The following is a 57,671-nucleotide window of genomic DNA, read 5'->3' as shown; positions in this document are numbered from 1 at the left end:
CAGCAGCGGGTTGTCCACGTCGCTCGCCACCAGCAGTTCGACCTCGCGCAGCCGCGGGTCCAGCCCGTCCAGGTCCACCCGCGCCAGACGCCGCAACGCGGCCCCACCCGGCGGCAGCTCCGCACCGTCGGCGTCCAGCAGCCGCGCGCCGAGCGCCCGCAACAGCCCGGTGCCGCCGTCGGTGCTCGAACTTCCGCCCAGTCCCAGCACGAGCCGGGAGGCACCGGCGTCCAGCGCGGCTCGCATCAGCTCGCCGACCCCGAGTGTCGTCGCGGTCAGCGGCGCCAGCTCGTCCAGCAACGCCAGCCCGGACACCGCCGCCAGCTCGATCACCGCTGTGTCGCCCCGGCGCGCGTAGCCCGTGTCGACCGGCTCGCCGACCGGTCCGCTGGCCCGCGCCGGCACGAACGCGAAGCCCGCGGCCACCGCGGCGGCCACGGTGCCGTCGCCGCCGTCGGCGATCGGGCATTCCAGCACCTCGACCCCGGCCCGCCCGCGCCGCAGCCCGGCCGCGATCGCGGCGGCCACCGCGTCGGCGGCCAGCGTGCCCTTGAACTTGTCCGGCGCTACGACGACCCGCGTCACACCTGCGCCCCGTCGCCGTCCGGCGGGCCCTGCTTGACGCGCAGCAGCAGCAACGCGATCGCGATGGCCAGCGCCAGGATCCCGAGCGGGGTCGCGACGGTGGTGCTCACGCCGATCACGCCGGGCATGATCAGCAACAGCAGCCCGACGACGAAGAACAGCAGCACGACGAACGCGCCCTTGCCCGGCCGCGGCAGCGGTGGCGGCTCCGGCGGCACGTAGTGCTCGTCGTCCCCGGATCCGGCCGGGTCGTCGCCCAGCACGGTGTCCTCCCAGGGGGTGCCGCCACCGCGCCAGCTCGCTTCGGCGGCCGGTTTCTCCGGTTCGGCGGGCTCCTCCGGCTCGGCCCGTTCGGGCCGCGCGGGCGCCCGTTCGGCCTCGACGTCGTCGATCAGACCGACCCCCTCGGCCCGCAGGTCCGCGACGATCGCCGCGAAGGTGGCGTCGACGTCCTCGGGGTCGGGTACGCGTGAGTTCATCGGGCCCCCACCTGCCCCGGGTCACGGACCGCTTCCACGAATTCGACACTACGCCGGAAGATGAGCGGCGCGTCGTGGTCCAGGGTCGCGACGTGGAAACTCTTCTCCAGCACCACTTCCGTCACGTCCCGGCTGCGCACGTTGTCCAGCACGATGCGCGCGTTCTCGGGTTCCACGACGTGGTCAACGAGCGAGTGCATCAGGAGCAGCGGTTGCGTCACCAACGGCAGGTCGGCCCGCACGAGCTTCCACAGCCGCGCCAGGCTCGCCGCCGCCCGCACCGGCACCCGGTCGTAGGCCAGCTCGGTGACGCCGGGCTTGGCGATGTCGTTCGCGACGCCCCGCGACCACGGCACCACCCGGGACAACACGGGCAGCAGCTTGGTGTCCCAGCTCAGCCGCGTGACGGACGGGTTGACCAGCACCAGCCCGGCGACCGCGCCCCCGTGCTGCCGCGCCAGCCGCAGCGCGAGCGTGCCGCCCATCGACTGGCCGAACACGAACACCGACTGGCACCGTTCCCGCAGCTCCAGGAACTCGCGCTCGACCGTGCCATACCACTCGGGCCAGCCGGTCTTGTTCATCTCCTGCCACGTCGTGCCGTGTCCCGGCAGGCGGGGCAGCCGCACGGTGAAGTCCCGCGCGGCGAGGTGCTCGGCCCAGCCCCGCAGGCTCTGTGGCGTGCCGGTGAAACCGTGGCACAGCAGCACCCCGACCTCGGCCGAACCGGTGTGCGCGAACGGTTCCGCACCGGCGAGCACAGGCATGGCATCCGCCCTTCTCCTCCAACGCGGACCCATCGTCGCATGCCCCGGGCCGCTCCGGGACCGCCCGTCGCACGACGTCCCCGGGCTGTGACCTCCCGCCCACTGCGGGTGCGGCCGTTGTGCGGTTGGACGGCGTTTCCTACTCTGGATCAGGCAGGCTGTTCGGGCAGGTTGGAGGGCGTTCCGGTGGTTTACCGGTTGCTGAAGTACGTGCTGCTCGGGCCGTTGCTCCGGCTCCTGTGGCCCACGAAGGTGACCGGGGTGGAGAACGTCCCGGAGACCGGTGGCGCCATCCTCGCCAGCAACCACCTCGCGGTCGCCGACTCGTTCTTCATGCCGCTGCGCGTCAAGCGCCGCGTCACCTTCCCGGCGAAGCAGGAGTACTTCACCGAGAAGGGCGTCAAGGGCACCCTCAAGAAGTGGTTCTTCACCGGCGCGGGCCAGATCCCGATCGACCGTTCCGGCGGCTCGGCCGCGCAGGCCGCGCTGGACACCGCGATCCGGCTGCTGCGTGAGGGCAACCTGCTCGGCATCTACCCGGAGGGCACCCGCTCCCCGGACGGCCGCCTGTACAAGGGCAAGACGGGTGTCGCCCGCGTCGCGCTGGAGGCCGGTGTGCCGGTCGTCCCCGTCGCCATGATCGGCACCGACAAGGTCAACCCGATCGGCTCGAAGATGTGGATCCCGCGGCGGTTGGAGATCCGGTTCGGCAAGCCGCTGGACTTCTCGCGGTACGCGGGCCTGTCCGGCGACCGGTTCGTCGAGCGGTCCATCACCGACGAGATCATGTACGCCCTGATGGAGCTCTCCGGCCAGGAGTACGTCGACATCTACGCGGCGAAGGCCAAGGAACTGATGGCCGCCGAGGCCGCAGGGGTGCGCGCGGTGGTGCCTGCACAGAGTGGCCTGCCCGACGCCGACCGGGTACCGGAGACCAAGGCCGGCTGAGCCGCCCACCAATCGCCCGGCCACCACCCCCTGGTCGAGGCGCTTCGCGCCGCAGTGCTTAGGGTGCCACGGTGCGTTTCTTCTACGACACCGAATTCATCGAGGACGGCGTGACGATCGACCTGGTGTCGATCGGTGTCGTGGATGAACGGGGACGCGAGTTCTACGCGGTCTCCACCGACTTCGACCCCGCCAAGGCCGGCCCGTGGGTGCGCGAGAACGTCCTGCCGAAGCTGCCCTCGCCCGCGGACAAGGCGTGGCGGAGCCGGGCCCAGATCCGGGCCGACCTGCTGGAGTTCTTCGGCCGGCCGCCGGGCGGGATCGAGCTGTGGGCCTGGTACGCGGCCTACGACCACGTCGCGCTGGCCCAGCTGTGGGGCACGATGCCCGAGCTGCCGCGCCAGCTGCCCCGGTTCACGCGCGACCTGCGGCAGCGGTGGGAGGACGTGGGCAAGCCCAAGCTGCCCCTGCCGCCGCCGAACGCGCACGACGCCCTCGCCGACGCGCGCTTCAACCTGGAGCGCTGGCGCATCATCGACGAGGTACGCCGCCGCAAGGGCTACCCGGCCTAACCAGGCCGACAGGAACCCAGCAACGCAGGCCAGCCACCCCCCAACCACCCCACTCCCGCAACCCGATCCCCAGCCGAATCAGTTGCCGAGCAGTCGGGTCAAGGCACGCTTTCCCGCCTTGACGCGACTCCTCGGCAACCGAACACTGAAAGATCGGGTTCGGGAGGGCTCAATCGGGGCGTAGCGAAGCGGAGCCGGCGATCGAGAAACCCGCGTAGCGCCCCCTCACCGCCGAGCGGCCACCGCCTCCGAGAGGCGGTCCAGCAGCTCACCCGTGCTGCGCCAGTCCAGGCACGCATCGGTGATCGACTGCCCGTAGGTCAGCTCGCCCGCGTGCCCCAGCACCAGGTCCTGCCGCCCGGCCTCGAGGAAGCTCTCCAGCATGATCCCGGCGATCCCGCGCTCGCCGGCGGCGATCCGGTCCGCGATCTCCCCGGCCACCACGCCCTGGCGGACGTGGTCCTTGCCGCTGTTGCCGTGGCTCGCGTCGATGATCACCCGCTCCGGCAGCCCGGCCTTGGCCTGCCGCGCGAGCGTGTCGGCCACCGTCGCCGCGTCGTAGTTCGGGCCTGCGGAACCGCCGCGCAGGATGACGTGGCAGTCCGGGTTGCCCGCCGTGGTGAACAGCGCCGCCAGGCCGTCGTTGTTGATGCCCGCGAACACGTGGCTCGCCGCCGCCGCGCGGGTCGCGTCCACCGCCACCTGCACATCGCCCTCAGTGGAGTTCTTGATCCCCACCGGCATGGACAGCGCGCTGCACAGCTGGCGGTGCACCTGGCTGGCCGCGGTCCGCGCGCCGATGGATCCCCAGCTCACGGTGTCGGCGATGAACTGCGGCGTGATCGGGTCCAGGAACTCGCACCCGACCGGCAGCCCCAGTGCGGAGATGTCCAGCAGCAGCTTGCGCGCCATCCGCAGGCCCTTGTTGACGGCGTAGCTGCCGTCCAGGTCCGGGTCGTTGATGAGGCCCTTCCAGCCCAGCGTGGTGCGTGGCTTCTCGAAGTACACCCGCATGATCACGTGCAGTTCGTCGCGCACACCGGCGGCGTGCTCGGCCAGCCGGTGGGCGTAGTCGAGGGCGGCCGCGGGGTCGTGCACCGAGCAGGGGCCGACGACCACGATGAGGCGGTCGTCGTCGCCGTGGAGGATGTCGACGGCCGACGACCGGCCATGCGCGACGGTCTTGGCGATCGCCGCGTCCACCGGCAGCTCCTGCCGCAGCAGGGCGGGGGAGATCAGCGGGCTGACGCCGAGGGTGCGCTGGTTGTCGAGGCCTTCGGAAATTTCCGCGGGGCCTGCGCTGAGAGACATGTGCGGGGGTTCCTTTCGGTGACCGGCCCGCGCGAGTCCCTGACGAGCCGGTCGATCATCCGGCTCCAGGGTGGAAGGTCAGCGCGCAGCAAGGCCGCCGGCTGGCCCACCCAGGGCCGGCCCGCTAAACCAGAAATAGCGCTGCACGTCCGACACCCTAGCAGGCCCTCCTGCCGCTTTACCGATCAAGGGTGACTACCGCTACTCTGGCGGTCGCCAGGTGTGACCAGCACAACTTTTCGGAGGTCTGATCAGATGCGTGTCGGCGTGCTGACCGGTGGCGGCGACTGCCCCGGGCTCAACGCGGTCATCCGCGCGGTGGTCCGAAAGGGCATCGAGGCGCATGGGTGGGAGATCGTCGGCTTCCGCTCCGGCTGGCGCGGCCCGCTGACCGGGGACAGCCGTCCGCTCGGTCTCGACGACGTCGAGGAGATCCTGATCCGCGGCGGCACCATCCTCGGCTCCTCGCGGACCAACCCGTACAAGGAGGAGGGTGGCGTCGAGAAGATCCGCGCCGTCCTCGCCGACCAGGGCGTCGACGCGCTCATCGCGATCGGCGGCGAGGACACCCTCGGCGTCGCGAAGAAGCTCACCGACGACGGCATCGGCGTGGTCGGCGTGCCCAAGACGATCGACAACGACCTCGCGGCCACCGACTACACGTTCGGCTTCGACACCGCGGTGCACATCGCCACCGAGGCGATCGACCGGCTGCGCACCACCGCCGAGTCGCACTACCGCGCGATGGTCGTCGAGGTCATGGGCCGTCACGCGGGCTGGATCGCACTGCACGCCGGCCTGGCCGGTGGCGCCAACGTCATCCTGGTCCCGGAGCGGCCGTTCTCCGTCGAGCAGGTCGTGGAGTGGGTCGAGCGCCGCTTCGAGAAGATGTACGCGCCGATCATCGTGGTCGCCGAGGGCGCGGTGCCGGAGGGCGGCGCCGAGGTGCTCCGGACCGGGGAGAAGGACGCGTTCGGCCACGTCCAGCTCGGCGGGGTCGGCACCTGGCTGGCCGACGAGATCGCGGAGCGCACCGGTAAGGAGTCGCGCGCGGTCGTGCTCGGGCACACCCAGCGCGGCGGCACGCCGACGGCTTACGACCGGGTGCTCGCGACCCGCTTCGGCCTGCACGCCGTGGACGCGGTAGCGGACGGCGACTTCGGCACGATGGTCGCGCTGCGCGGCACCGATATCGTCCGGGTCAAGCTCGCGGAGGCGACCGCGGAGCTGAAGACCGTGCCGCCGGAGCGCTACGAGGAGGCCGAGGTCTTCTTCGGCTGAGATTGCTAGGGGTGCGACGGGACCGCCGTTGCGCCCCTACTTTCGTCGTACAGATTGGTCTGAACCATTGTCCGAGTGGTCCAGTCCTCTTACCGTGCGGATGTCCCCTTCGGCCCCCAGGGAGGCATCATGCGCAGACTCGCTCTCGCGTTCGGCGGCTTGTTCGCCGCGCTCCTCATGACGGTCACCGCCGCGCCGCCCGCGGCGACCGCGGCGCCCGTCGGCAAACTGCTCGGCTATTTCGCCGAGTGGGGCGTCTACGACCGGGCGTACTACGTCAAGAACATCCACACCAGCGGGTCGGCGGCCAAGCTGACCCACATCAACTACTCGTTCGGCAACGTCACGAACGGGCAGTGCACCGTCGGCGACAGCTACGCCGCCTACGACATGGCCTACACCGCCGCGAACAGCGTGGACGGCGTCGCCGACACATGGGACGCCGGCGCGCTGCGCGGCAACTTCGGGCAGCTGCGCAAGCTCAAGCAGATGTACCCGAACCTGAAGGTGCTGTGGTCCTTCGGCGGCTGGAACTGGTCCGGCGGGTTCGGCCAGGCCGCGCAGAACCCGGCCGCGTTCGCCGAGTCCTGCTACAACCTGGTCCACGACCCGCGCTGGGCCGGCGTGTTCGACGGCATCGACATCGACTGGGAGTACCCGAACGCGTGCGGCGCCACCTGTGACACCAGCGGCGCGGGCGCGTTCACGAACCTGATGTCGGCGCTGCGGTCGAAGTTCGGCGGCGAGCTGGTGACCGCCGCGATCACCGCGGACGGCTCGTCCGGCGGCAAGATCGACGCGGCGGACTACGGCGGCGCGGCGCGCTACGTCGACTGGTACAACGTGATGACCTACGACTACTTCGGCGGCTTCAGCCCGGCCGGCCCGACCGCGCCGCACTCGCCGCTCACCTCCTACGACGGCATCCCGGCCGCGGGTTTCTACTCCGACGCGGCGATCCAGAAGCTCAAGTCGAAGGGCGTGCCGGCGAGCAAGCTGTTGCTGGGGATCGGGTTCTACGGTCGCGGCTGGACCGGCGTCACGCAGGCCACCCCGGGCGGCACCGCGACCGGCCCGGCGCCGGGCAAGTACGAGCAGGGCATCGACGACTACAAGATCCTCAAGACGCGCTGCCCGTCGACCGGCACGATCGCGGGCACCGCGTACGCCAAGTGCGGCTCGGAGTGGTGGAGCTACGACACCCCGGCGACCATCACGGGGAAGATGAGCTACGCCAAGAGCCAGGGCCTCGGCGGCGCGTTCTTCTGGGAACTCTCCGGCGACACGGCCGACGGGGAACTCATCACCGCGATGAACTCCTAGCCCGGCGGGGAACCCGCCCGGTGCAGCTCGCCGGGCGGGTTCTCCCGTGCCAGACGGAAGATCTCGGCCAGCACGCCGGTGTCGAGGTCGGCCAGCCGCTGGAAGCGGATGCAGCTCTTGCCGATCGAGGCCTTCGGCAGCCGTAGCCGAGCATCCCAAACGCCGTCGTCGGCGCCAGTTCGGGCACCGTCTCCCGGATCAGCTCGTGCAGCGCCCGGATGTTGCTCCGGTGCGGCTCGTCGAGCGCGTCGATGTAGCTGTCAGGCGTGTCCATCCTGAGGATTATCGTGGCGCCGTGACGAAGTTCGCCGGATTCGGAGAGCACGCCGTCGAGTTCTACGACGGTCTGGAGGCCGACAACTCGAAGCCGTACTGGGAGGACCACGTCGAGGTCTACCGGTCGGACGTGCGCGGCCCGATGGAGGCGCTGCTCGCCGAGCTGACGCCGGAGTTCGGGCCGGGCTTCGGCGAAGGCAAGGTGTTCCGCCCCTACCGCGACGTGCGGTTCTCCCACGACAAGACGCCCTACAAGACCCACTGCGGCGGGGTCGTCGAGCAGGGCCGCGGCGGCGGCGCCTACTACGTGGAGGTGTCGTCGGCGGGGTTGCGCGTCGGCGGGGGCTGCTTCCACCTGCAGTCCGACCAGCTGGCGCGCTACCGGCAGGCGGTCGACACCGAGATCCACGGCAAGGCGCTGGCCGACATCCTCGCCAAGTTGCGCCGCGCCGGGTGGGCCATCACGGGCGACGTGATGAAGACCAAGCCACGCGGCTACCCGGACGCCCACCCGCGCCTGGAGCTGCTCAAACACCGCTCGCTGTACGCCGTGAAGTCCTGGGACCCGGACGACACCCTGCACGAACGCACCTGCCTGGACCGGGTCCGCAAGGCCTGGCGGCAGGTGCGCCCGTTCAACGAGTGGGCCCGCGACCACGTCGGAATCAGCGAGAAGCCGCGCCGCTGACGAAAGCCCCTTCACCGGCGCCCGCGCCACGAGCATCCTGGCCGGGTGAGCGACGCCGCCACCCACCAGCTCGCCGCCGAAGGCCCGGCGGCCTACGAGCGCTACCTGGTGCCGGCGTTCTTCGCCGAGTGCGCGCGGCAGCTCGTCGACCTCGCCGCACCGCAGCCGAATGACAGGGTCCTCGACGTCGCCTGCGGCACCGGCGTCGTCGCCCGCGCAGCCGAGCCGCTCGCCGCGGCGGTGACCGGCGTCGACGTCGACGAGGACATGCTCGCCGTCGCCCGGTCCAAGTCCTCCGGTGTCGGCTGGCTCCGCGGCGACGCCACCCGGCTCGACCTCCCGGACCACAGCTTCGACCTGGTCACCGGCCAGCAGGGCCTGCAGTTCCTGCCCGACCGCCCCGCCGTCGTGCGCGAGTGGCGGCGGGTCCTCGGACCCGGTGGCCGGATCGCCGTCGCGATGTGGCGCGACGCCCGCTTCCACCCCCAGTCCGCCGCCCTGTCCCGCGCGTTCGAGGACCACCTCGGCCCCGAGGCCGGCGCCGCCTTGCGGGCGCCGTTCGCCGGACCACGGCCCAAGGAGCTGCGTGCGCTGTTCACCGACGCCGGCTTCGCCTCCGTCCGCCTGCGCGTCGGGCTCGTGCCGGTCCGCTTCGGCTCGGTCGCCGAGATGGCCGAGCACGAGGCGAGCGCCACACCCGCCGCGCCGGCGTTCGCCGCCGCGACCGAGGAGACCCGCATCACCATCGTGGATGAACTGGCCGCCGAACTCACCGACTGGGTGGACGACGACGGTCTGACCTTTCCGTTGGTGACCTGACTGGTGAACGTTTCCTGAACCGTTCGAGAGATCGGTACAGACGTGCGCGCCGCAAGCGACTACGCTATTGGGACGTGAGCCGACGCGCGAAGATCGTTTGTACTATGGGCCCCGCGACCGCCACCGCGGACAAGGTGCGAGCCCTTGTCGACGCCGGGATGGACGTGGCGCGGCTGAACTTCAGCCACGGCAGCCACGGCGACCACAAGCAGGTGTACGACCTGATCCGGGAGGCCGCGGCCGAGACCGGGCGCGCGGTCGGCATTCTCGCCGACCTGCAGGGCCCGAAGATCCGGCTCGGCACCTTCGCGGGCGGCCCGGTCGAATGGCGCACCGGTGACGTCGTGCGCATCACCGTGGAGGACGTCGCCGGCACCCACGACCGGGTCTCGACCACCTACAAGGGCCTGGCCAAGGACGCCAAGCCGGGCGACCGCCTGCTCGTCGACGACGGCAAGGTGGGCCTGGTCGTCAAGGGCGTCGAGGGCCCGGACGTGGTGTGCGAGGTCACCGAGGGCGGCCCGGTCAGCAACAACAAGGGCGTCTCGCTGCCCGGCATGGACGTCTCCGTGCCCGCCCTGTCCGACAAGGACGTCGAGGACCTGGAGTTCGCGCTCGAACTGGGTGCCGACTTCATCGCGCTGTCCTTCGTCCGCTCGCCCGCCGACATCGACCTGGTCCACCAGGTGATGGACCGCGTCGGCAAGGGCCGCCGCCCGGTCATCGCGAAGCTGGAGAAGCCCGAGGCGGTCTACAACCTCGAAGCCATCGTGCTGGCCTTCGACGGCGTCATGGTCGCCCGCGGTGACCTGGGCGTCGAGCTGCCGCTGGAGCAGGTGCCGCTGGTCCAGAAGCGCGCCATCCAGATCGCCCGCGAGAACGCCAAGCCGGTCATCGTCGCGACCCAGATGCTCGACTCCATGATCAACAACTCGCGCCCGACCCGCGCCGAGGCCTCCGACGTGGCCAATGCGGTGCTCGACGGCGCGGACGCGGTCATGCTGTCCGGTGAGACCAGCGTGGGCCGCTACCCGATCGAGACCGTGCGGACGATGTCGCGGATCGTGGAGGCCGTGGAGGCCGACACCCCGGCGGTGCCGCCGCTGTCGCACGTGCCGCGCACCAAGCGGGGCGTCATCTCCTACGCGGCGAAGGACATCGGCGAGCGGCTCAACGCCAAGGCGCTGGTCGCGTTCACGCAGTCCGGCGACACGGTCCGCCGCCTCGCCCGGCTGCACACGCGGCTGCCGCTGCTGGCGTTCACGCCGGAGGAGAGCGTGCGCAGTCAGCTGGCGCTGACCTGGGGCACCAACACCGAGCTGGTGCCGTCGGTGGACTCGACCGACCGCATGATCAAGCAGGTCGACCGCGCGATGCTGGAGACGGGCCGCTACCAGGCCGGCGACCTGGTCGTCATCGTGGCGGGCTCCCCGCCGGGCACCGTCGGGTCGACCAACCTGATCCGCGTGCACAAGCTCGGTGAGGACGACCACGCCTGAGGTGCGCACCGTAGGCTTCTCCGCATGACTGAGCTGGCTCGGGACGCCGCCGCGGGACTGGACGTCCAGGAAGGCGCCGGCGGGCAGGCCGTTCTCGACAACCTCGTCGCGCTGCTCGACCTGGAGCGCATCGAGGAGGACATCTTCCGCGGGGTCAGCCCGCCGCACTCGCCGGTGCGGGTGTTCGGCGGGCAGGTCGCCGGGCAGGCGCTGGTCGCCGCCGGCCGCACCGTCCCGCCGGAGCGGCGGGTGCACTCGCTGCACGCGTACTTCATCCGCGGCGGCGACCCGCGGGTGCCGATCGTGTACGAGGTCGACCGCATCCGCGACGGCCGGTCGTTCACCACCCGGCGCGTGGTGGCGGTCCAGCACGGCAAGGCGATCTTCGCGTTGTCCGCGTCGTTCCAGAAGTCGGAGCCGGGGCTGGAGCACGCGGACGCGATGCCGGAGGTGCCGGACCCGGAGACACTGCCGACGTACGCCGAGCGGCTCGCCGAGTTCCCGCAGGCGCTGCCGGACGTGCGCAAACGCCCGCGCCCGATCGACATCCGGTACGTCAACGACCCGCCGTGGGTGACCCGGCAGACCGGGGAGCGGCCGGGTCGCAACCAGGTGTGGATGCGCGCGGACGGCGTGCTGCCGGACGACCACCTGCTGCACGTGTGCGTCCTGACCTACGCGTCGGACATGACGCTGCTCGACTCGCCGCTGGCCCGGCACGGCGTGTACTGGGACCTGGACCGCGTGCTGGGCGCGAGCCTGGACCACGCGCTGTGGTTCCACCGCCCCTTCCGCGCCGACGAGTGGTTCCTGTACGACACGGAGTCGCCCTCGGCGTCCGGCGGTCGTGGTCTCGCTACCGGCCGCTTCTTCAGCAGGGACGGGAAGCTGCTGGCGACGGTGGTGCAGGAGGGGCTGCTGAGGGTGCTGCCCCCGGACGGCCAGAGCGCGCGGCAGGACTGAGGTTCTGCCCCTGGCTCGGCTGGGGCGTGTCCCTCAGCCGAGCGGGCTGAGGGACGCCGTCCGCCTGCGGCGCAGGTGCTTGGCCCGCGGCCGCACCACGTCCTCGATCGCCGGGCCGAGACTGAGCTGCGCCGCCAGGTAGGCCCGGCACGGCGTCCGCCCGCGGCGGCGGAACAACAGGCGGGACGTGCGGCTGCGGCAGACCGGGCAGTGCCCGCGCGCGTCCGGGGCGTGCGTGGCCAGCGTGGCGCGCAGTGCCTCCACCAGGAGCGGGATCTCTCTGGCGGCGAGGTCGGCGGCCTGCTCGCGGTCGGCGAGGTCAACCGATCGGGCGAGATCGTCCAGCCGGCGCTGCACGGACGTCTGGAGTGGACCGACGATGGTGTCGCGGTCGAGCACGCCGCCTCCTGGGAAGATCTGGTTCGCGCGAGCCAGATTACCGCGGCATTATGCAATTTGCAGACCGCTAATCGCGGAAGATACCTCAACGGGGTGAGCCGGAGGCGCCGGGTTTTCGGATTCTGCTGGTTAGATGGAGCGGGTTGTCCACGAGCCGCCGGGGGGAATGCGCGGGCCGGAGTGGAGGAGCGGACATGAGTCGCGGTCAGGGTCCTACGATTCGCCGTCGCAGGCTGGCGAGCGAGCTGCGCCGGTTGCGCGAGGCCGCCGATCTCACGATCGACGAGGTCGCCGAGAAGCTGGAGTGCTCCGCGTCGAAGATCAGCCGCATCGAGACCGGCCACGTCGGTGTCACCCCGCGCGACGCCCGCGACATGCTCGAGCTGTACGGCATGACCGGCGACGAGCGGGAAGCGCTCGTCCAGCTCGCCCGCGAGGCCCGCAAACCGGGCTGGTGGCAGGCCTACAAGGAGGTCTTCACCGGCACCTTCGTCGGGCTGGAGGCCGACGCCAGCTCGCTGCGGGCGTTCCAGGCGCTGCTCGTGCCCGGCCTGCTGCAGACCGAGCCGTACGCGCGCGCTGTCATCCGCGCGATGCGCCCGGACGCCGACGAGTCCGACATCCAGCGCCGGGTCGCCGCGCGCACCGCCCGCCAGCAGCTGCTGACCGACCCGAACCCGCCGGAGTACTGGGCCGTCATCGACGAAGCGGTCCTGCACCGCGTGGTCGGCGGGCCGGAGGTGATGGCGCACCAGGCCGAGCGGCTGCTGACCGTCGCGCAGCTGCCGCACGTCACCATCCAGGTCGTGCCCTTCGGCGCGGGCGCCCACCCGGGCATGGAAGGCCCGTTCCTGATCCTCGGATTCCCGGAGCAGGCGGACCCCGATGTGGTGTACGTGGACAGCACTTCGGGCGGTTTTTCCTCGAGCTGCCCCCCGATGTGCGCCGCTATATCCTCATGTTCGATCATTTGCGTGCGACGGCTCTGAAACCGGACGACTCGGTCGAGGTGATCGCCGCGGCCGCCGAACGTTTTTCCGGATAACGGTTTGCCGGGTGAGCCGTACCAACGTGTGCCTGGGAAGTGAGGAGCGGGGAGAAATGTCCCATGTGGAGCCGTCCGCCCCGGTGTGGCGCAAGAGCAGCCACAGCGGCGGCGGGAACGACTGCGTCGAGGTCGCGATGATCGCCGAGGGAGTCGGCGTGCGTGATTCCAAGAACCCGGCCGCGGGTGAGCTGCATGTGACCACCGAGAGCTGGCGCGGGCTGCTCCGCGCCGTGGGCGCGCTCGACCGCGCCTGAGGTAAGCCGAACGGACGACCCCTTACACCGCCGAGCAGGGGACTGAGGCGGGGTAAGGGGTCGTTTTGCGTCCGGGTCGGGGTGATCGTCCGATGCCGGGGGCCCGCCCTCAGGACGACTCTGAGGTTCACAAGGGGAACTGAAAGAGCCGGAAGAGGGAACTCCCGATGAGAAACGAGATCATGTACGACGCGGTCATGGCCGAGGTGGCCTACCGGCGCGAGCAGCTGGAGAAGGCGAGCCGTCCGGGCCGCCGCTGGTTCGGGCGCACCAAGACCGAGGTCCGGGTGCCGGAGCAGCGCCGTCCGAGCACCATCGAGCTGGCCCGCGCCCGGTAGGGGTCCGGGCGTGGTTTCGCCCACGACGAAAAGGGTGCCGGGATTGTCGGTGGGGTGCGACAGAATGGTGCTCGTGCCCCGCCTAGGTTCCGGAATCCCACTGGTCGCCCGCGCCGACGAGATGCGACGGCTGCGCGCTGCTTTCGCCGCTGCGGAGCGGGGTGAGGCGGGCGCGGTCCTCGTGTCGGGCGACGCCGGGGTGGGCAAGACCCGGTTGCTGACCGAGCTCTCCGAGCACGCCTCCTCCCGCGGCGCGCTGGTGCTCTCCGGGCGGTGCCTGGACGTGCGGGAGGGCGGTCTGCCTTACCTGCCGTTCGCGGAGGCGCTGGCGCCGCTCGGCCTGGACGACGATCCCGTGGTCGCCGAGGCGGTCCGGGTCCGGCCGGCGCTCGCGCGGTTGCTGCCGCAGGGTGGCGCGATGCCGCCGTCCCCGGCGGGCGAGCACCTGGTGCCGGACACGTCCGGCGAGCGGGACGTGCCGTACCGGGTCCGCCCGGAGCAGGACCTCGGGCAGCTGCAGCTGTTCGACGCGGTGCTGGGCGTCCTGACGCAGGTCGCCGCGCACCGGCCGGTCGTGCTCGTGCTGGAGGACCTGCACTGGGCCGACTCGTCCAGCCGGAACCTGCTGTCGTTCCTCCTCAACCGCCTGCGAGGGCAGCGGTTGCTGGTGGTCGGTAGCTACCGGGAGGAGGACGTGCACCGGCGGCACCCGCTCCGCGCGATGCTGGTGGAGCTCGTCCGCCTGCCGGTGGTCACGCACGTCGAGCTGCGGCCGTTCGGCACGGCGGAGGCGCGGGCGTTCGTCGAGGCGCTGGCCGACGGGCCGGTGACGCCGGAGATCGTCGCCTGGGTCGCCGAGCGGTCGGAGGGCAATCCGTTTTTCGCCGAGGAGCTGATGGCCGCCGGCGTCGAGTGCGAAGACCTGCCCGCGGGACTTGCCGAGGTGCTGCTGTCCCGGCTGGAGCGGCTCTCACCGGAGGCGCGGCGGGTGGTCCGAACGATCTCGGCGGCGGGCGATTCGGTGGCGCACCCGGCGCTGGCGGAGGTCACCGGGCTGGACGAGCTGGAGCTGGACGAGGCGCTGCGCGAGGCGGTGCACCACCACGTGCTCGTCATCGAGCGGGGCGCCTACACGTTCCGGCACGCGCTGCTGCAGGAAGCGGTGTACGCGGACCTCCTGCCGGGGGAGCGGGTCCGCATGCACGCCGCCTACGCCGAGCGGATCCGGCGCACGCCGCAGGGCCGCGGTCACGACGCGAAGCTGGCCTACCACAGCCTGCGCAGCCGGGACCTGAAGGCGGCGCTGCCCGCGTTGCTGCGCGCCGCCGAGGAGGCCGAGCGACTGGGTGCGCCGGGCGCGGCGTTGCGGCACATCGAGCAGGCGCTGGAGATCTGGGACGCGGTGCCGGAGGCCGACCGTCCCGAGGGCGTCGACGAGCTGAAGCTGTTGCAGGAGGCGTCCTACTTCGCGGCCACCTCGGGTGAGCCGGAGCGGGCGATCGCCTACGGCCGGTCATCGGTGCAGAACCTGCGGCCCGGCGTGCCTGCCGAGAAGGCGGCGAAGGTGTGGCGGCGACTGGCCGAGGTGCTCCTCAACGCCGAAGGCACGCTGCACGAGGCCCTCAACGCGATCAACAAGGCGTGGGACCTGGTCTCCGACGGCGAGCCGAGCAAGACGCGGGCGTGGGTGCTGGCCACCCGGGCCGCGATCCTGCGCAACGCGGGGCAGTACGACGACTCGCGCTGGAACGCGCACACGGCGGTCGCGGACGCGCGGGCCGTCGGCAACACGGGCGCGGAGGCCGCCGCGCTCGTGACGCTGGGCGCGCTGGACGACGCCGCGGGCGAGCCGGAGGAGGCCAGGGCCCGCCTCGAGGAGGCGGAGCGCAAGGCGCTGGACTCCGGGTCGCTGAACGTCGCATTGCGGGCGGTCTGCTTCCTGGCATTCAGTTACGAGGACCTGGGCGAGTACGGCCCGGCGATGGACATCTACCGGCGCGGCATCGAGCGGGCCGAGCAGACCGGGCTGACGTGGAGCATCTACGGGCTGGAGATGCGCGCGCGGCACCTGACGCTGCGGTACCTCAGCGGCGACTGGCCGGCGATGGCGAGCACGAACGCGCCAGCGCGGGGCGTGTCGAGTGTGCTGGCGGCGCGGATGACGTCGTCGTGGCTGCCGTTCGCGGTCGCGCGGGGCCGGGTGGACACGGCGCAGAAGTACCTGGGGGAGTTGCGGCCGCACTGGCGGGCGGAGCCGTTGACGGCGATCGTGAGCGGCGCGACGGGCGCCGAACTGTCGATGTGGCAGGGCGAGTACGAGCAGGCGATCGCGTGGGTGCGGAAGGTCATCGAGTTCCTGCTGTCGTTCGACGAGGGTTACCTGCTCGCCACCGTCCGCCTCGGCGCACTGGGGGTCGAGGCGGCCGCCGCGTGGTCGGCGAGCGCGCGGAAGCGCGGTGACCACGGCGTGGCCGAGCAGGCGGTCGCGGCGGGCCGGAAGCTGATCGAGCACGTCCGGTATGCCGGCGCGAACGGCAGGCCGCGGGCGCAGACCCTCGGGCCGGAGGCGCGGGCGTGGCTGGCACGGGCCGAGGCCGCCGTGAGCGGCCTGGAGGGCCCCGCGGACCCGGCGCTGTGGGCGGCGGCCGTCGCCGCGTTCGACTACGGCGCGGTTTACGAGCAGGCGATCTGCCGGTGGCACCACGCCGAAGCGCTGCTGGCAACTCAGGGCGACGCGGGCCAGGCCGCGAAGGAGCTGCTGGCCGCGCACGACGTCGCCGACGACCTAAGGGCAGTACCCCTCCGCGACGCGGTCCGCGAGGTCGCCCGGCGCGCCCGCATCGAAATCCCGGGCGTGGAGCCACAACCAGCCCCGCGCCCCACCGTCGACCCCCTCACCGACCGCGAACGAGCCGTGCTGGAACGAGTGGCACTGGGCCGGACGAACAAACAGGTGGGCGAAGAATTGTTCATCAGCGAAAAAACGGTGAGCGTCCACCTGTCACGAGTGATGGCCAAACTGGGCGCCAACCGAAGAGCCGAAGCGGTAGCCATCGCCTACGACAAAGGCCTACTAACCTGACGGCGCAAAGCGCCTGCATTGAACAAACGAAGCTGGGTGGTCATCCCGTCGCCTGACACGCAACGATCACCTTGAGCCAGGGCCGCAACCTGCGCTGGGTCCGGCGGCCGACAGCTTGCGGCCCTGGCTCAAGGTGATATGCACAAACCGGAAGGCGACGGGATGACCACCCGGCGACCACCTCGCCAAGGCGAGCCGAGGCACCCCTTGGTCATCCCGGAGCCTGCCCGTCCGGCGAGGACTCTTTTGATCTTTAAAGCCGCGCTGTCGCGCGGAAACAGCGCCTCACGGCGCTCGAACGGTCACCTTACGACCACCCCCGCCCCCGATGCCTGATTGTGTTTCAGTCGCCGAGCAGACGTGTCAAGGCGGGAAAAGCTTGCGGTTTGTGTTGTGGGGCAGCAGAAACCCGCTACCGGCGCGGTAGCTTGCCCAGCAGGCGGAGCCCGATAGTCATGCCCCGTGCCCAAACCTTCCCCGGCACGACGCGAGGCGGTCGCAGCCGGACGCCCCTCTGCACGGCGATCGACTGTGCCTCGGTGTACTTCAGCAGCCCTTCGGCACCGTTACGCCTTCCGAATCCGCTGTCTTTCATGCCTCCCATGGGCAGGCCGACGCTGCCGAAGGTCGCGGCGTAGCCTTCGTTCACGTTGACCGTTCCCGCTTTCAACCGGGCGGCCACCGCCCAGCCCGCGGCCGCGCTGCCGGACCACACGCTGGCGTTCAGGCCGTATTCGGTGTCGTTCGCGCGCTCGATGGCCTCATCCAAATCCGCGTAGCCGTAGATCGCCACCACCGGGCCGAACGTCTCTTCCCGGAACAGCGCTACGTCCTCGGTCACGTCCGTGAGGACCGTCGGCTCGTAGAACAGCGGGCCCAGGTCGGGACGGGCCCGGCCGCCCGTGAGCACAGTCGCTCCCTTGGCGCGCGCGTCCTCCACGTGGGCGCTCACCGCCGCCAGCTGGGCGGCGCTCGTCAGCGAGCCCATGTCCGCACCGAACCCGAGTTCCGCGCCCAGCTTCAGCGCCTTCGTCTTCGCCACGAATGTCTTCGTGAACTCGTCCCGGATGTTCTCGTGCACGTAGATCCGCTCGACCGACACGCACAACTGCCCGGCGGAGGAGAAGCACGCCGTCACGGCACCGGCCGCCGCCTTCGCCACGTCGGCGTCCGGCAGCACGATCATCGGGTTCTTGCCGCCCAGCTCCAGAGAATAGCCGGTGAGCCGCTTCGCGACCTTCTCCGCCAGCGCCTTCCCGGTCGGTGTCGAACCGGTGAAGCACAGGTAGTCCGACTCCTCGACGATCGCGTCCCCGATGCTCGAACCCCGGCCCAGCACGATCCGCCACACGCCCGCGGGCAGCCCGGCCTCCTGGGCCAGCTCGTGCAGCCACAACGCCGACAACGCGGTCTGGTTGTCCGGCTTCTGCACGACCGTGTTGCCCGCGGCGAGCGCGGGCAGCACGTCCATCGCGGTCAGCGCGAGCGGGTAGTTCCACGGCGAGATGACCCCGACGACACCCTTGGGGTGCCGCACCTCGCCCGCCTTCGTCGCCACCGGGATGACCCCCGCGACGCGGCGGCCGCCGAGGATCTTCGCGCTGTGCCTGCCGTAGTAGCCCGCGACCAGGGCCGTCGCGCTGACCTCGTCGAACGCGTCGATCCGCGCCTTGCCCGCCTCCAGCTGCACCAGGTTCAGGATCTCCTCCTGACGGCCCAGGATGAGCTCCCCGAGCCGCTTCAGCACCCGCTGCCGCTCGGCCACCGGACGCGCCGCCCACGCCCGCTGCGAAGAACGCGCCGCGGCGAACACCGCACGCACGTCGGCGTCGGTGGCCTGCGGGAGCGTCGCGGTCGGCAGCCCGGTGAACGGCGCGGTGATCTCCACCGGAGCGGAGTCCTGACCGCCTTCGGCGCGCCGGGCGAGCTGCGCGGAGCGGGCCGTGGTGGGCGCGCCGGGGATCCCGCCGACGGTGTTCGGTCCCGTCGAAGCCTCACCCGTGTTCGCGGCGGTGCTGGTCATCGGCCCTCCTGGCGCTGGTCGGCGGCGTTACCGGCGAGTACAGCATACCGTTGGTATGGCGAGGATCCCTTTTCGTTCGGGAACGTCACAGTCGGCGATCCACACGTCTCCGAAGTGGGCGGCCGGCCCGGGCGAGGGCCGGGCCGGCCGGCCTGTCACGCCACGTACCGCGCCAGGTGCTCGCCGGTCAGCGTCGAGCGGGCGGCCGCGAGCTCGGCCGGACTGCCCTCGAACACGATGCTGCCGCCGTCGCTGCCCGCATCTGGACCCAGGTCGATGACGTGGTCGGCGTGCGCGATGACCGCCAGGTGGTGCTCGACGACCACCACCGAGCGCCCGGAGTCCACCAGACGGTCGAGCAGCTCCAGCAGCTGGGCGACATCGGCCAGGTGGAGCCCGGTCGCCGGCTCGTCGAGGACGAGCACGGGGGCGTCGGCGGCCATGTGCACGGCCAGCTTGAGCCGCTGCCGCTCCCCGCCGGAGAGGGTGGTCAGGGGCTGGCCGAGCGTGAGGTACCCGAGGCCGGCGTCGCGCAGGCGCACCAGGATCCGGTGCGCGGCAGGCAACCCCACCGCCCCGCCGGTGGCGAAGAACTCCGCGGCCTCGGCGACGGTCATCGCCAGCACCTCGGCGATGTTGCGCCCACCGAGCCGGTGTTCCAGCACGTGGGCCTGGAAGCGGCGGCCCTCGCACTCCTCGCACACGGTGGTCACCCCGGCCATGAGCGCCAGGTCGGTGTAGACGACGCCGGCGCCCTTGCACACCGGGCAGGCGCCTGCGGAGTTGGAACTGGACAACGCCGGCTTGACCCCGCCGGCCTTCGCGAACGCGGCGCGCACCGGGTCGAGCAGCCCGGTGTAGGTCGCCGGGTTGGAGCGGCGCGAGCTCCGGATCGCGCTCTGGTCCACGACGACCACACCCTCGTGCCGGGCCACGGCCCCGTGGACCAGCGAGCTCTTGCCCGACCCGGCCACGCCGGTGACCACCGTGAGCACGCCCAGCGGCACGTGCACGTCGACCTTCCGCAGGTTCTCGGCGGCGCCGCGGACGGGCAGGGCCCCGGCGGCCACGCGCACGCTGTCCTTGACCGCGGCGCGGTAGCCCAGGTGCCGTCCGGTGAGCGTGCCGGAGGCACGCAGCCCGTCGACGTCGCCTTCGTAGCAGATCTGCCCGCCCGCGGTGCCCGCGCCGGGACCGAGGTCGACGACGTGGTCGGCGATCCGGATCGTCTCCGGCTGGTGCTCGACCACCAGCACCGTGTTGCCCTTGTCCCGCAGGCGCAGCAACAGCTCGTGCATGCGGTGGATGTCGTGCGGGTGCAGCCCGACGGTGGGCTCGTCGAACACGTAGGTGACGTCGGTCAGGCTGGAACCGAGGTGGCGGACCATCTTCACGCGTTGCGCCTCCCCGCCCGACAGCGTCCCGGCCGGCCGGTCCAGCGACAGGTAGCCGAGGCCGATTTCGACGAACGAGTCCAGCGTACGGCCCACGTTCGCCAGCAGCGGAGCGACCGAGGGGGCGCTGAGCCCGCGCACCCAGCGGGTCAGCTCGCTGATCTGCATGGCGCACGCGTCGGCGATGTTGACCCCGTCGATGCGGGAGGCCAGCGCCGCCACGTTCAGCCTCGCCCCGCATTCCGGGCACGGGCGAACGCGACCGCCCGCTCCACGAAGGCGCGCACGTGCGGCTGCAGGGCGTCCTTGTCCTTGGACAGGAACGATTTCCGCACGCGGTGGAGCAGACCCTCGTAGGAGATGCTGGAGCCGCTGAGCCGGATCTTGGTCTGGTCGCGGTGCGGCAGGTCGCGCAGCTCGGTCTCGCTGTAGTCGCGGATCTTCTTGTCCGGGTCGAGGAACCCGGAGCCGGTGTAGGTGCGCACGAGCCAGCCGTCCGGGGTGAAGCCGGGCACCTGGATGGCGCCCTCGCGCAGGCTCCGGTCCCGGTCGACGACGGCGTCGAGGTCGATGTCGGAGACCTGGCCGGTGCCCTCGCAGACGGGACAGGCGCCGGCGGGCAGGTTGAAGCTGTAGTGGAACCCGGGGCCGGCGCTGGGCTCGCCGAGGCGGGAGAACACGATCCGCAGCATGGCGTGCACGTCGGTGGCGGTGCCGACGGTGGAGCGGGAGTTCGGGGTCATCCGCTCCTGGTCGACCACGATCGCCGTGGTCAGGCCCGTCAGGACGTCGACGTCGGGGCGGGCGGCCCGTGGCAGGAAGCCCTGGACGAAGGCGGAGTAAGTCTCGTTGATCAGCCGCTGCGACTCCGCGGCGATCGTGCCGAACACCAGTGAGCTCTTGCCCGAGCCGGAGACTCCGGTGAACACGGTGAGGTGGCGTTTGGGGCGGGTGACGTCGACGTCGCGCAGGTTGTTGACGCGAGCGCCTAGGACGCGGATCAGCGCATGGCTGTCGGCGGGGTGTCCCATACACCGACTCTATGCACTGTACGGAGTACCAGGTCAGCCGCCGCGGTAGGCGCTCACCGCGAGCCGCTTCCATTCCTCCAGCAGTTGCTTCCGCCGCGCGGGTGCGCCGCCCAGTTCGGCGTCCAGCGCCAGTCCGCGCGTGAAGTTCACCGTCAGCCAGAACAGCGTCTCCAGGCGCTCGCGCGGCAGGTCCGGGGCGAAGTTCCGGACCAGCGTCAGCGTTTCGCGGCCCAGCGCGCGGTCGACTGGCCGGATCGCCGCCCGCAGGGCGGGGTCGGTGCGCGCCGCGATCCACAGTTCGGTCGCGGCAGTGGCGAGCGTGCCGGAATAACCGGCCCACAGCAGGTCGATCGCCGCGGGAATGGCCTCCTCGCCGCTCGGCAGGTCCGTGAACGATTCCGCCAGCGCCGCTGTCCGACGACTCGTGAGATGCGCCACAGCGGTCGCCATCAGGTCGGCCTTGTCCGCGAAGTGGTGCTGCGCCGCGCCCTTCGACACTCCCGCCCTGGCGCAGATCTCGTGCATCGACGTGCGGGCGTAGCCGAGTTCCACCAGGCATTCGATGGTCGCGTCGAGCAGGGCCGTCCGGGTCTGCTCCCGGCGCTCGGCCTGCGTGCGGTGCCCCCGTGCGGTCACGTCGCCTCCTTTACCGGCGCTGCCGCCGGATGTACATTCCACTCGGAACTTACATTCCGTCCGTAATGTTTTCCACTGCTGGAGGTCACCGATGCCGTTGCCCGCGCCGAAGAGTTCCTGGGCACAGGACCTGGGCGAGTTCCGCGAGCTGGCCCGCGCGTTCTGCCAGAAGGAGCTCGTGCCGCACCAGGAGCGGTGGAACCAGCAGAAGTCCGTCGACCGGGAGCTGTGGACGAAGGCGGGCGAGGTCGGGCTGCTCGCCATCTCGATCCCCGAGGAGTACGGCGGCGGTGGCGGCACCTTCGCGCACGAAGCCGTGCTGTTCGAGGAGCAGGCCCGCAGCGGCGACGGCTCCTGGGGTGTGTCCGTGCACAACGGGATCGTGGCGCACTACCTGCTCCACTACGCCACCGAAGACAAGAAGAAGGAGTGGCTGCCCAAGCTCGCCAGCGGCGAGTGGGTCGGCGCGATCGGCATGACCGAGCCGGGCACCGGCTCCGACCTGCAGGGCATCAACACCCGCGCGGTGCGTGAGGGCGACGAGTACGTCATCAACGGCGCCAAGACCTTCATCAGCAACGGCGGCATGGCCGACCTGGTCGTGCTGGCCTGCAAGACCGACCCGGACGCGGGCGCGGCCGGGGTGTCGCTGATCGTCGTCGAGACGAACCGCGAGGGCTTCCGCCGTGGCCGCGTGCTCGACAAGGTCGGGCTCAAGGGCCAGGACACCGCCGAGCTGTTCTTCGACGACGTCCGGGTGCCCGCGGCGAACCTGCTCGGCGAGGAGGGCCAGGGCTTCATCCAGATGATGCAGCAGCTCCCGCAGGAGCGGCTGATCATCGCGGTCACCGCGGTGGCGGGCATGGAGGCCGCGATCGACCTCACCATCGAGTACACGAAGGGCCGCACCGCGTTCGGCCGCCCGGTCTACAACTTCCAGAACAGCAAGTTCAAGCTCGCCGACGCGGCCACCGAGGCGGCCGTGGCCCGGGCTTTCCTCGACCAGTGCATCGAGCGGCACCTCAAGGGCGAGCTGGACGTGCAGGGCGCGGCCATGGTCAAGCTGTGGACCACCGAGCGGGCCAACAAGGTCGTCGACGACTGCGTCCAGCTGCACGGCGGGTACGGCTACATGACCGAGTACCCGATCGCCCGCGCCTGGACGGATCTGCGCATCTCCCGCATCTTCGGCGGGACCAGCGAGATCATGCGCGAAGTCATCTCGCGGACGCTGTGATGGCGGGACCACTCGCGGGGCTGAAGGTCGTCGAGCTGGCCGGGCTCGCCCCGGCGCCGTTCGCGGGCACCCTGCTCGCCGACCTCGGCGCCGACGTGGTGCGGGTCGACCGGGCCAAGCCGGGGGCGGACGTCCTCGGCGTGCCCAACGACCCGCTCACCCGCGGCCGCCGGACCATCGGCGTGGACACCAAGAGGCCCGAGGGGGTCGAGGTCGTACTGCGGCTCGCCAAGCGGGCCGACGTGTTCATCGAGGGGTTCCGCCCCGGCGTGGCCGAGCGCATGGGGCTGGGCCCGGAACAGGTACAGGGGCGCAACCCGCGGATCGTCTACGGCCGGGTGACCGGCTGGGGCCAGGACGGGCCGCTCGCGTCGGCGGCGGGGCACGACATCAACTACCTCAGCGTCGCGGGCGCGCTCGAACCCATCGGGCGCGCCGGGGAACGGCCGGTGCCGCCGCTCAACCTCGTGGGCGACTTCGCCGGCGGTGGGATGCTGCTGGCGTTCGGCATCCTCGCCGCGCTGCACGAGCGGACCTCCTCCGGTCGCGGGCAGGTGGTGGACGCGGCGATGGTCGACGGCGCGGCGCTGCTGATGACGCAGCTGTTCGGGATGCGCTCGGCCGGGATGTGGCCGAACGAGCGGGGCGGCAACGTCCTCGACGGCGGCGCCCCGTTCTACGACACCTACGAGACCGCGGACGGCAAGTACGTCGCGGTCGGGGCGATCGAGATGCGGTTCTGGGGCGACCTGGTGCGGGTGCTCGAGCTGGACCCGGCGGAGCTGCCGGTGCACCTGGACTGGAACCAGTGGCCGCGGCTGCGGGAGATCCTGGCGTCGGCGATCGGCAAGTTCACGCGGGACGAGCTGGTGGCGCGGGCGGAGGGCACGGACGCGTGCCTGACACCGGTGCTGAGCCCGTGGGAGGCGGCGGCGCACCCGCACAACGCGGCGCGCGGGACGTTCGTGGAGATCGGCGGCGTGGTCCAGCCCGCCCCGGCGCCGCGGTTCGACCGCACGCCGCCCGCGACGCCGGAGGCGCCACACGAGAAAGGGGCGGACACCGAGGATGTCCTGACCGAACTCGGGTATGACACCGAGCGCGTCGCGGCGTTGCGGGCGGCGGGGGTGATCGCCTCCTGACGCGCGCCCGGCTGATCGTTTAGAGTGGGGACCAGTTCGTGCTGGGCACGCAGTGTCACTGCGGCCAGCCATCCGTGTGAAGGGGTGTCGAAAACGTCCCGGTGACGGCAGGATTGCCGTTGATCGGGGGAACCAGGCCCGCGGCGTGCCCGCGAGCGCAGTGAGCGAGGGGAACACGGCCATGTCGGCGAACACCAAGAAGATCGTCATCGTGGCCGTCGTCGCGCTCGTGTTGTTCTTCCTGATCACGCGTCCGACCGAGTCCGCCGAGGTGGTGCGCGGCGCACTGGGCTGGCTCCGGGACGGCGCCGAAGCCATCGTGACCTTCGTCCGCAGCCTCTTCTCCTGAGCCCATCCGGCCACGGCCGGCACCGCATCCGGCGGTGCCGGCCGTGGCCGTGCGCGTCTCACCGTCAGCTACGGAAAGTCACGAATCTCGGCATCTGAGGGGCACTGTTCGACCATCCGGGTGGATTGAGGTGATTAACGCGCTGGTCGCCGAATTCGTTGCCCGGAACCTCTGGCGCGACGGCCCGAATTCCCCCTACGGTGCTCACATTGCGTGACCGACCGGTTCTCGCCGGCGAAACGGTCAATCGCTTCGATCATCGCCGTTCGATGGTGGCTTTCAGTGGGCACGAGGAGGCAGGGATGACCGGAGATCCCGGGGTGGATGCGGTGATTGCCCAGTGGGCGTCCGAGCTTGAGCGCACGCCGGAGGAGATGGAGGCCGACCGGATCGCCTCCGCCTGGCTCGCCGAACTGCCGCAGCAACCACCAGGGATTCCCGGCCAGCGGGCCCGCACCGGCACCCGCACGTGGAAGCCGGTGGAGTCGGCCGACCCGGACTACCTGGACGCGATGCAGGAACGCCTGCCCGAGGTGCCGGTCGACCTGCTGGTCGCCGCGGCAGGCTGGTGGCAGATGGTCGGCGACATCGAAGAGGCCAAGGCCTGGTGGGACGCCGGCATCAGCCCGCTCGACCAGCGCGCGCTGGACTACCGGTCCGCCGGCCTCACGCCGTCCGACCTGTCCCGGCGCCTCGGCCCGATGACGGTCCTGCAGCACCTGCGCCGCGGCAGCGCCCCGGCCTGGTGCGTCGCTCGTCTCGCCCGCCAGCAGCGCGCCAGCTGACCGTCGAGGTCGCGTAACGTCAGGAAACGCGGCCTCGTTGGTCAGGTGAGGCTTTAGCGCTCGCTTGACACCGGCGCACCTATCGTCGGCGCGCGGAGCGTGCGGACGTCGGTGGGAGGCAAGGTTCTTGGACACGGAGCAGATCGAGCACGACCCTGCGGACGTGTCCACCGAGGAGGAGACCGCGGCGCCGCCCGCCCGCAGGCGGGCCGCGCCCGCGGTGCTCGGCAGGCTCGCGGTCGTGGTGGTGGTGCTGGCCGCGGCTGTGGGCGGGGTTTGGGCGACCAGCGCGGTCACCAGGCCCGACCGCACCGAGACCACCACCGAGATCCCGGACCTGGACAATGCGGCGGCGCAGGTCGCGCCCGGTTCGGCGGCCCCGGTCAACGCGACCGTCGAGGGCGCCCCGGCGGCACAGACCCAGCCGCAGCAACAACCCCAGCAGCGACAGGAGTCCGGCGGCGGCGACCTGCTTTCCCAGTGGGCGGCCAAGGTCTCCGACGTCACCGGCATCCCGGCTCGCGCGCTCGTCGCCTACGGCAACGCCGAGCTGGAGATGCGGGCCGCGCAGCCGAAGTGCCGACTGTCCTGGGCCACACTCGCCGGCATCGGCCGGGTCGAGTCCAACCACGGCCAGTACGGCGGCGCGGTGCTGCAGGCCAACGGGCTGCCGTCGAAGGCGATCGTCGGCGTCCCGCTGGACGGCTCGCCCGGCATCAGGGCGATCGGCGACAGCGACGGCGGCCGGTTCGACGGCGACCCGGTGTACGACCGGGCGGTCGGGCCGATGCAGTTCCTGCCCAGCACGTGGGCCCGCTACGGCGGCGGCTACAACCCGCAGCAGATCGACGCCGCCGCGCTCGCCGCGGCCAAGTACCTGTGCGTCGGCGGCCGCGACATGGCCAGCGCGAACGGCTGGTGGGCGGGAATCCTGTCGTACAACAACTCGGTCGACTACGGGCAGAAGGTGTTCGGCCTCGCCGACGCCTACGCCAAGGCCGCCCAGGTCGTCAAGGTCTCCTGACCCGCGGGTGCTAGCGTCGTGGGGTGCCCACGGGTCTGTTCACGCCGCGCCGGATCGCGATCGGCGTCCTGTGCGTCGCCGCGTTCGCGGTCTGCTGCGGGCTGGCCTGGTGGCAGTGGAACCGGTTCGAATCGGCGAGCGGCTCGTTCCAGAACCTCGGTTACGTGCTGCAGTGGCCGCTGTTCGGCGTGTTCCCGGCGTTCATGGTCTGGCGGATCTGGAAGCTGCGCCGCGAGGCCGCGGCCCAGGAGGACGCCGAGCCGGCGGAGTCGCGCGCCGAGTGGGGCCGCAAGCCGGTGAGCGAGGTGCCGTCGCCCCGGACGCGGCAGGTCCCGGTCGACGACCAGGACGACGAGCTCGCCGCCTACAACCGCTACCTGGCCGAGCTGCACGCTCGTGACCAGCGCGAGAGCTAGAAAGGCAGACTGCGATGGTGGACACCGAAGAACGCGAAGGCGCCGCGGCCGCGAAGGCCGCGCCGGCCCTGCGGGGGCCGCTGCTGCGCTACCGCGTGCTGGCCTACGTCACCGGTGTCGCGCTGCTGCTGCTGACGGCGGCGTTCATCCTGAAGTACGCGTTCGACTCGCCCGGGATGATGAGCTGGGCCGGCGTCAGCCACGGCGTCTTCTACATGGTCTACCTGGTGTTCGCGGTCGACCTGGCGCTCAAGGCGCGGTGGTCGATCAAGGGCACCATCCTGGTGCTGCTCGCGGGCACCATCCCGTTCCTGTCGTTCGTCGCGGAGCGCTCGGTCACGCACCGCGTGCAGTCCGGTCGCAAGCTCTGAGCGAGTAGGGCACGACGGTCGACCCGCGCAGGGTGTCCGCGTCCATGGTCGCCGGCCGGAAGCCGTCCAGCCGGGAGACCATGTCGCCCACCGGGTCGGCCAGCTCGTCGGTCCGGCCGGACAGGAACGCCCACTCGTGCTCGTCCGAGCCGAAGTACACCGGGGTGGCGAAGACCTCCCGGAACCGCGCCCACGCCACCCGCAGCGTGTCGTTGCGCCACAGCGTCGGGCAGCCGCCCTGGCAGCACACCACCCCGCCGGGCGCGAGCAACCCGGCGCACCGCCGCAGGAAGTCCGCGCCGTAGAGCCGGTTGTGCTGCGCCGCCGGATCTGTGTTCTCGTCCGGCAGGTCGATCACCACCAGGTCGTACCCGCCCGGCGACGACTCCACGAACGAGAACCCGTCCTGGTAGTGCACCCGGATCGGCCCCTCGCCGCGTTCGGCGGCCTCCAGCTCGCCGAGCGTGTAGCCGTAGGGGAGCAGCTCGGCGCACGCCCGCACCGCGACCCGGTCGATGTCGACGTGGTCCACCTGCTCGGCGCCGAACGAAACAGCCAGCTGGCTGGCCACGCCCTCGCTCGACCCGATGATCAGCACCCGGCGCAACCGGGCGGCCAGCAGCATCGCCGGCACCATCAGCGCCTCGTGGTAGACGAGCTGGCTCGCCTCGGTGCTCTGCCGCTCGTCGTCGCAGAACAGGGACACGCCCTGCGCGGTGCGGCCGATCAGCAGCCGCTGGAAGCCGGTGTGCTCGTCGAACAGCACCTCGGACACGTCCCACACCCGCGACAACCCGGGGCCGAGGGGCTCAACGATCTGCCGTGACATGCTTCTCCCCGCGCTCGACGACCGACATCTCCACGTCCGCGGCGTCCAGCGCGGCGGACAGCAGGCGCACCGCGAGTACCGGGTCCGCCTGGTCCCCGCAGGTGAACACGTCCGCGAACACCGCGCCGATCTCCGGGTAGGTGTGGACCGAGGCGTGCGACTCGGCCAGCAGCGCCAGCACTGTCACGCCCTGCGGCTCGAACCGGTGGCCGACCACCTCGCGGACCGTCGCCCCGGCCTCGGTCACCGCGGACCGCAACGCCTCGCGCAGGAACGCCGGATCGTCCAGCAGGCCAGGGGCGATGCCCCGTAGCTCGGCGAGGACGTGCCGTCCGGTGAACGCGCCGATCTCACGCGCCATCGGCGAGCGTGCCTCCTTCCAGGCAGTAGGTGCGCAGGGGCGGGATCCCGTTGAACGCCACCGACGAGTAGCTCGCCGTGTAGGCGCCGGCGTCGAGGATGTCGATCCGGTCACCGGCGCGCAGCGACAGCGGCAGCTCGTACGGGGTCCGTTGGTACAGCACGTCGTCACCGTCGCACGTCGGCCCGGCGAGCACGACGGGACCCCGCTCACCGCCGCGGTCCACCGGCTCCAGCCGGTAGGGGATGGCCTCGTTCTCGGTCTCGGCGAGGCCGTTGTACCGGCCGACGTCGAGGTAGACCCAGCGCCGCCCGAACCGGGTGGCCACCAGCACGACCTCGGTGCGGATCAGCCCGGCCTCGGCGACCACGGCCCGGCCGGGTTCGAACAGCACTTCCGGCTCGTCCGGGAAGTACGCGGCCACCGCGGACCGGATCGCCCGCGCGTACCCGGCGAGCGACGGCACGGCGTCGCGGTAGGTGATGCCGAACCCGCCGCCGATGTTCAGCCGCCGCAGCCGCACCCCGCGGGCCGCGCAGTCGGCGAAGATCTTGGCGGCCGCGGCGACACCGGCCTCCCACGCGGCGGGGTCCGGCTGCTGCGAGCCGACGTGGAACGCGATCCCGGCCGGGTCCAGGCCCAGCCGGTCCGCCTCGGCGAGCAGGTCGGCGGCCTGGTCCGGCTCGCAGCCGAACTTCTGGCCGAACGGCGTGGCCGAAGCCGGGCCGTCCACCAGTATCCGCACCGACACCGACGCGCCCGGCGCGTGCTCGGCCAGCGCGGCCAGGTCACCGGGGGCGTCGGTGGTGAAGTCACGCACCCCGCGCGCCCACGCGAACGCGATGTCGGCCGGCTTCTTGATCGTGTTCCCGTAGGATAGCGCCGCCGGCTCCGCGCCGGCCGCCAGGCAGGCCTCGATCTCCGCTGGGCTCGCGACGTCGCACCCGCCACCCGCGCCGAGCACGGCCCGCAGCACCGCGGGCTCGGGGTTGGCCTTCACGGCGTACCGCAGACGCGCGTGCGGGAACTCGCGGACGAGCTCCCGCACGCGCTCGGCGACCGTGTCGGTGTCCACGACCAGGCACGGCGTGCCGGGGCCGGCTTCGCTCAGGAACCGCCTGATCCGCTCAACACTCACCCGTGCAGCGTCTCAGGAGCCGATCCCGGTCAGCGAACGGACCTCCATCTCGGCGTGCTTGCGCGGGTCCGCCTTGTCCTTGGCCAGGATCGTGCCGAGGAAGCCGCACAGGAACGAGAACGGGATCGACACCAGGCCCGGATTCTTCAGCGGGAACCAGTGGAAGTCCACGCCCTTGATGATCGAGTCCGGCGAACCCGACACCACCGGCGAGAAGATCACCAGCACCAGGCACGCCCCCAGACCGCCGTAGATGGCCCACAGCGTGCCGGTGGTGTTGAACCGCTTCCAGAACAGGGAGTACAGCAGCGTCGACAGGTTCGCCGAGGCCGCGACCGCGAACGCCAGCGCGACCAGGAACGCGATGTTCTGCCCGTTGGCGAGGATGCCGCCGATGATCGCCAGCACCCCGATCCCGATCGCGGTGAGCCGCGCCACCCGCACCTCGTCGACCGGGTCGGCGTGGCCGCGCTTGAAGATGTTGGCGTACACATCGTGGGCGAAGGAGGCCGACGCGGTCAGCGTCAGGCCGGCCACCACCGCCAGGATCGTGGCGAACGCGACCGCCGCGAGGATGCCCAGCAGTAGGGTGCCGCCGATGTGCAGCGCCAGCAGCGGTGCCGCGGAGTTCTCGCCACCGGGCGCGGCCTTGATCTCGTCCGTGCCGACCAGTGCGGCCGCGCCGAAGCCGATGACCAGGGTGCACAGGTAGAACACGAACATGCAGGCGGTGGCCCACACGACCGAGCGGCGGGCTTCGTGCGAGTTCGGCACCGTGTAGAAGCGCATCAGCACGTGCGGCAGCGCGGCCGCGCCCAGGATCAGCGCGACGGCCAGCGACACGAAGTCCAGCTTCGTGGTGCCGTTCGCGCCGTACTGGCCGCCCGGCTCGAGCAGCTTCCCGCCCATCGGGCTGTGGTAGGCGGCCTGCGAGAGCAGGTTCGACAGGCTGAAGCCGAACTTGCCGAACAGGAACACGGTCATCAGCACCGCGGACAGGATCAGGATGCTGGCCTTGATGATCTGGACGTACGTGGTGCCCTTCATGCCGCCGACCAGCACGTACAGCACCATGACGACGCCGACCACGGCGATGATCAGGGCCTGGCCGAGGCCACCGTGGATGTTGAGCAGCAGCGCGATCAGACCGCCGGCGCCCGCCATCTGGGCCAGCATGTAGAACAGCGAGATGACCAGCGTCGACGTCGCGGCGGCGGCGCGCACCGGGCGCTGCTTCATCCGGAAGCTCAGCACGTCGCCCATGGTGAAGCGGCCGGTGTTGCGCAGCAGCTCGGCGATGAGCAGCAGGTCGACCAGCCAGGCGACCAGGAAGCCGATCGAGTAGAGGAACCCGTCGTAGCCGTGCACGGCGATCGCGCCCGCGATGCCGAGGAACGACGCGGCCGACAGGAAGTCACCGGACAGCGCGATGCCGTTCTGCCGCCCGGTGAACGCGCTGCCCGCGGCGTAGTAGTCCGAGCGCGAGGAGTTCCGGCTGCTCACGCGGTACACGACGAACAGCGTGATGGCGACGAAGAGCGCGAAGACGGCGATGTTCAGTACCGGGTTGCTGGCGGCGGTCGCACCGCCCGCGGAGAGAAGGTGGTTCATCGGGGTCACTGCACTCCTGCCTGGCGGCGGACCTCGTCCACCTCGGGGTCGATCCGGCGCCGCGCGAACCGCAGGTAGGCGGCCGTGATCGCAGCGGTCGAGACGAACTGGAGGATTCCCAGGACGATCCCGACGTTGACCTCGCCGAACACCTTGATGCTCATGAAGCTGTGCGCGTACGCGGCGAGCAGCACGTAGACCAGGTACCAGAGCACGAACGCCAGGCTCATCGGGAACACGAAGCGGCGGAACCGGCTGCGCAGCGCGCTGAACTCCTCGCTGCGCTGGATCGCGACGAAGTCGGGGCCCGTCCGGCGGCGCGGGCCGGGCGGCTCGGGGGTGGTCGGGCTGCTGCCGAACAGCGGCCGCATCTGTCCCGTGTCCTCCACGGGGTTGCGCGCAGCGGTGCGGGCGACGTTCTGCATCTCTGCCTCCCGGCGAGCGAGCGAAGTCGGCGAAAATAATTCGGGAGCGCACATGCTAGCTACGCCGACCTGCGCCTCCGACATGGGAGGACCTCTTCAGAGTGAAGCGGGTCTGCGACACCCGGACGGGTTAATCCGCTGATCGGGCGAAAGGCGGGCGGGATTCGGCCGGAGCACGTAACCGGCTGTGAAACGGCGCGGGGTGCCGTCCCCGGAAGGAGTGAGGCGCGCCAGGACGCGCAACGCCGCGGTGGTGGTGGGAAAACGCTGGCCAGCGGTGGTGACCGGGCAGAAATCCACATCACAGCGAAAGCCACAAGATCGGGCGGTATTCGGCTGCGCCACCACGGCGCGTCCGCACGGTCGGTGCGGATTTTCCGGTTCATCCCAGTGAACTCTGGGCTAAGTGGGTGACAGGTCCACGGTGTGGGCGTGCCCTCCGGTAACCACGCACCCCGCTTGTGCTGCCCTGACAAGGCATTTCGCGTAAACCCCTTGTCACCAGCGGTATTTCCGCAGGTCAGCACCCTCGGATTCGGCGGGCTTCGGCGGAGCCCGTTTGGTGTACGCTTCCGGGGCCACGCTGACTCGCTGTGACCGAGCGTAAACCGATGTTGTGCGCGGCATCGTGCACACCGCATGATGCACCGGCAACGGCGCCGGGCCGGTCCGGCGGGACGGCGGGCGGCCGGGACAGCGCCGTCGGCTGGGGCTGCAGGAGAAGCGACGAAGTTCCACCCGTGATGAGGAGAGCCATGCGGTTGAGGCCACGCGGTGCCGTCGCCGTGCGCTCCGGCACGGGTCCGGCCCACCACGCACAGCAGACGCCGGACAGGGAGTCACCTTCGTGACCGTTGCAGGACAGGGCCAAGTGCCTGTGGGACAGCTCCTCGGCCAGCAACCGAAGGAGCCGTCGAAGTGGGCCACCCTCACGCGCTGGCGGGACTGGCGGCTGTCCGCCAAGCTCGCCGCCGTGTCGCTGGTGCCCATCGTGGTCGCCCTGGTGCTGGGCGGGGTCACGATCGGCAACCAGGTCGAACGCTCCGGCAACTACGAGCGGATGAACCGGCTGGTCGAGCTGAACGGCGCGGTCCGCACGCTCGTCGACGCCCTCCAGCAGGAACGCACCGAGACCGCGGCGCTGCTCACGCAGGGCACGGTCGGCAGCTCCCCGCAGCTGGACGCCGCCCGCGGGCTGGTGGACGAGGCGACCGGGCCGGTCAGCAGCGCCACCGGGCACGCCGCGGACGCCGACGAGGGTGTCCGTGCGCCCGGCGAAGCCGCGCAGGCCGCGGTCGGACGGCTCCCGGAGGTCCGCCGCCAGGTCGCCGAGGGCCGCCTCGACGCGGTGCAGGCGCTGGCCGCCTACAGCGAGATGACCGAATCGCTGATCGGGCTGGACACCGCGCTGGTCGCCGGCATCGGCGACGACGCCATCGGCGGCACACCGAGCGCGCTGCACGACGTGCTGGTGGTGAAGGAGGAGGCGTCCACCACACAGTCGCTGCTCGGCTACGGCATCGCGCGCGGGAACCTCACCCCGAGCCAGCTCAACGACCTGCGTACGGCTGAGCTGCGGCTGGCCGACCGGCTCGCCGACTTCCGGGCCGCGGCCAGCTCCGCGCAGGAGGCCCAGTTCGACCGCTCCGTGATGGGGCAGGACTTCAACACCCGCAGCCGCCTGGTGAACGGGGTGCTCGCGGCGGAGGGCGCGTCGGTGCCCAGCGCGCTGCGCGGCATCTCGTCCCAGCAGTGGACCGCCGTGTCGGCGTCGGTGATCGCCGCGTTGAACACCGTGAGCGACAGCCTTGGCGACGAGCTCACGACCACGTCCGCGGACCTCGCGGACAGCGCGGGCACCGACGCGGGCCTGCTCGCGGTGCTGCTGTTCCTCGCGCTCGTGGTCACCGCCGCGGTCGTCATCCTGATCACCCGCCAGCTGCTGCAGTCGCTGCGGATGCTGCGCGCCGGCGCACTGGACGTCGCGGACCGGCAGCTGCCCGCCGCCGTGCAGAACATCCAGGAGGGCCGCGAGCAGAGCACCGACGTGCAGCCGTTGTCGGTCGGCACCACCGACGAGATCGGCGAGGTGGCCAAGGCCTTCGACGCGGTGCACAGCCAGGCGCTGCGCCTCGCGGTCGAGCAGGCGAACATGCGCACCGGCTACAGCAGCGTGTTCGTCAACCTCTCGCGCCGCAGCCAGAGCCTCGTGCAGCGGCAGCTGCAGCTGATCGAGCGGCTGGAGCGGGACGAGGAGGACGCCGACCAGCTCGCGACGCTGTTCCAGCTCGACCACCTCGCGACCCGCATGCGGCGCAACAACGAGAACCTGATGGTGCTCTCCGGCGCCGAGCCGGGCCGCCGCTCCGGCCAGCCGGTCACCACCTCCGACGTGCTGCGCGCCGCGGTGTCGGAGATCGAGCAGTACCAGCGCGTTGTCGTGCAGACGCCGCCGGAGGCCCGCATCGTCGGCTTCGCGGCGAGCGACCTGATGCGCCTGGTCGCGGAGCTGCTGGACAACGCGACCGCGTTCTCCGCCCCGGAGACCCAGGTGACGGTGACGACCCGCGCCGCCGACCACGGCGGTCTGGTCATCGACATCATCGACCAGGGCATCGGCATGAACGAGGCCGAGGTCGCCGAGGCCAACGCCCGGCTGACCGAGGCGGGCACGGTCGACCTCGCGACCTCGCGCCGCATGGGCCTGTTTGTGGTCGGGCGCCTCGCCGGGCGCCACGACATCGGCGTGGTCCTGCACGGCGGCAAGGACATCGTGGGTGTGCGGGCCACCGTCACCGTGCCTGCCGACCTCGTGATGGACCTGCCCGCGCCCGCCCCGGTCCGGCCGGACCCGTCGACCGCGTTGCCGCGGCGGCGCACGGTCAACGGCGCCGGGCGGCCGGAGGCGCTGGCGAACTTCGGTCAGGCGCCGACGCCGGGCGACGGGGCGAGCAGCCCGTCCTGGACGCAGAACGGGCACTCAGGTGTGCTGCCGCCGCGGCCGCCGTCGGACCTGGAGATCTCCGGCACCGCGTTGTTCACGCCGATCCCGGCGGAGGGGGAGGAGCCTGCGGCGCCCGCCCCGGCTCCCATTGCCGAGGCGCCTGCGGAACCGGAGCCGGAGCCCGCGCCGGGTGAGCTGCCCAGCGGCAAGGCGTTGTTCACGGCGAACAGCAGCCCGCTGTCGGAGTGGTGGAGCTCGGCGGCGAACGAGCCGAAGCCCGCGACGCCGCCGCCGTCGCGCCGCGAGACGACGCCGATCTTCGACGAGACCCTGTCGGCCTGGTTCCGCAGCGACGACCCGCCGGCCGCCGCTTCGAAGACGGCCGAGTCCACTTCGGACAAGGCGGAGAGCGCCTCGGGCGACAAGGCGGCCAGCGGCTGGGACTTCGCGGTCGACGAGAACTGGCGCGCGGTCCAGGCGGCGTCGCAGGTGGAGCCCAAGACCTTCACCGATGCGGGCCTGCCGAAGCGCCGCCGTGGCGAGCAGTTGCTGCCCGGCAGCGCCGCGGCGGAGACCCCGGCGCCGAACCCGCAGCGCGAGATCCCGGTCCGCGACCCGGCGGACGTGCGGGGCCGGCTGAGCAGCTTCCAGCGCGGCGTGAACCGGGCCCGCCACGCGAAGCGCGACCAGCCCGAAGGCGCCGCGGCGCCGGAAAGCGCTGCCAGCGCGCAGAGCAGCGCGGCGACTACGGCGAGCGAGGCTTCGTCGGGGGCTGAGCAGGGTGGGCTGCCGCGCCGTCAGCCGCGCCCGGGAGCTGCTGCCGCGGACTCGGCGGAGGACCGGAAGCCGCGCCCGTCGGCGGAGGCGCCCCAGCTGGACAGCGGCCTGCCCCAGCGCCGCCCGAAGCCCGGCGCCTCGGAAAGCGCCCAGCCCGCGGCGGAGGCCGGCTTGCCCGGCCGCGAGCCGACGGCTGCGGGGTCGACGGATGCCGGCCTGCCCCGGCGGGAGCCGAAGGCCGCGGGCGGCTCTGCGAAGGAAGGCGCCAAGCCTGCCCAGTCCGAACCGGCGGACACCGGCCTGCCGCGCCGCCAGCCGAAGACGGCCGAGCCAGCCTCGGCCAAGTCCACGGACGAGAACCTGCCCCGGCGCGAGCCGAAGGCTGCGAAGTCGCAGTCGGACAGCGGCTTGCCCAAGCGCGAGCCGAAGCCCGCAGGATCGACGGACGCCGGCCTGCCTCAGCGGGAGCCGAAGACTGCGGGGCCGACGGGCGCCGGTTTGCCCAAGAGCGAGCCGAAGTCCGCGGGATCGACGGACAGCGGCTTGCCGCGCCGCCAGCCGAAGGCTGCCGCGCAGGCCTCGGAGACCGAGCGCTCTCAGTCGAAGGAGCCCGCAGCCCAGGCCGGGCCGGGCCTGCCGCAGCCGAAGGACGCGGAAGGAACCGAGTCGGGCCTGCCCCAGCGGCAGCCCAAGGACGAGGCGGCCTCGCGGGGCGAGGCGCAGTCGGCAAGTGGCCTGCCGCAGCGGCAGCCCAAGCCCGCCGACAGTGGTCTGCCCCAGCGGCAGCCCAAGGACGAGGCGGCCTCGCGGGGCGAGGCGCAGCCGGCAAGTGGCCTGCCGCAGCGGCAGCCCAAGTCCACCGACAGTGGCGTGTCCCAGCAGCAGCCGGTCTCGGCACAGGCCGATGCCGCTCTGCCTCAGCGGCAGCCCGGCGAAACCGGCAGTGGTCTGCCCCAGCGGCAGACCGAGACCGGCACCGGCCTCCCACAGCGGCAGTCGGCGTCGGCTCAGGCCGAAACAAGCGCCGGCCTGCCGCAGCGGCAGCCCAAGCCTGCCGACAGCGGCCTTCCGCAGCGGCAGCCGCGTACGGACAGCGGCGCCGGTCTCTTCCAGAGCGAGGGCACGGGCCTCTTCCAGCGGCCCGGCGGCACCAGCGAGGGCACCGGCCTCTTCCAGCGGCCGGGACCCGCGCCGGACACCCCGGCCGAGCCGCAGCCGCAGAGCCAGCAACCGCAGGGCCAGCAGCCGCAGGGCGAGCGGCGGCAGGGCGACGCCGTGGCAGGCGGGGACGGCGCCTGGTCGTTCGCGTCGGACGAGAGCTGGGCCGCGGTGCAGACCGTCTCCTCGTCGCCGCCCTCGAACTTCACCGCGGCCGGGCTGCCCAAGCGGCGCCGCGGTGAGCAGTTGCTGCCCGGCAGCGCACTGGCCCCGGGGGCCCCCGCCCCGGCGCCGCGGACACGTCGTGACCCGCAGGATGTGCGTGGCAGGCTGAGCAGTTTCCAGCAAGGTGTTCAGCGTGGAAGGCACCGGACCGCTCAGTCCGCCGACCCCGATCAAGGAACCATGGAGGGTGAATGACCACGCCGCAGCCACAGAACCAGTTCGGATGGCTGGTCAATGATTTCGCCGAGCGTGTGCCTGGCGTGGCGCACGCGGTGGTTGTTTCGGCCGACGGCCTGCTGCTGACCGCTTCGAACCGGTTGCCGCTCGACCGCGCCGACCAGCTCGCCGCGGTGGCCTCCGGGCTCGTCAGCCTGACCCAGGGCGCGGCGCGGTGCTTCGAGGCCGGTGCGGTCAACGAGACCGTCGTGGAGATGGAGCTCGGGATCATGATCCTGATGTCCATCAGCGACGGCTCCTGCCTGGCGGTCCTGGCCGCCCCGAACTGCGACATCGGCCAGGTCGCCTACGAGATGACCATGCTGGTCGACCGGGTGGGCCAGATCCTCACCCCCGAACTGCGGGCTCAGCTGCAGGGGGCCGCGGGGCCCCTGATCGGTGAACCGGTGGGATGATGCCGACATGACCACGGGATCCGAGAGTGGCTCCCCGACGTCCGGCGGTGAACCGGAGCCGACGTTCGCCGACGTGATGAACAGCTTCAGCCTGGACTCCGGGCGCGGCCGCCGGAAGCGCAAGAAGCAGCGCGACCAGCAGCCCGGGAACGAGACGGCCGAAGCCCCCGAAGCACCACAGGCCGAGCAGGCGCCCCCCGCGCCACAGCCGACGCCGCAGCCGACACCCGCTCCGCCGCCCCAGCCGGAGCACCCGGCCCGGCCGGCGAGCCTGTTCGACTCCTCGCCGGGCAGCGGGTTCTTCGAACCCGTCCAACCCGCCCAGCCTTCGCGGCCCGTGCCGTTCCGGCGCGAGGAGCCCGAGATCCACCCCGCCGAGGAGACCGCCGTGGTGCGCCCGTACGCGCTCACCGGTGGCCGCACCAAGGCCCGGGTCGCCCTGGAACTGGAGACGCTGATCTCCGTCCAGGACGCCGTCCTCGCCCGGCTCGACGCCGGAGCGCTGACGGTGCAGTTCGAGCACCGCTCGATCATGGAAGAATGTCGGACACCGCGGTCGGTTGCGGAGATCGCAGCGCTGCTGCGGGTCCCGATCGGCGTGGCCAGAGTCCTCATCAGCGATGCCGCCGATGCCGGGCTGGTCACGGTGCACCGCACTATGTCGACCAACGACGACGCCGAGGCGCATCTCATGTTGATGGAAAGGGTGTTGAGTGGACTCCGTCGGCTTTAAGGCACCGCGGCAGACCGCGCCGCAGACCATGACCTCGGCCAAGATCGTGGTGGCCGGTGGCTTCGGTGCCGGCAAGACCACCTTCGTCGGCTCGGTCTCGGAGATCGTGCCACTCACCACCGAGGCGATGATGACCGACGCGAGCCGCGGCATCGACAACCTCGACCAGACACCCAACAAGGCCACCACCACCGTGGCTATGGACTTCGGCCGCGTGTCCCTGGACAGCGACCTGATCCTGTACCTGTTCGGGACGCCGGGTCAGCAGCGGTTCTGGTTCATGTGGGACGACCTGGTGAAGGGCGCGATCGGCGCCGTGGTGCTCGCGGACACGCGGCGGCTCGCGGACTCGTTCGCGCCCGTCGACTTCTTCGAGGACCGCAGGCTGCCCTACATCATCGGCGTCAACACCTTCGACGGTCAGCTCCACCACGAGCTGAGCGACGTGCGCGAGGCGCTGGCGATCGACGAGAGCATCCCGATCGTGCGCTGCGACGCCCGTGACCGCGAGTCGACCAAGCAGACGCTGATCACGCTGGTCGAGTACGCGATGCGGCAGTGGATCGCGATGCGCGCCGCCGGCACGCGCTGACGCCGGCGCGGTAGCCGGGGAAGTGCCGGGGCGGGGGCCCGGCACCCGTCCGGTCGACGCTGCCTTCGTGCTGCCCGCTCACTGAATCGTTACGGTCCCGCGGTGGATGTCGCCGGGGTCACGCTTGGGTTTGCGATAGTAGGAAGTCCAAGTATTTTTGAGGCATGAACGCCTCCCTTCACCGTCCCGTGCACCCGGTGCGGTTCGTCACCGCCTCGAGTCTGTTCGACGGGCACGACGCTTCGATCAACATCATGCGGCGCATCCTGCAGTCGCAGGGTGCGGAGGTCATCCACCTCGGCCACAACCGGTCGGTGGACGAGGTCGTCACGGCAGCGATCAGCGAGGACGCCCACGGCATCGCGATCAGCGCCTACCAGGGCGGCCACGTGGAGTACTTCAGCTACCTCGTCGAGTTGCTGAACGAGCGCGGCGCCGGGCACATCAAGGTGTACGGCGGCGGTGGGGGCGTCATCGTGCGCGAGGAGATCGAGCTGCTGCACTCCCGCGGCGTCGCGCGCATCTTCTCCCCGGACGACGGCCTCCAGCTGGGCCTGCCGGGCATGGTCAACCTGATGATCAAGGAGTGCGACTACGACCTGGCCGCGGTGCCCGCCGGGTCGGACGACGACCTGCTGGCCGGTGACGTGCCGTCCCTGGCGCGGTTCATCACGCAGCTGCAGGCCGGCAGCGTCGCCGACGACCGGCTGGCCCGCATCACGGAGGCGGCGCGCGCCCGCACGGTCCCGGTGCTGGGCATCACCGGCACCGGCGGCTCGGGCAAGTCGTCGCTGACCGACGAGCTGCTCCGGCGCTTCCGGCTGGACCAGGAGGACAAGCTGCGCATCGCGGTGCTGGCGGTCGACCCGACCCGGCGCCGCGGCGGCGGTGCGCTGCTGGGCGACCGGATCCGGATGAACGGCCTGGACGGCTCGCAGGTCTACTTCCGCTCGCTGGCGACCCGGCAGGCGGGCGGGGAGGTGCCGGAGGGCCTGGACGAGGCCGTGCTGGCCTGCAAGGCCGCGGGCTACGACCTGGTGATCGTCGAGACCCCCGGCATCGGGCAGGGCGACGCCGGGATCGTGGACCACGTCGACTACTCGCTGTACGTGATGACGCCGGAGTTCGGCGCCGCGTCGCAGCTGGAGAAGATCGACATGCTCGACTTCGCCGACGTGGTGGCGATCAACAAGTTCGAGCGCCGGGGCGCCGAGGACGCGCGCCGCGACGTGGCGCGCCAGATGGTGCGTAACCGGGAGGCGTTCGGCGTCGCCCCCGAGGACATGCCGGTGTTCGGCACCAGCGCCGCGCGCTTCAACGACGACGGTGTGACCGCGCTGTACCAGTACCTGCGGGACGCGCTGGCCGAGCGCGGCCTGTCGGTGTCGGCCGGTCAGCTGCCGAAGGTGGAGACCAAGGTGTCCACCGGCGCCTCGGTGATCATCCCGCCGTCGCGCGAGCGCTACCTCGCCGACATCGCCGCCACGGTGCGCGGCTACCACGAGAAGACCCGGGACCAGGTCGCCGCCGTGCGCAAGGTCGACCAGCTGCGGGCCGCGAAGGAGGCGCTCGCCGCGGACGGCGCGGACACCGGCCCGATCGAGGAGCTGCTGGCGAAGGCGGAGTCCGAAGTGGACCCGTCGGTGGCCGGGCTGCTGGAGCGCTGGGACGAGCTGTCCGAGTCCTACCGGCAGGAGGAGCTGGTCGTCCGCATCCGGGACAAGGAGCTGCGCACCCAGCTGTGGCGGGAAACCCTGTCCGGCAACCGGATCCCGCGCGTGGCGCTGCCGCGCTACACCGACCGCGGCGAGCTGCTGTCGTTCCTGCGCCGCGAGCACCTGCCCGGGTACTTCCCCTACACCGCGGGTGTCTTCCCGTTCAAGCGGGAGGGTGAGGACCCGGCGCGCATGTTCGCCGGCGAGGGCGACGCGTTCCGTACCAACCGCCGCTTCAAGTACCTCTCGGCCGACTCCGAGGCCAAGCGCCTGTCCACGGCGTTCGACTCGGTGACGCTGTACGGGCACGACCCGGACACGCGACCGGACATCTACGGCAAGATCGGCACCTCCGGCGTGTCCATCGCGACGCTGGACGACATGAAGGCGCTCTACGACGGCTTCGACCTGACCGCGCCGAACACATCGGTGTCGATGACCATCAACGGCCCCGCGCCGACGATCCTGGCGTTCTTCCTGAACACCGCGATCGACCAGCGGATGGACGCCTTCCGCGCCGAGCACGGGCGCGAGCCGACGCCGTCGGAGGCCGAGGACCTGCGCGAGTGGACGCTGCGCCAGGTGCGCGGGACGGTGCAGGCCGACATCCTCAAGGAGGACCAGGGCCAGAACACCTGCATCTTCTCCACCGAGTTCAGCCTGCGCATGATGGCCGACATCCAGGAGTGGTTCATCGAGCACGGGGTGCGCAACTTCTACTCGGTGTCGATCTCCGGCTACCACATCGCCGAGGCCGGGGCGAACCCGATCTCGCAGCTGGCGTTCACGCTGGCCAACGGGTTCACCTACGTCGAGTCCTACCTCGCGCGCGGCATGCACATCGACGACTTCGCGCCGAACCTGTCGTTCTTCTTCTCCAACGGCATGGACGCCGAGTACTCGGTGCTCGGCCGGGTCGCGCGCCGCATCTGGGCGGTCGCGATGAAGGAGCGCTACGGCGCCAACGAGCGCTCGCAGAAGCTCAAGTACCACGTGCAGACCTCCGGCCGGTCGCTGCACGCGCAGGAGATGAGCTTCAACGACATCCGCACCACGCTGCAGGCGCTGTGCGCGCTGTACGACAACGCGAACTCGTTGCACACCAACGCCTACGATGAGGCGATCACCACGCCGACGGAGAACTCGGTGCGCCGCGCGATGGCCATCCAGATGATCATCAACAAGGAGTGGGGCCTGTCGAAGAACGAGAACCCGTTGCAGGGCTCGTTCATCATCGACGAGCTGACCGACCTGGTCGAGGAGGCCGTGCTCACCGAGTTCGACCGGATCGCCGAGCGCGGCGGCGTGCTGGGCGCGATGGAGACCGGCTACCAGCGCGGCCGCATCCAGGACGAGTCGATGCTGTACGAGCGGCTCAAGCACGAGGGCACGCTGCCGATCGTCGGGGTGAACACGTTCCGCAACCCGCACCCGGAGGAGGACGAGGTCGAGGTCGAGCTGGCGCGCGCGACGGAGGAGGAGAAGCAGTCGCAGCTGACGCGGCTGGCCGACTTCCAGCAGCGCCACGGCCACGACGCCGAGCAGGCCCTCAAGGCGCTCCGCGAAGCCGCCACCCGCGGCGAAAACCTGTTCGGGGTGCTGATGGACGCCGCGCGGGTGTGCTCGCTCGGCCAGATCACGGAGGCGTTCTTCGAGGTCGGCGGCCAGTACCGGCGCAACATCTAGTCAGCGGGGCCGAGCTCCCCGCCGCGGTGTCCCCGCGGCGGGGAGTTTTTTCATGCCTTGACAACCCCACTCGAAACCACATATAACCAAACAAAGCAACACGGCAACGGCAAGGAAGCCACATGTACGCAGAGGAGCGTCAGCAGCAGATCGTCGAGCGGGCCCGCAGTCTGGGCCGCGTCGACGTGTCGTGGCTCGCCGCGAACTTCGAGGTCACCACGGAGACCGTGCGGCGGGATCTCACGGTGCTGGAGCGCCAGGGGGTGCTGCGCCGGGTGCACGGCGGGGCCATCCCGGTCGAGCGGCTCGGGTTCGAGCCTGGCCTGGCCGACCGGGACGCGGTGATGACGGCCGAGAAGGAGCGCATCGCCAAGGCCGCCCTCGCCGAGGTGCCCGACGAGGGCGCGATCCTGCTCGACGCGGGCACCACCACGGCCCGGCTCGCCGAGATCCTGCCGGCCGACCGGGAGCTGACGGTGGTGACCAACGCCGTCTCGGTCGTCCCGCAGCTGGCCCTCCGCCCGCAGCTCACCGTGCTGCTGCTCGGCGGCCGGGTCCGCGGCCGCACGCTCGCCGCGGTGGAGGACTGGACGCTGCGCGCGCTCGCCGACACCTTCGTCGACGTCGCGTTCGTCGGCACCAACGGCATCTCCGCCGAGCGCGGGCTCACCACGCCTGACATCGGGGAGGCGGCGGTCAAGCGCGCGATGATCCGCGCCGCCCGCCGCACGGTCGTGCTCGCCGACCACACCAAGGTCGGCAACGACTGCCTCGCCCGCTTCGGCGAGCTGTCCGAAGTGGACAAGTTCGTGACCGACACCGGCCTGGACGACGGTCTTGCCGAGGACCTGCGCGCGGCGGGGCCCGAGGTGGTGCTGGCGTGATCGTCACCGTGACTCCCAGCTGGGGCTGCAGGTGCGCACGGCGGTCCATCCCACCGTCTCGCCTACGTGGCCGAGCTGCCCGCAGTGCAGCGCACGGTCGCTGGGCTCGTGGAAGTGCGGCGTCCGGCTGGTCCCAGGGTGGTGGTGGCATGATCGTCGCCGTCGCGGGCCGGGACAGCGCGCTCGAGGTGAGGTCCCCGCGGCGGGCGGAAGTCCTGCGTCCCATGTGCTTCGTTGCGGCGTCGGCGGAAGTGTGGCGCCTGGTCGGCCCGAGGGGGGTAGCGGCATGATCGTGACCGTCACCCCCAACCCCAGCCTCGACCACACCGTCGAGGTGGATTCCCTGCGGCGTGGTGAAGTCCTGCGCGCCGGACCGTCCCGGTTGGACCCCGGTGGGAAGGGCGTCAACGTAGCACGGGCGCTGGCCGCGCACGGCCGCAAGACCGCGGCCGTCCTGTTCGCCGGCGGCGCCGACGGGCGGCGGCTCACCGAACTGCTCGACGAGCAGGGAGTCGCGGTGCGGCAGGTGCCGATCGACGGCGACACCCGCACCAACATCACCCTCGCCGAGCCGGACGGCGTGGTCACCAAGCTCAACCTGCCCGGCCCGCGGTGCTCCGACGCTGACGCGGAAGCGTTGCTGCAGGCCGCCCTCGGCGCGTGTGAGGACGGCACGGTCTGGCTCGCCGGTTGCGGCAGCCTGCCGCCGGGCGCGCCGCGGGACACCTACGCCCGGTTGGTCCGGCGCGGTCACGAGGCCGGGTTGCGCGTCGCGGTCGACTCGTCCGGCGCGGCGCTCGACCGGTCCCTGACCGCGGGGCCGGACCTGGTCAAACCCAACCGGGAGGAGCTAGCCGCGTGCGCCGGGATGCCGGTGCACACGCTCGGCGACGCCGTCGTGGCGGCCCGGGTGCTGCGGTCGCGCGGCGCGCAGACCGTCCTGGCCAGCCTCGGACCAGACGGCGCGGTGCTCGTCGACGACGGCGCCGCCCTGCACGGCGAGGCGCCCGTCCCGGTCGCGCGCAGCACCGTCGGCGCCGGTGACGCGCTGCTCGCGGGTTTCCTCGCCGCGGGCGGCGCCGGCCGGGACGCCCTCGCCAGGGCGCTGGCCTGGGGCGCCGCCGCCGCGGCGCTGCCCGGCAGCCGGATGCCCGCACCCGCCGATGTCGCCCGCATCGGCGTCACGATCCACCCTTCGGTCGACGCCGACCGAGAACTCAAGGAGTGATACCGATGGCCGAACTCATCACCGCCGATCTGGTCGACCTCGACGTCCCCGGCACCGACCGCGCCGAGGTCACCGCCGGGCTCGCGCGACGGCTCGTCGCCGCAGGCCGGGTCACCGACCTGGACGGCTTCCTCGCCGACATCCGCAAGCGCGAAGAGCAGATGCCGACCGGCATCGAGGGCGGCATCGGCATCCCGCACGCCCGCTCGGCGTTCGTCACCGAACCGACGCTGGCCTTCGGCCGGTCCGCCGCCGGGGTCGACTTCGGCGCCTCCGACGGCCCGGCCCGCCTGATCTTCCTCATCGCCGCCCCGGAGGGCGGCGGCGAGGAGCACATGACCATCCTCGCCCAGCTCGCCCGGCGCCTCGTCCACCAGTCGTTCCGCCAGTCGCTGCTCGACGCGCCCGACGCGGACGCCGTCGTCCAGCTCGTCCGCCAGGAGGTGCTCGGACGATGAAGTTCGTGGCAGTCACGTCGTGCCCGACCGGGATCGCGCACACCTACATGGCGGCCGAGGCCCTGGAGCAGGCCGCGAAGGCCGCGGGGCACGAGATGACCGTGGAAACGCAGGGCGCGGCCGGGTCCGCGCCGCTCGACGCAGCCCGGATCGCCGAGGCCGACGCGGTGGTCTTCGCCGCGGACGTGGACGTCCGGGACCGGGAACGGTTCGCGGGCAAGCCGACGGTCACGGCCGGGGTCAAGGCCGCCATCAACGACGGCGCCGGCCTGATCGCCCAGGCCGTGAAGGCCGCCGAGGACGGCACGGCCCCAGCCGCGCCGTCCGCGCCCGGGCCCGAGCTGGCGTCCAAGGTGGACGGTTCCGCGGGCGTCGGCACCCGGTTGCGCCAGTGGCTGATGACCGGCGTGTCCTACATGATCCCCTTCGTCGCGGCGGGCGGGATCCTCATCGCACTGTCGTTCCTGATCGGCGGCCCGGAGGTCGCGGCCAAGGTCGGCGGCGGCGACTTCCAGGGCGTCACCTACCCGGGCATCGAGAACGTGTCCGACCTGATGAGCCAGGCCGGGATCGCCGGTGTGCTGTTCAAGATCGGGTCGCTGGCGTTCGAGATGCTCGTGCCGATCCTGTCCGGGTTCATCGCGTTCGGCATGGCCGACCGGCCGGGCATCGCGCCCGGCGTCGTGGGCGGCCTGCTCGCCACCGCGACCGGCGCCGGGTTCCTCGGCGGTCTCGTGTCCGGTCTGCTGGCCGGCGCGGTCACGCTGGGCCTGAAGAAGCTGAAGGTGCCGCGCGGGGTGGCCGGGGTGATGCCCGTCGTCGTGATCCCGCTGGTGTCCACGCTGGTCGTCGGGTTCCTCATGGTCGTCGTGGTGGGCGAGCCGATCGCGGCCGCGCAGACCGGCCTGAGCAACTGGCTGTCCGGCCTGTCCGGCGGCAGCGCGTGGGTGCTCGGCGCCCTGCTCGGCCTGATGATGGCCTTCGACATGGGCGGGCCGGTGAACAAGGTGGCCTACACCTTCGGCCTGGCCGCGCTCGCCAGCGGCAACTACGTGATCATGGCCGCGGTGATGGCGGCCGGCATGACGCCGCCGCTGGGGCTGGCGCTCGCCACCCTGGTGCGCCGCAACCGGTTCACCCCGGCGGAGCGGCAGGCGGGCCAGGCCGGCTGGCTGCTGGGCCTGTCGTTCATCACCGAGGGCGCGATCCCGTTCGCCGCGGGCGACCCGTTCCGGATCATCCCGTCGCTGATGGTCGGCAGCGCCACCACCGGCGCGCTGGTCGCGGCCTTCGGCGCCACCTCGCCGGCCCCGCACGGCGGCATCTGGGTGGTCGGGCTCATCGGAAACCCGCTGCTGTTCCTGCTCGCCGTCGCCATCGGCACGCTCGTCACCTGCGGCTGCGTGCTGCTCGCCAAGAGCATCGGCCGCGACCGCGCGCCCGCCGCGGCCACCCCCGAAACGTCCACCCAGGCCGTCGCGGCCTGACGCCCGAGGAGAACTGCCATGCCGGAACGCCGTGTCGTCGTCGGGTCCACCGTGGGCCTGCACGCCCGTCCCGCCGCCCTGTTCGTCAAGGCCGCCGCCGCGCAGCCGGTGCCGGTGAGCATCGGCAAGGACGGCGCCGACCCCGTCGACGCCCGCAGCATCCTGTCCGTGCTCGGCCTCGGCGCCCGGGGCGGGGACGAGGTCGTGCTCAGCGCCGACGGTCCGCAGGCCGAGCAGGCACTCGACGAGCTGGCCGCGATCGTGGCGGCGAACCACGATGGGTGAGGTCGTCCTCCGCCCGGTGACCGGGATCGGCGTCAGCCCGGGTGTCGCGCACGGCCCGGTCGCCCGGCTCGCCGAACCGCCGCGGCTGCCGGAGGCGGACGCGCCGGAAACCGACGTGCCCGGCGCCGTGGAGCGGGCGCGCGTGGCGCTGGCCGAGGTGGCCGCGTTTCTCGACGAACGCTCGGCCCAGGCCGGTGGTGCGGCCGCGGACGTCCTGCTGGCGCAGTCGATGATGGTCGCCGATCCCGCGCTGGTGGACCGGATCCGGGCGCGTCTGGAGGACGGACGGGGCTTGGCGCACGCGGTCGCCGACGCGTTCGCCGGGTTCCGCGATGCGCTCACCGCGGCCGGTGGTTACCTCGCCGAGCGGGCCGCCGACGTCGACGACCTGAGGGACCGCACCGTGGCGCGGATCCTCGGCGTCCCGATGCCCGGCGTGCCCGACCCGGGACACCCGTTCGTCCTGGTCGCACGGGACCTCGCGCCCGCCGACACGGCCGTCCTCGACGCCCGGCGGGTGCGGGCGATCGTGACCGAGCTGGGCGGTCCCACCAGCCACACCGCGATCCTGGCGAAGTCGCTGGGCATCCCGGCGGTGGTCGCGTGCGCCGGCGCGGCGTCATTGACCGACGGGACGCCGGTGCTCGTCCGCGGCGCGACGGGGGAGGTGGTCGTCGACCCGGCGGCCTCGCTCGTCGAGGCGGCGGAGGCCGAGGCGGCCGAACAGGCTGCCGCGGTGGCGGCCTCCAGCGGCCCTGGCCGGACCGCGGACGGCGTGCCGGTCGCGTTGCTGGTGAACGTCGGGGCCGCCCGTGACCTCGCGGCCGCGGCAGCGGCCGACTCGGAGGGCGTGGGCCTGCTGCGCACCGAGTTCCTGTACCTGGACCGGGCCGACGAGCCGTCGGTCGAGGAGCAGCGCCGGAGCTACGCCGAGGTGTTCCAGGCGTTCGGCGGCCGCAAGGTCGTGGTGCGCACGCTCGACGCGGGCGCGGACAAGCCGCTCGCGTTCGTCGACCACGGTGACGAGCCCAACCCGGCGCTCGGTGTGCGCGGTTTGCGCCTGGCCCGGCGGCACCCGCGGATGCTGGCGGACCAGCTGACCGCGATCGCCGCGGCCCGCGACGGCAGCACGGCCGAGGTGTGGGTGATGGCGCCGATGGTGTCCACGCCGGCGGAGGCCGCGGAGTTCGCCGGCGCCGCCCGTGCGCACGGGCTTCCGGTCGCCGGGACGATGGTCGAGGTGCCCGCGGCCGCGTTGCGGGCGGGCGCGATCCTCGGCGCCTGCGATTTCGTCAGCATCGGCACCAACGACCTCGGTCAGTACACGTTCGCCGCCGACCGGATGGCCGGTGAACTGGCCGATCTGCTCGACCCGTGGCAGCCCGCGCTCCTCGAGCTGGTGCGCGCCACCGGCGCGGCAGGCAGGGCGGCGGGCAAGCCCGTCGGTGTCTGCGGCGAGGCGGCGAGCGATCCGCTGCTGGCCCTGGTGCTGGTGGGCCTCGGGGTGACGAGCCTGTCGATGGCGTCGTCCGCGCTGCCCGCCGTCCGGCTCGCGCTGGCGGCCCACACCGCCGCCGAATGCGCGGAGCTCGCGCAGCTCGCCCTGTCCGCCCCGGACGCGGCGAGCGCCCGTGAGCGGGTCGCCGCCGCGGCCGGGGCCGGGTGAGGCCCGGCGGCACACGGCGGGAATAGCGCGCCCCGGTCCGGGAGTTACGTCGGAGTATGAAGTTCGGGATCTCGACGTTCATCACCGACGAAGGCATCCGGCCGGGCGCGCTCGGCCGCGCGCTGGAGGAGCGCGGGTTCGACTCGCTGCTGCTCGCCGAGCATTCGCACATCCCGGTCAGCCGGGAGAGCCCCTACCCCGGCGGCGGTGAGCTGCCCCGCGTCTACTACCGCACGCTGGACCCGTTCATCGCGCTGACCGCGGCCGCGGCGGAGACCCGCGACCTGCTGCTCTTCACCGGTGTCGCCCTGCTGGTGCAGCGCGACGTCATCCACACCGCCAAGGAGGTCGCGAGCCTCGACCTGCTGTCCGGCGGCCGCGTCGCGTTCGGTGTCGGCGTGGGCTGGAACCGCGAGGAGATGCGCAACCACGGCACCGAGCCGCGCACCCGAGGCGCCCTGATCGACGAGCAGATCCAGGCGCTCAAGGCGATCTGGACGCAGGACGAGGCCGAGTTCCACGGCAAGCACGTCGACTTCGACCCGATCTGGCAGTGGCCGAAGCCGGTGCAGCGCCCGCACCCGCCGATCTACGTGGGCGGCGAGAGCGAGGCCGCGCTCACCCGCCTCCTCAACCACGCCGACGGCTGGATGCCGCGGTCGCACACCCCGCCTGCGGAGATCAAGCGCGTCCGCGCCTGGCTGGCCGAGCAGGGCCGCCCCGACGTCCCGTTCACCGTCTTCGGCGCCGGCCGCAGCGAGGAGGCGCTGGCTGGGTACGCCGAGGCCGGGGTGGAGCGTGTGACGTTCATGCTCGGCACCCGCCCCGAATCCGAGACGCTCACCAAGCTCGACGAGCTCGCCGCCCTCGCGGAGGGCTACCGGTGAAGCTGGGCATTTCGACGTTCGTCACCGACGAGAGCGCCCGGGCGGACGTCCTGGCGAAGGCGGTCGAGGACCGCGGGTTCGACGCCCTGTTCGTGGCCGAGCACTCGCACATCCCGGTCAGCCGCGAGACCCCGTATCCGAGCGGCGGCGAGATGGCGCGGGCCTACTACCGCGCGCTCGACCCGTTCGTCGCGCTGACCGCGGCGGCCGCCGCGACCACGACGCTCAAGCTGGGCACCGGCATCGCCCTGCTGATCCAGCGGGACGTCCTGCACACCGCGAAGTCCGTCGCGAGCCTCGACCTGTTGTCCGGCGGACGTTTCCTGTTCGGGGTGGGCGTCGGGTGGAACCGCGAGGAGATGCGCAACCACGGCACCGACCCGAGCACCCGTGGCGCGCTGCTGGACGAGCAGATCCAGGCGCTCCGGACATTGTGGACGAACGACGAGGCCGAGTTCCACGGCGTGCACGTGGATTTCGACCCGGTGTTCCAGTGGCCCAAGCCCGAGCGCGAGGTCCCGGTCTACATCGGCGGCAACAGCACCGCCGCGCTGGACCGCGCGAAGCGGCTGGAAGCGGGCTGGCTGCCCAACGCCCTGCGCGATCCGGAAGCGGCCGCGGCGCAGGTGGCGCAGGCCGGATCGGTTCCGGTGACCGCGACGTCCGCGCCGCCGGACCCGGCCCTGCTCGACGCCTACGTCGAGGCCGGGGCCGAGCGCGTCACGCTGGGCCTGCCGGCCACGTCCGAGGGCGACACCCTGCGCCGGCTGGACGCGCTGGCCGCGCTCGTGCCGCGCGTCAGCTGACCAGCGGCTGCAGGGCTGCGGTGCCGGCGGTGAGCGCCGACGGCAGGGTGCGGAAGTAGCGGGACGGCGCCGAGATCAGGACGATCACGACGTACCTGGCGTCGGCGCCGAGCAGGCCCGTCGTGTTGTACACCGCCTGCGAACCGCTGGTGCCCCAGCCCTGCTTGATCGCCCACGTCGTGCCGGGCAGCCCGTCCGGGATGCCGAAGTACTGGTCCGTGCCGTCCGAGCCGTGTTCGGAGGCGTGGTACATCGCGTTGTTGAGCAGGTCGCGGGTGGCCTGCGGCAGTTCGTCCTCGATGTAGTTGTAGACCTTGACCATGTCCGCGGCGGTGATCCTCGTCGATCCCCACTGGCCCGCCGACGACGGTGGCTCGGTGCCGGCCAGCCCGCTCAGCCTGGCCATCCGGGTCACGATGGCGGTGCCGCCGTGCGTGACCCACAGGCTGCTGGCGATGCCGTCGTCGCTGGCGGTGATCATCCTGGTCAGCTGGGTCTGCGTGCTGCTCGCCGGCAGGCACCACCCGCTCTCCCGAAGCACGTCCAGCGCGATCAGCGGCTTCACCACGGGCATCGAGTAGAACTGCTGATCGGCGCTGAGCTGCGTCAGGACGACGCCGGTCTGCCGGTCGTACACCTCGACCCCGATCTCGGCGCTCGCCACCTTCGTCCGCGCGAGGTCCTGCACCCGCTGGGCGACGGTGTCGTCCTCGGCCGGGACCGACGGGGTGTCGGCGGCCGGCGCCGGGTCGGCTCGGTGGCGGGTGGTGGCGACGGCTCCGGGGTCGTCGACGCCACCGGGGCGCTCACCTGCACGACCCCGCTCGCCGAGGACGCCGCGGCTGGGTGCTGGACCGTGAAGATCAGCATGGTCACGGCGCCGAACACCGCGGCCGGGAGGACGACCTTGCCGGCCGTCCTGCTTCTCATGACCACACAAACGCGCCCATGATCACGGATTGTTGCAGCCGGATCCCGGATTTCCGGGATCTACAGGGAACTCACAGCCGACTGCCAGGGAGTTCCCAACTACCGCGACGGATCGCGACGGACCGGTGTCAGCGTGTGTTGTCCAGCAGCAGGTGCACCGACAGCTCCAGCCGGTTCGCGACGTCGGCGGCGGACGCGCGGCGGGTGACCCACGCGACCAGGTTCGCCATCCACACGTCCGCGATGAGGTGGAAGACCGCGCGGTCGTGCTCGGTCGGCTCCTCGATGCCCATGGCGCGCGCGAACATGCTCTCCAGCAGCCGGCCGACCTGCTCGACCTCGGCGGCGGCCGTGGTGTCGGCGAACATGAACGCCCGGACCATCGCCTCGGTCAGGTGCGGGTCGCGCTGCATCAGCCGGGTGTTGCGGCTGAGCACGAAGATGAGCCGCTCGCTCGGCGTGTCGCCCGGGATGCTCGTCCGCTGCAGCTTCTCGTGCGCGCGCTCGAACTCTCTGGCCAGGCCGGAGACCAGCAGGTGGATCTTCGACGGGAAGTAGCGGTAGAGGGTGCCCAGCGCGACGTCGGCCTTCTCGGCCACGGCCCGCATCTGGACGGCGTCGTACCCGCCCTTGGACGCCAGTGCCAGTGTCGCGTCGATGATGCGCCGTCGCCGGTCCCGCTGCGCGGCGGAACCGAGCTCGTCGCTGGACAACGCGCTCATCCCGTTCTTCGGTTGGGTGGACGTCTTCGCTTTGGCGGCCATCGGCACCTGCTCCGGAACTTGTTTCAGTTTCACCGCACAGCTTACCGGTCTGCCTCCTGATCTCGCGCATCGAGTGGATCTGGCCACAAAACTGAAACACGTTCTATAGTGAGCCGCATGTCAGTCCTCACCGCGGAGCAGCGCGCGCTCGCCGGGACGATCCGCTCCGGCGCCAGGAGCCGGGACGACCTGACCGCCATCGGCGTGTTCGGCATCGGGGTGCCGGAGGACCTGGGCGGCGCGGGCGGGACGGTCGCCGACGCCGCGGTGGCGGTCGAGGAGGCCGCGGCCGTGCTCGTACCGGGGCCGGTGCTCGGGACCGTGCTGGCGGCGCTGGTGCTGGGGTGCCGCGGGGGATCGCCGGTGGCGAAGGAGCTGCTCCCGGCGTTCGCGGACGGCTCGGCGAGCGCGGGCGTGGCGCTGTCGCCGGACGGGCCGGTGCTCGACGCTGACGCCACTCACGTCGTGGTGGCCGACGGCGACACGTGGAGCGTGCGCGAGCGCGGGGCGGACACCGTCGAGTCGTTCGACCTGTCCCGCTCCTACGGGCGGCCGCGGGACGGTGAGGGCACCGTTTTCGAGGGCGCTGAGCTGCGGGTTTTCGCGGCGACGCTGGCCGCGGCGGAGGCGGCCGGGATCGCGCGCTGGTGCGTGGCGACGGCGTCGGAGCACGCGAAGGTGCGCGAGCAGTTCGGCCGGCCGATCGGGTCGTTCCAGGCGGTCAAACATCTGTGCGCGGAGATGCTGTGCCGGGCCGAGCTGGCCGGGGCGCTGGCGTGGGACGCGGCGCGGGCCGCCGGCGAGTCGCCGGAGCAGCACGAGTTCGCGGCGGCGGTCGCGGCCGCCGGGGCGCTGGACGCGGCGGTGGACACCGCCAAGGACTGCATCCAGGTCCTCGGCGGGATCGGGTTCACCTGGGAGCACGACGCGCACCGGTACCTGCGCCGCGCGGTGGCGTTGCGGCAGTGGCTGGGCGGTTCGGCCGCGTGGCGCCGCTCGGCGGCGTCGCTCGCGCTGGCGGGGGTGCGGCGGGAGCTGGGGGTCGACCTGTCGGAGCACTTCGACCCGGCCGTGCGGGCGACGGTGGCGGAGATCGCCGCGCTGCCCGAGGGGGAGCGCCGCGAGCGGCTGGCGACGAGTGGCTACCTGATGCCGCACTGGCCCGCGCCCTACGGGCTGGACGCGACACCGGCGCAGCAACTGGTGATCGACGCCGAACTGGCGCGCGCCGGGGTGGCGCGGCCCGACCTGGTGATCGGCGCCTGGGCGGTGCCGACCATCCTGGAGCACGGCACGGACGAGCAGCGGCGGCGGTTCGTGATGCCGACGCTGCGCGGCGAGCTGACCTGGTGCCAGTTGTTCAGCGAGCCCGGAGCCGGCTCCGACCTGGCCTCGCTGCGCACCCGGGCGACCGAAGTGGACGGTGGATTCGTGTTGTCCGGGCAGAAGGTCTGGACGTCCCTCGCTCAGGAGGCGGACTGGGCGATCTGCCTCGCGCGCACCGATCCGGACGCGCCCAAGCACAAGGGCATCACCTACTTCCTGGTCGACATGTCGTCACCTGGCATCGACGTCCGCCCGCTGCGGGAGATCACCGGGGTCGCGCGGTTCAACGAGGTCTTCCTGGACGACGTGTTCGTGCCGTCGGCGAACGTGGTCGGCGAGGTGAACGGCGGCTGGCGCCTGGCCAGGACGACGCTGGCGAACGAACGCGTGGCGATGAGCGGCGGTTCGTCGGTCGGGGAGGCGGTGGAGTCGCTGCTGGCGGCGGTGCGTGAGCCGGATCCGGCGGTGCTGGAACGGCTCGGCGCGCTGGTGGCGGAGGGTTCGGCGTGCGCGCTGCTCGACCTGCGCTCGACGCTGCGGCGGCTGGCCGGGCAGGACCCGGGGGCGGAGTCGAGCGTGCGGAAGCTGATCGGCGTGCGGCACCGGCAGGCCGCGGCGGAGGCGGCGCTGGAACTGCCCGGCCCGCCGGGTGTCCTGGTGACGGACGAGACGGCGGCGGCGCAACACGAGTTCCTGCTGACGCGTTGCCTGAGCATCGCCGGCGGCACGACCCAGATCCTGCTGTCGGTGGCGGCGGAACGCCTGCTTGGGCTGCCGCGCTCGTGAAACTGTCGGTGGTCCCGCCTAGGGTGATCACCGTGGAATGGACCGAGACGACCAGGGCGATCTTCGTGCCCTCGGACCCGCCCCGGGACGGCGTGCTCGCCGTCTGGGGCGACGAGCCGGGGCCGACGCCGGTCGAGCTCGTGCTGCCCGCAGGCGCCGGGAAGTCCTTCCGCCGCACCAAGGTCGATGCGCACGTCCTCCCGCTGGCCGACGCCATCCCGCGCCTGCTCGCCGATCCCGGCCCGTCGCTGGTTACCTGGTCCGCCGCCGTCTCCGCGGGTGTGGACCTCGTCGAGCGCGGCCGGTTCCTGCCCGCCGCGTCAGCGTCCGAAGTGGACTCCTGGCGCGCCGGGCCGCTCGACGCCGCCGACGAGGAGCTCCTGCGCGACCTGGCCGCCGCGCTGCCGGCCGAGGCGCACGCACTCCCGCTGTCCGGCCTCAAACGCATCCGCCTGCATTCGCCGGAAACGCTCGTTCGCGCGCTCTGGGACGCCACCGCCGACGTGCTCGTCCGCGGCCCCGCCGGCGGGCTCGGCGCGCGGCTCCAGCTCCGCGTCGAGGTGCGCGAGAGCGACGACGGCTTCGCGTTCGCCGGAGTCGTCGCCCTGCGCAGCTCCGCCGACCCCAGCCTGGTCGTCGACGCAGCCGAGTTGCGGGGCGCACCGGCCGCTGTCCGGCGCCGTTTCGGCGAGCAGGTCGAGGCCCAGCTGCTCATCGGTCTCCGGCGGGGCGCCCGCGCGTGGGCCCCGCTCGGCCGCGTGCTCGACGCGGCGGCCACCGGCGAGCTGCTCCTGGACGACGACGAGGTAGTCGAACTGCTCGACGGCGGGTCCGGGGCGCTCGCCGCCGCCGGCGTCGAGGTGCTGTGGCCGCGTGGCATGGCCGGCGAACCGGTGCGGGCCAAGGCGAGCGTCACGCCGTCGCCGGGCAGCGCGGGCGGCGGCGTGTTCCGGCTGACCGACCTGCTGCGGTTCCGCTGGCAGCTCAGCCTGGGCGGCGAAACCCTCACCGAGGCCGAGGTCACCGCGCTCGCCGAGGCCAAGCGGCCACTGGTCCGGCTGCGCGGGCAGTGGGTGCGGGCCGCCCCGTTCCTGTCCGCCCGTCTGCGCCGGGTGGGCCGCACGGTGACCGGCGCGCAGGCCCTGGCCGCGGCCCTCACCGGCGAGCTGGAGGTCGGCGACGAGCAGCTGGACTTCGCTGCCCCGCCCGCGCTCGACGGTCTCGTGGAGCGGCTGCGCGCGCCCGCCGGTCCGGTCGAGCCGGCCACCGACCTGCAGGCCACGTTGCGGCCCTACCAGCGCGCCGGGTTGTCCTGGCTGGCCCGGATGACCGAGCTGGGGCTCGGCGGGATCCTCGCCGACGACATGGGCCTCGGCAAGACCATCCAGCTCATCGCGCTGCACCTGCACCGCCGGGCGCTCCGGCCGGGACCGACGCTGGTGCTGTGCCCGACCTCGCTGCTCGGCAACTGGGAGCGCGAGTTCGCCCGGTTCGCGCCGAAGGTGCCGGTGCGGCGCTTCCACGGCGGGCGGCGGCATCTGGACGACCTGGAGCCGGACGAGGTCGTGCTCGCCACGTACGGGGTGCTGCGCCGCGACCGGGCCACCCTGTCCGAAGTGGACTGGGGGCTGGTCGCGGCGGACGAGGCGCAGCACGTCAAGAACCCGCTGTCGGTGACGGCCAGGGAACTGCGGCGGATCCCGGCCGCGGCGCGGGTCGCGTTGACCGGCACGCCGGTCGAGAACCGGCTCACCGAGCTGTGGTCCATCCTGGACTGGACGACGCCCGGCCTGCTCGGCACGCTGGAGCACTTCAGCCGCACGATCGCGCGCCCGGTCGAACGCGACCGCGACGCCGTCAGCGTCGAGCGCCTCGCGGCGACCGTGCGGCCGTTCCTGTTGCGGCGGCGCAAGACCGACCCGGACATCGCGCCCGAACTGCCGAGCAAGACCGAGACCGACCGGTACGTGCCGCTCACCGCCGAGCAGGCCACCCTGTACGAGGCGGTGGTGCGGGAGAACCTGGCGAAGATCCGCGAGTCGCGGGGTGTGCAGCGGCGCGGGCAGGTGCTCAAGCTGCTCACCGAGCTGAAGCAGATCTGCAACCACCCGGCGCAGTACCTCAAGGAGAGCGGGCCGGTCGGCGGGCGGTCGGGCAAGCTCGCCGCGTTCGAGGAGCTGCTGGACGTGATCCTCGACGAGGGCGAGAGCGTGCTGGTGTTCAGCCAGTACGTGCAGCTGTGCCGGCTCCTGGAGACGCGGCTGACCGAGCGCGGGCTGCCGGTGCAGCTGCTGTCCGGCGCCGACCCGGCGCGGCAGCGGGACGAGATGGTGGCGCGGTTCCAGCGCGGTGACGCGCCGGTGTTCCTGCTGTCGCTGAAGGCAGGGGGTGTCGGGCTGAACCTCACCCGGGCCACGCACGTCATCCACTACGACCGGTGGTGGAACCCGGCGGTCGAGGACCAGGCGACCGACCGAGCGCACCGGATCGGGCGGGACCGGCCGGTGCAGGTCCACCGGCTCATCGCGGAGGGCACGCTGGAGGAACGAATCGCCACGGTGCTCGCCGAGAAGCGCGGCCTGGCTGAAGCCGTGGTCGGCGCGGGGGAGGACTGGATCACCGACCTGACCGACGACGAGCTGACGGCGCTCGTGCAACTGGGACAGCCGGGATGACAACGGGCGAACGCAGGCGAGCGGGGCGGGACTCGGCCGACGGGTGCTCGCCCGAGGCAGTCAAGCCGACCGCCCGGCGGGCGAACGCGGCGGAGTGAAACGCGCCAGAAGAAGCCGGCGCTGTGGCCGGCCACCCGCGCCGGTTCGCGGTCGGCTGGTGCCGGCCGGGCGCTCTGAGATCACCCGCGCTTGTCGCGCTGCCAGCGGAGGTACGTCCAGTCCAGGAAGCGCTCCACGCCGCGCACCACGTGCGCCGACCGGATCGACGGGAAGACGTCGAACGCGTGCTGCGCGCCCGGCAGTTCGGCGTACGCCACCGGCTGCTCCGAGGTCTCCCGCAGGCGGCGGACGAACTCCCGCGCCTCGCGGACCGGTACCAGCGAGTCGTGCGCCCCGTGGATCACGAAGAACGGCGGCGCCTTCTCGGTGATCCGGTCCAGCGGCGACGCGGCGATGTAGTCGTCCAGGAACCGCACCGGGTCCTTGCCCACCACGTACCTCGCGAGCAGCCCGTGCAGCCGCTCCTTGCTCGCCGTCGAACCGCTCGTCGCGGCGAAGTCGTACACGCCGTAGTGCGGGGCGCACGCCTGCACGGACGTGTCGGCGTCGGCGAAACCCGGCTGCAGGCCGGCGTCGTTCGGGGTCAGCGCCAGCAGCGCCGCCAGGTGACCGCCCGCTGAACCGCCCGTCGCGGCCAGGAACGACGGATCACCCCCGTACTCATGGATGTGCTCCCGGATCCACGCCACCGCCCGCTTCACGCCGACGATGTGGTCCGGCCAGTGCGCCTTGGGCGACAGCGGGTAGTTCACCGCCACGCACACCCACCCGCGCTGCGCCATGTGCAGCATCAGGGGAATGCCCTGGTGGTCCTTGCTGTCGATCATCCACGCCCCACCGTGGATCTGCAGCAGCACCGGCCGCCCCTCGACCGGCTCGCGCGGCCGGTAGATGTCCATCAGGAACCGCTTGCCGCCCGGCGCGTACGCCAGGTTGCGGTCCCGCCGCACGTCCGGGTTGCGCATCCGGAACGGCAGCACCAGCTGACCCCACGGCGTCGCCAGGTCCCTCGGGTCCGGCGGCCGCGACAGGTCGGCCGCGTACTTGGGCCCGAGCGCCTCGGCCAGCGCGTCCTCGACCGCGCCCCGCGCCCGCTGCGAGGTGACGATCAGCGACCCCAGCCCGGCGGCCGACGCCGCCGCCAGGCCGAGGCCGATCCGGTCCTGCACGGACCGCGCCCCGTGCCGCGCCAGGTGCGCCGCCGTGTCGGCCGCGGTCAGCGCGAGCAGGTGCGGCGCCAGCTCACCGGTCAGCCACCCGGCGAAGAACGCGGGCACCGAGGCGCGCATCCCCGGCACCGGCCGAAGGGCGTTCGCGGTCAGGGCGAGCTGGAGCGCCCGCCGGGTGAGGAATCGGGGTCGCATACCCCGTGATCGTAGTCAGTTTCGCCTACCCTGGGAGGGTGCGACCGCTGTCTGGACTCGACGCCAGTTTCCTGTACCTGGAAACGTCTTCGCAGGTGCTGCACGTGTGCGGGCTGCTCACACTGGACGGATCGACCATACCGGGCGGATATCACTTCCCCGAGTTCAAGCGGCGCCTCGCCGAACGCATCGCCGCGAT

Annotated in this window: 49 protein-coding genes and 2 pseudogenes (2 of these 51 running past the window's edge); 35 read left to right on the top strand and 16 right to left on the bottom strand. The window is 72.0% G+C overall.

The annotated features are described in order from the left end of the window. The 3 genes in view from AMETH_RS24580 to AMETH_RS24570 are tightly spaced (each overlapping or abutting the next) and all read right to left on the bottom strand, a layout consistent with a single transcriptional unit that may run on beyond the window. A protein-coding gene (locus AMETH_RS24580; protein WP_017983831.1) for a glycerate kinase crosses the window boundary here: on the bottom strand, window positions 1–585 show its 5' portion. Its footprint begins 522 nt before the window's first position; only the first 585 of its 1,107 coding nucleotides appear in the window; its start codon is at window positions 583–585; the stop codon falls past the left edge of the window. Beyond that, a complete protein-coding gene (locus tag AMETH_RS24575) occupies window positions 582–1,064 on the bottom strand; it encodes a hypothetical protein (RefSeq protein ID WP_017983830.1) in 483 nt (160 codons plus the stop codon). Before AMETH_RS24575 ends, AMETH_RS24580 begins: the two co-directional genes overlap by 4 nt. Continuing rightward, window positions 1,061–1,831 (bottom strand): alpha/beta hydrolase, encoded by a 771-nt coding sequence (locus AMETH_RS24570; RefSeq protein ID WP_020486721.1) that lies wholly within the window; start codon window positions 1,829–1,831, stop codon window positions 1,061–1,063. Before AMETH_RS24570 ends, AMETH_RS24575 begins: the two co-directional genes overlap by 4 nt. Window positions 1,832–2,017: 186 nt before the next feature. On the opposite strand from AMETH_RS24570, the gene AMETH_RS24565 reads away from it, so the two are divergent. Next, window positions 2,018–2,779, top strand: coding sequence for a lysophospholipid acyltransferase family protein (locus AMETH_RS24565; RefSeq protein ID WP_017983828.1), 762 nt, complete (start codon window positions 2,018–2,020; stop codon window positions 2,777–2,779). 71 nt (window positions 2,780–2,850) lie between these two features. Next, entirely contained in the window at window positions 2,851–3,351 is a 501-nt protein-coding gene (locus AMETH_RS24560; RefSeq protein ID WP_017983827.1) for a polyadenylate-specific 3'-exoribonuclease AS, read from the top strand. Window positions 3,352–3,576: 225 nt separating this feature from the next. On the opposite strand, the gene AMETH_RS24555 is transcribed toward AMETH_RS24560, so the two are convergent. Continuing rightward, a complete protein-coding gene (locus tag AMETH_RS24555; protein ID WP_017983826.1) occupies window positions 3,577–4,662 on the bottom strand; it encodes a 3-deoxy-7-phosphoheptulonate synthase in 1,086 nt (361 codons plus the stop codon). 255 nt (window positions 4,663–4,917) lie between these two features. Between AMETH_RS24555 and AMETH_RS24550 the strand changes: the two genes are divergently transcribed. From AMETH_RS24550 to tesB, 6 genes are all read left to right on the top strand, one after another. Next, complete coding sequence (locus AMETH_RS24550) at window positions 4,918–5,943, top strand: 6-phosphofructokinase (RefSeq protein WP_017983825.1); 1,026 nt, start codon at window positions 4,918–4,920, stop codon at window positions 5,941–5,943. 129 nt (window positions 5,944–6,072) lie between these two features. Beyond that, window positions 6,073–7,266 (top strand): glycoside hydrolase family 18 protein, encoded by a 1,194-nt coding sequence (locus AMETH_RS24545; protein ID WP_017983824.1) that lies wholly within the window; start codon window positions 6,073–6,075, stop codon window positions 7,264–7,266. A 295-nt stretch (window positions 7,267–7,561) separates the two neighbouring features. Further along, entirely contained in the window at window positions 7,562–8,230 is a 669-nt protein-coding gene (locus tag AMETH_RS24540; protein WP_017983823.1) for a DUF2461 domain-containing protein, read from the top strand. Window positions 8,231–8,275: 45 nt separating this feature from the next. After that, window positions 8,276–9,049, top strand: a complete 774-nt coding sequence (locus AMETH_RS24535) for a class I SAM-dependent methyltransferase (RefSeq protein ID WP_017983822.1) — start codon at window positions 8,276–8,278, stop codon at window positions 9,047–9,049. A 74-nt stretch (window positions 9,050–9,123) separates the two neighbouring features. After that, a complete protein-coding gene (pyk, locus tag AMETH_RS24530; protein ID WP_026153332.1) occupies window positions 9,124–10,548 on the top strand; it encodes a pyruvate kinase in 1,425 nt (474 codons plus the stop codon). Between the two features lie 24 nt (window positions 10,549–10,572). Continuing rightward, window positions 10,573–11,511 (top strand): acyl-CoA thioesterase II, encoded by a 939-nt coding sequence (gene tesB, locus AMETH_RS24525; protein WP_017983820.1) that lies wholly within the window; start codon window positions 10,573–10,575, stop codon window positions 11,509–11,511. A gap of 33 nt (window positions 11,512–11,544) precedes the next feature. Here tesB and AMETH_RS24520 read toward each other — a convergent pair whose 3' ends face one another. After that, window positions 11,545–11,910, bottom strand: coding sequence for a hypothetical protein (locus AMETH_RS24520; protein ID WP_017983819.1), 366 nt, complete (start codon window positions 11,908–11,910; stop codon window positions 11,545–11,547). A gap of 194 nt (window positions 11,911–12,104) precedes the next feature. Here AMETH_RS24520 and AMETH_RS24515 point away from each other — a divergent pair. The 4 genes and pseudogenes from AMETH_RS24515 (at window position 12,105) to AMETH_RS24505 (ending at window position 16,632) form a co-directional block, all read left to right on the top strand. Continuing rightward, a pseudogene (locus tag AMETH_RS24515) lies at window positions 12,105–12,955 on the top strand (helix-turn-helix domain-containing protein). Between the two features lie 56 nt (window positions 12,956–13,011). Then, entirely contained in the window at window positions 13,012–13,212 is a 201-nt protein-coding gene (locus tag AMETH_RS24510; protein WP_026153331.1) for a DUF397 domain-containing protein, read from the top strand. A 167-nt stretch (window positions 13,213–13,379) separates the two neighbouring features. Continuing rightward, window positions 13,380–13,550, top strand: a complete 171-nt coding sequence (locus tag AMETH_RS38815) for a hypothetical protein (RefSeq protein ID WP_017983817.1) — start codon at window positions 13,380–13,382, stop codon at window positions 13,548–13,550. A gap of 64 nt (window positions 13,551–13,614) precedes the next feature. After that, the gene (locus AMETH_RS24505; RefSeq protein WP_017983816.1) at window positions 13,615–16,632 is read left to right on the top strand and encodes a helix-turn-helix transcriptional regulator; all 3,018 of its coding nucleotides are present in this window, start codon (window positions 13,615–13,617) and stop codon (window positions 16,630–16,632) included. 412 nt (window positions 16,633–17,044) lie between these two features. Here the strand turns inward: AMETH_RS24505 and AMETH_RS24500 are convergent, their stop codons facing one another. The 3 genes and pseudogenes from AMETH_RS24500 to AMETH_RS24490 all read right to left on the bottom strand — a co-directional run bounded on the left by AMETH_RS24500 (window position 17,045) and on the right by AMETH_RS24490 (window position 21,716). After that, a complete protein-coding gene (locus AMETH_RS24500) occupies window positions 17,045–18,655 on the bottom strand; it encodes a succinic semialdehyde dehydrogenase (RefSeq protein ID WP_017983815.1) in 1,611 nt (536 codons plus the stop codon). A 155-nt stretch (window positions 18,656–18,810) separates the two neighbouring features. Further along, a pseudogene (locus AMETH_RS24495) lies at window positions 18,811–21,080 on the bottom strand (ATP-binding cassette domain-containing protein). Window positions 21,081–21,113: 33 nt separating this feature from the next. After that, window positions 21,114–21,716 carry a TetR/AcrR family transcriptional regulator gene (locus AMETH_RS24490; RefSeq protein ID WP_017983813.1) on the bottom strand — a complete coding sequence of 201 codons (603 nt, stop codon included), beginning with the start codon at window positions 21,714–21,716 and terminating at the stop codon, window positions 21,114–21,116. Window positions 21,717–21,807: 91 nt separating this feature from the next. On the opposite strand from AMETH_RS24490, the gene AMETH_RS24485 reads away from it, so the two are divergent. The 7 genes from AMETH_RS24485 to AMETH_RS24460 all read left to right on the top strand — a co-directional run bounded on the left by AMETH_RS24485 (window position 21,808) and on the right by AMETH_RS24460 (window position 27,040). Next, entirely contained in the window at window positions 21,808–22,953 is a 1,146-nt protein-coding gene (locus AMETH_RS24485) for an acyl-CoA dehydrogenase family protein (RefSeq protein WP_017983812.1), read from the top strand. Continuing rightward, window positions 22,953–24,095, top strand: a complete 1,143-nt coding sequence (locus AMETH_RS24480; protein ID WP_017983811.1) for a CaiB/BaiF CoA transferase family protein — start codon at window positions 22,953–22,955, stop codon at window positions 24,093–24,095. Before AMETH_RS24485 ends, AMETH_RS24480 begins: the two co-directional genes overlap by 1 nt. Window positions 24,096–24,276: 181 nt before the next feature. Beyond that, entirely contained in the window at window positions 24,277–24,444 is a 168-nt protein-coding gene (locus AMETH_RS38810; RefSeq protein ID WP_017983810.1) for a hypothetical protein, read from the top strand. A 302-nt stretch (window positions 24,445–24,746) separates the two neighbouring features. After that, window positions 24,747–25,229 (top strand): hypothetical protein, encoded by a 483-nt coding sequence (locus tag AMETH_RS24475; RefSeq protein ID WP_017983809.1) that lies wholly within the window; start codon window positions 24,747–24,749, stop codon window positions 25,227–25,229. Between the two features lie 127 nt (window positions 25,230–25,356). After that, window positions 25,357–26,253 (top strand): lysozyme family protein, encoded by an 897-nt coding sequence (locus AMETH_RS24470; protein ID WP_017983808.1) that lies wholly within the window; start codon window positions 25,357–25,359, stop codon window positions 26,251–26,253. Between the two features lie 23 nt (window positions 26,254–26,276). Further along, window positions 26,277–26,669 (top strand): hypothetical protein, encoded by a 393-nt coding sequence (locus AMETH_RS24465; RefSeq protein WP_017983807.1) that lies wholly within the window; start codon window positions 26,277–26,279, stop codon window positions 26,667–26,669. 14 nt (window positions 26,670–26,683) lie between these two features. Beyond that, window positions 26,684–27,040 (top strand): DUF3817 domain-containing protein, encoded by a 357-nt coding sequence (locus tag AMETH_RS24460; protein ID WP_017983806.1) that lies wholly within the window; start codon window positions 26,684–26,686, stop codon window positions 27,038–27,040. Here AMETH_RS24460 and AMETH_RS24455 read toward each other — a convergent pair. From AMETH_RS24455 to AMETH_RS24435, 5 genes are read right to left on the bottom strand one after another with little or no spacing between them, the layout of a single operon-like run. Further along, entirely contained in the window at window positions 27,006–27,869 is an 864-nt protein-coding gene (locus tag AMETH_RS24455) for a spermidine synthase (protein ID WP_026153329.1), read from the bottom strand. The two genes, AMETH_RS24460 and AMETH_RS24455, sit on opposite strands and share 35 nt — an antisense overlap. Further along, a complete protein-coding gene (speD, locus tag AMETH_RS24450; protein ID WP_017983804.1) occupies window positions 27,850–28,230 on the bottom strand; it encodes an adenosylmethionine decarboxylase in 381 nt (126 codons plus the stop codon). The genes AMETH_RS24455 and speD overlap by 20 nt, the downstream gene beginning before the upstream one ends. Then, window positions 28,220–29,368, bottom strand: a complete 1,149-nt coding sequence (locus AMETH_RS24445; RefSeq protein WP_017983803.1) for a type III PLP-dependent enzyme — start codon at window positions 29,366–29,368, stop codon at window positions 28,220–28,222. Before AMETH_RS24445 ends, speD begins: the two co-directional genes overlap by 11 nt. Before the next feature lie 12 nt (window positions 29,369–29,380). Further along, a complete protein-coding gene (locus tag AMETH_RS24440) occupies window positions 29,381–30,979 on the bottom strand; it encodes a solute symporter family protein (RefSeq protein ID WP_017983802.1) in 1,599 nt (532 codons plus the stop codon). Window positions 30,980–30,984: 5 nt separating this feature from the next. Further along, complete coding sequence (locus AMETH_RS24435) at window positions 30,985–31,404, bottom strand: DUF485 domain-containing protein (protein WP_017983801.1); 420 nt, start codon at window positions 31,402–31,404, stop codon at window positions 30,985–30,987. Between the two features lie 877 nt (window positions 31,405–32,281). Between AMETH_RS24435 and AMETH_RS24430 the strand changes: the two genes are divergently transcribed. From AMETH_RS24430 to AMETH_RS24370, 13 genes are all read left to right on the top strand, one after another. Next, the gene (locus AMETH_RS24430; protein WP_017983800.1) at window positions 32,282–36,703 is read left to right on the top strand and encodes a sensor histidine kinase; all 4,422 of its coding nucleotides are present in this window, start codon (window positions 32,282–32,284) and stop codon (window positions 36,701–36,703) included. Beyond that, window positions 36,700–37,140 carry a roadblock/LC7 domain-containing protein gene (locus AMETH_RS24425; RefSeq protein WP_017983799.1) on the top strand — a complete coding sequence of 147 codons (441 nt, stop codon included), beginning with the start codon at window positions 36,700–36,702 and terminating at the stop codon, window positions 37,138–37,140. The genes AMETH_RS24430 and AMETH_RS24425 overlap by 4 nt, the downstream gene beginning before the upstream one ends. A gap of 7 nt (window positions 37,141–37,147) precedes the next feature. Beyond that, a complete protein-coding gene (locus tag AMETH_RS39335; RefSeq protein ID WP_017983798.1) occupies window positions 37,148–37,873 on the top strand; it encodes a DUF742 domain-containing protein in 726 nt (241 codons plus the stop codon). Further along, entirely contained in the window at window positions 37,854–38,465 is a 612-nt protein-coding gene (locus AMETH_RS24415; protein WP_017983797.1) for a GTP-binding protein, read from the top strand. The genes AMETH_RS39335 and AMETH_RS24415 overlap by 20 nt, the downstream gene beginning before the upstream one ends. 164 nt (window positions 38,466–38,629) lie before the next feature. Continuing rightward, on the top strand, window positions 38,630–41,866 hold the full coding sequence (gene icmF / locus AMETH_RS24410) for a fused isobutyryl-CoA mutase/GTPase IcmF (RefSeq protein ID WP_017983796.1): 3,237 nt from the start codon (window positions 38,630–38,632) through the stop codon (window positions 41,864–41,866). A gap of 122 nt (window positions 41,867–41,988) precedes the next feature. After that, window positions 41,989–42,750: a DeoR/GlpR family DNA-binding transcription regulator gene (locus AMETH_RS24405; RefSeq protein WP_017983795.1), complete on the top strand. Its 762-nt coding sequence runs from the start codon at window positions 41,989–41,991 to the stop codon at window positions 42,748–42,750. A 286-nt stretch (window positions 42,751–43,036) separates the two neighbouring features. Further along, window positions 43,037–43,978 carry a 1-phosphofructokinase gene (gene pfkB / locus AMETH_RS24400; RefSeq protein WP_017983793.1) on the top strand — a complete coding sequence of 314 codons (942 nt, stop codon included), beginning with the start codon at window positions 43,037–43,039 and terminating at the stop codon, window positions 43,976–43,978. A gap of 5 nt (window positions 43,979–43,983) precedes the next feature. Beyond that, a complete protein-coding gene (locus AMETH_RS24395; protein ID WP_017983792.1) occupies window positions 43,984–44,436 on the top strand; it encodes a PTS sugar transporter subunit IIA in 453 nt (150 codons plus the stop codon). Then, entirely contained in the window at window positions 44,433–45,923 is a 1,491-nt protein-coding gene (locus AMETH_RS24390; protein ID WP_017983791.1) for a PTS fructose transporter subunit IIC, read from the top strand. The genes AMETH_RS24395 and AMETH_RS24390 overlap by 4 nt, the downstream gene beginning before the upstream one ends. Before the next feature lie 18 nt (window positions 45,924–45,941). Further along, a complete protein-coding gene (locus AMETH_RS24385; protein WP_017983790.1) occupies window positions 45,942–46,208 on the top strand; it encodes an HPr family phosphocarrier protein in 267 nt (88 codons plus the stop codon). Next, on the top strand, window positions 46,201–47,874 hold the full coding sequence (ptsP, locus tag AMETH_RS24380) for a phosphoenolpyruvate--protein phosphotransferase (protein ID WP_017983789.1): 1,674 nt from the start codon (window positions 46,201–46,203) through the stop codon (window positions 47,872–47,874). Before AMETH_RS24385 ends, ptsP begins: the two co-directional genes overlap by 8 nt. A 56-nt stretch (window positions 47,875–47,930) precedes the next feature. Next, a complete protein-coding gene (locus AMETH_RS24375) occupies window positions 47,931–48,761 on the top strand; it encodes an LLM class F420-dependent oxidoreductase (RefSeq protein WP_017983788.1) in 831 nt (276 codons plus the stop codon). Continuing rightward, window positions 48,758–49,567 (top strand): LLM class F420-dependent oxidoreductase, encoded by an 810-nt coding sequence (locus tag AMETH_RS24370; RefSeq protein WP_017983787.1) that lies wholly within the window; start codon window positions 48,758–48,760, stop codon window positions 49,565–49,567. The genes AMETH_RS24375 and AMETH_RS24370 overlap by 4 nt, the downstream gene beginning before the upstream one ends. Here the strand turns inward: AMETH_RS24370 and AMETH_RS24365 are convergent. Together AMETH_RS24365 and kstR are read right to left on the bottom strand one after the other, a co-directional pair. Then, window positions 49,560–50,255 carry a hypothetical protein gene (locus AMETH_RS24365; protein WP_017983786.1) on the bottom strand — a complete coding sequence of 232 codons (696 nt, stop codon included), beginning with the start codon at window positions 50,253–50,255 and terminating at the stop codon, window positions 49,560–49,562. The two genes, AMETH_RS24370 and AMETH_RS24365, sit on opposite strands and share 8 nt — an antisense overlap. Window positions 50,256–50,625: 370 nt before the next feature. Beyond that, entirely contained in the window at window positions 50,626–51,261 is a 636-nt protein-coding gene (kstR, locus tag AMETH_RS24355) for a cholesterol catabolism transcriptional regulator KstR (RefSeq protein ID WP_081617721.1), read from the bottom strand. 117 nt (window positions 51,262–51,378) lie between these two features. Here kstR and AMETH_RS24350 point away from each other — a divergent pair, with 117 nt between their 5' ends. Next, entirely contained in the window at window positions 51,379–53,373 is a 1,995-nt protein-coding gene (locus AMETH_RS24350) for an acyl-CoA dehydrogenase family protein (protein WP_017983783.1), read from the top strand. 23 nt (window positions 53,374–53,396) lie between these two features. Next, window positions 53,397–56,048 (top strand): DEAD/DEAH box helicase, encoded by a 2,652-nt coding sequence (locus AMETH_RS24345; protein ID WP_017983782.1) that lies wholly within the window; start codon window positions 53,397–53,399, stop codon window positions 56,046–56,048. Between the two features lie 179 nt (window positions 56,049–56,227). Here the strand turns inward: AMETH_RS24345 and AMETH_RS24340 are convergent, their stop codons facing one another. Continuing rightward, a complete protein-coding gene (locus AMETH_RS24340) occupies window positions 56,228–57,472 on the bottom strand; it encodes an alpha/beta hydrolase (RefSeq protein ID WP_017983781.1) in 1,245 nt (414 codons plus the stop codon). A gap of 38 nt (window positions 57,473–57,510) precedes the next feature. Between AMETH_RS24340 and AMETH_RS24335 the strand changes: the two genes are divergently transcribed. Further along, window positions 57,511–57,671 carry the start of a WS/DGAT/MGAT family O-acyltransferase gene (locus AMETH_RS24335; protein ID WP_026153325.1) on the top strand. It continues 1,237 nt past the right edge of the window, so only the first 161 of its 1,398 coding nucleotides appear in the window; the start codon lies at window positions 57,511–57,513; the stop codon falls past the right edge of the window.

The organism is Amycolatopsis methanolica 239 (assembly GCF_000739085.1).
GTDB classification, from domain to species: Bacteria; Actinomycetota; Actinomycetes; order Mycobacteriales; family Pseudonocardiaceae; genus Amycolatopsis_E; species Amycolatopsis_E methanolica.
Note: the sequence above shows the minus strand (reverse complement) of the source record. Positions and strands in the feature narration are given on the sequence as shown.

Coding starts and splice junctions, on each gene's coding strand:
- AMETH_RS24505 (WP_017983816.1), top strand. CDS start 13,615: ATGGTGCTCGTGCCCCGCCTAGGTTCCGGAATCCCACTGGTCGCCCGC.
- AMETH_RS24385 (WP_017983790.1), top strand. CDS start 45,942: ATGCCGGAACGCCGTGTCGTCGTCGGGTCCACCGTGGGCCTGCACGCC.
- AMETH_RS24395 (WP_017983792.1), top strand. CDS start 43,984: ATGGCCGAACTCATCACCGCCGATCTGGTCGACCTCGACGTCCCCGGC.
- AMETH_RS24475 (WP_017983809.1), top strand. CDS start 24,747: ATGACCGGAGATCCCGGGGTGGATGCGGTGATTGCCCAGTGGGCGTCC.
- AMETH_RS24405 (WP_017983795.1), top strand. CDS start 41,989: ATGTACGCAGAGGAGCGTCAGCAGCAGATCGTCGAGCGGGCCCGCAGT.
- AMETH_RS24575 (WP_017983830.1), bottom strand. CDS start 1,064: ATGAACTCACGCGTACCCGACCCCGAGGACGTCGACGCCACCTTCGCG.
- AMETH_RS24480 (WP_017983811.1), top strand. CDS start 22,953: ATGGCGGGACCACTCGCGGGGCTGAAGGTCGTCGAGCTGGCCGGGCTC.
- tesB (WP_017983820.1), top strand. CDS start 10,573: ATGACTGAGCTGGCTCGGGACGCCGCCGCGGGACTGGACGTCCAGGAA.
- pfkB (WP_017983793.1), top strand. CDS start 43,037: ATGATCGTGACCGTCACCCCCAACCCCAGCCTCGACCACACCGTCGAG.
- icmF (WP_017983796.1), top strand. CDS start 38,630: ATGAACGCCTCCCTTCACCGTCCCGTGCACCCGGTGCGGTTCGTCACC.
- AMETH_RS38810 (WP_017983810.1), top strand. CDS start 24,277: ATGTCGGCGAACACCAAGAAGATCGTCATCGTGGCCGTCGTCGCGCTC.
- AMETH_RS24425 (WP_017983799.1), top strand. CDS start 36,700: ATGACCACGCCGCAGCCACAGAACCAGTTCGGATGGCTGGTCAATGAT.
- AMETH_RS39335 (WP_017983798.1), top strand. CDS start 37,148: ATGACCACGGGATCCGAGAGTGGCTCCCCGACGTCCGGCGGTGAACCG.
- speD (WP_017983804.1), bottom strand. CDS start 28,230: ATGGCGCGTGAGATCGGCGCGTTCACCGGACGGCACGTCCTCGCCGAG.
- AMETH_RS24545 (WP_017983824.1), top strand. CDS start 6,073: ATGCGCAGACTCGCTCTCGCGTTCGGCGGCTTGTTCGCCGCGCTCCTC.
- kstR (WP_081617721.1), bottom strand. CDS start 51,261: ATGGCCGCCAAAGCGAAGACGTCCACCCAACCGAAGAACGGGATGAGC.
- AMETH_RS24435 (WP_017983801.1), bottom strand. CDS start 31,404: ATGCAGAACGTCGCCCGCACCGCTGCGCGCAACCCCGTGGAGGACACG.
- ptsP (WP_017983789.1), top strand. CDS start 46,201: ATGGGTGAGGTCGTCCTCCGCCCGGTGACCGGGATCGGCGTCAGCCCG.
- AMETH_RS24485 (WP_017983812.1), top strand. CDS start 21,808: ATGCCGTTGCCCGCGCCGAAGAGTTCCTGGGCACAGGACCTGGGCGAG.
- AMETH_RS24390 (WP_017983791.1), top strand. CDS start 44,433: ATGAAGTTCGTGGCAGTCACGTCGTGCCCGACCGGGATCGCGCACACC.
- AMETH_RS24375 (WP_017983788.1), top strand. CDS start 47,931: ATGAAGTTCGGGATCTCGACGTTCATCACCGACGAAGGCATCCGGCCG.
- AMETH_RS24570 (WP_020486721.1), bottom strand. CDS start 1,831: ATGCCTGTGCTCGCCGGTGCGGAACCGTTCGCGCACACCGGTTCGGCC.
- AMETH_RS38815 (WP_017983817.1), top strand. CDS start 13,380: ATGAGAAACGAGATCATGTACGACGCGGTCATGGCCGAGGTGGCCTAC.
- AMETH_RS24500 (WP_017983815.1), bottom strand. CDS start 18,655: ATGACCAGCACCGCCGCGAACACGGGTGAGGCTTCGACGGGACCGAAC.
- AMETH_RS24555 (WP_017983826.1), bottom strand. CDS start 4,662: ATGTCTCTCAGCGCAGGCCCCGCGGAAATTTCCGAAGGCCTCGACAAC.
- AMETH_RS24440 (WP_017983802.1), bottom strand. CDS start 30,979: ATGAACCACCTTCTCTCCGCGGGCGGTGCGACCGCCGCCAGCAACCCG.
- AMETH_RS24350 (WP_017983783.1), top strand. CDS start 51,379: ATGTCAGTCCTCACCGCGGAGCAGCGCGCGCTCGCCGGGACGATCCGC.
- AMETH_RS24340 (WP_017983781.1), bottom strand. CDS start 57,472: ATGCGACCCCGATTCCTCACCCGGCGGGCGCTCCAGCTCGCCCTGACC.
- AMETH_RS24455 (WP_026153329.1), bottom strand. CDS start 27,869: ATGTCACGGCAGATCGTTGAGCCCCTCGGCCCCGGGTTGTCGCGGGTG.
- AMETH_RS24510 (WP_026153331.1), top strand. CDS start 13,012: ATGTCCCATGTGGAGCCGTCCGCCCCGGTGTGGCGCAAGAGCAGCCAC.
- AMETH_RS24460 (WP_017983806.1), top strand. CDS start 26,684: ATGGTGGACACCGAAGAACGCGAAGGCGCCGCGGCCGCGAAGGCCGCG.
- AMETH_RS24550 (WP_017983825.1), top strand. CDS start 4,918: ATGCGTGTCGGCGTGCTGACCGGTGGCGGCGACTGCCCCGGGCTCAAC.